49 protein-coding genes and 4 tRNA genes (2 of these 53 only partly in view) are annotated in these 56981 nt (G+C 57.7%); 36 read left to right on the forward strand and 17 right to left on the reverse strand.

Going from position 1 to position 56981, the window contains the following annotated elements; all coding sequences use genetic code 11:
• From G3M56_RS03775 to G3M56_RS03800, 6 genes are all read right to left on the reverse strand, one after another.
• On the reverse strand, window positions 1-1169 hold the 5' portion of the coding sequence (locus G3M56_RS03775) for an FAD-dependent oxidoreductase (protein ID WP_164365044.1). 61 nt of this gene lie to the left of the window's left edge; only the first 1169 of its 1230 coding nucleotides appear in the window; it begins with the start codon at window positions 1167-1169; its stop codon lies off the left edge, out of view.
• On the reverse strand, window positions 1166-2383 hold the full coding sequence (locus tag G3M56_RS03780) for a glycosyltransferase family 2 protein (protein ID WP_164365045.1): 1218 nt from the start codon (window positions 2381-2383) through the stop codon (window positions 1166-1168). Before G3M56_RS03780 ends, G3M56_RS03775 begins: the two co-directional genes overlap by 4 nt.
• Window positions 2384-2444: 61 nt before the next feature.
• A complete protein-coding gene (locus tag G3M56_RS03785; RefSeq protein ID WP_164365046.1) occupies window positions 2445-3212 on the reverse strand; it encodes a hypothetical protein in 768 nt (255 codons plus the stop codon).
• Window positions 3213-3425: 213 nt separating this feature from the next.
• Window positions 3426-3692, reverse strand: a complete 267-nt coding sequence (gene rpsT / locus G3M56_RS03790) for a 30S ribosomal protein S20 (RefSeq protein WP_164365047.1) — start codon at window positions 3690-3692, stop codon at window positions 3426-3428.
• Window positions 3693-3845: 153 nt separating this feature from the next.
• Window positions 3846-4553: a L,D-transpeptidase gene (locus tag G3M56_RS03795; protein WP_235203575.1), complete on the reverse strand. Its 708-nt coding sequence runs from the start codon at window positions 4551-4553 to the stop codon at window positions 3846-3848.
• A gap of 229 nt (window positions 4554-4782) precedes the next feature.
• Complete coding sequence (locus G3M56_RS03800; protein WP_235203576.1) at window positions 4783-6321, reverse strand: cellulose synthase family protein; 1539 nt, start codon at window positions 6319-6321, stop codon at window positions 4783-4785.
• 302 nt (window positions 6322-6623) lie between these two features.
• Between G3M56_RS03800 and G3M56_RS03805 the strand changes: the two genes are divergently transcribed.
• From G3M56_RS03805 to G3M56_RS03820, 5 genes are all read left to right on the forward strand, one after another.
• On the forward strand, window positions 6624-7478 hold the full coding sequence (locus G3M56_RS03805; RefSeq protein WP_164365048.1) for a hypothetical protein: 855 nt from the start codon (window positions 6624-6626) through the stop codon (window positions 7476-7478).
• 27 nt (window positions 7479-7505) lie between these two features.
• A complete protein-coding gene (locus G3M56_RS03810) occupies window positions 7506-8429 on the forward strand; it encodes a glycosyltransferase family 9 protein (protein ID WP_164365049.1) in 924 nt (307 codons plus the stop codon).
• A gap of 325 nt (window positions 8430-8754) precedes the next feature.
• Window positions 8755-9516, forward strand: a complete 762-nt coding sequence (locus G3M56_RS03815; protein ID WP_164365050.1) for a PEP-CTERM sorting domain-containing protein — start codon at window positions 8755-8757, stop codon at window positions 9514-9516.
• Window positions 9517-9610: 94 nt separating this feature from the next.
• Window positions 9611-9796 (forward strand): DUF2256 domain-containing protein, encoded by a 186-nt coding sequence (locus G3M56_RS14260; protein ID WP_164365051.1) that lies wholly within the window; start codon window positions 9611-9613, stop codon window positions 9794-9796.
• Between the two features lie 12 nt (window positions 9797-9808).
• On the forward strand, window positions 9809-10813 hold the full coding sequence (locus tag G3M56_RS03820; RefSeq protein ID WP_164365052.1) for an ADP-ribosylglycohydrolase family protein: 1005 nt from the start codon (window positions 9809-9811) through the stop codon (window positions 10811-10813).
• A 16-nt stretch (window positions 10814-10829) separates the two neighbouring features.
• On the opposite strand, the gene G3M56_RS03825 is transcribed toward G3M56_RS03820, so the two are convergent.
• On the reverse strand, window positions 10830-12086 hold the full coding sequence (locus tag G3M56_RS03825) for an NAD(P)/FAD-dependent oxidoreductase (RefSeq protein ID WP_164365053.1): 1257 nt from the start codon (window positions 12084-12086) through the stop codon (window positions 10830-10832).
• A 57-nt stretch (window positions 12087-12143) separates the two neighbouring features.
• Window positions 12144-13646, reverse strand: coding sequence for a cardiolipin synthase (gene cls / locus G3M56_RS03830; protein ID WP_164365054.1), 1503 nt, complete (start codon window positions 13644-13646; stop codon window positions 12144-12146).
• A gap of 234 nt (window positions 13647-13880) precedes the next feature.
• Between cls and G3M56_RS03835 the strand changes: the two genes are divergently transcribed.
• Window positions 13881-15410, forward strand: coding sequence for a pyridoxal-phosphate dependent enzyme (locus G3M56_RS03835; protein WP_164365055.1), 1530 nt, complete (start codon window positions 13881-13883; stop codon window positions 15408-15410).
• Window positions 15411-15560: 150 nt separating this feature from the next.
• Entirely contained in the window at window positions 15561-16532 is a 972-nt protein-coding gene (locus G3M56_RS03840; protein ID WP_164365056.1) for a UbiA family prenyltransferase, read from the forward strand.
• Window positions 16533-17690: 1158 nt separating this feature from the next.
• On the opposite strand, the gene G3M56_RS03845 is transcribed toward G3M56_RS03840, so the two are convergent.
• Complete coding sequence (locus G3M56_RS03845; protein ID WP_164365057.1) at window positions 17691-19493, reverse strand: hypothetical protein; 1803 nt, start codon at window positions 19491-19493, stop codon at window positions 17691-17693.
• A gap of 304 nt (window positions 19494-19797) precedes the next feature.
• On the opposite strand from G3M56_RS03845, the gene G3M56_RS03850 reads away from it, so the two are divergent.
• Together G3M56_RS03850 and def are read left to right on the forward strand one after the other, a co-directional pair.
• Window positions 19798-21006: an IS256 family transposase gene (locus tag G3M56_RS03850; protein WP_235203327.1), complete on the forward strand. Its 1209-nt coding sequence runs from the start codon at window positions 19798-19800 to the stop codon at window positions 21004-21006.
• Between the two features lie 365 nt (window positions 21007-21371).
• On the forward strand, window positions 21372-21950 hold the full coding sequence (gene def, locus G3M56_RS03855; protein ID WP_164365453.1) for a peptide deformylase: 579 nt from the start codon (window positions 21372-21374) through the stop codon (window positions 21948-21950).
• Window positions 21951-22061: 111 nt separating this feature from the next.
• On the opposite strand, the gene G3M56_RS03860 is transcribed toward def, so the two are convergent.
• The 5 genes from G3M56_RS03860 to G3M56_RS03880 form a co-directional block, all read right to left on the reverse strand.
• Window positions 22062-22742: a DUF1294 domain-containing protein gene (locus G3M56_RS03860; RefSeq protein WP_164365454.1), complete on the reverse strand. Its 681-nt coding sequence runs from the start codon at window positions 22740-22742 to the stop codon at window positions 22062-22064.
• Window positions 22743-22959: 217 nt separating this feature from the next.
• Entirely contained in the window at window positions 22960-23817 is an 858-nt protein-coding gene (locus G3M56_RS03865) for a nuclease-related domain-containing protein (RefSeq protein ID WP_164365455.1), read from the reverse strand.
• Between the two features lie 381 nt (window positions 23818-24198).
• Window positions 24199-24708 (reverse strand): PD-(D/E)XK nuclease family protein, encoded by a 510-nt coding sequence (locus G3M56_RS03870; RefSeq protein WP_164365456.1) that lies wholly within the window; start codon window positions 24706-24708, stop codon window positions 24199-24201.
• Between the two features lie 80 nt (window positions 24709-24788).
• The gene (locus tag G3M56_RS03875) at window positions 24789-25184 is read right to left on the reverse strand and encodes a hypothetical protein (RefSeq protein ID WP_164365457.1); all 396 of its coding nucleotides are present in this window, start codon (window positions 25182-25184) and stop codon (window positions 24789-24791) included.
• Window positions 25185-25427: 243 nt separating this feature from the next.
• Window positions 25428-26693 (reverse strand): integrase catalytic domain-containing protein, encoded by a 1266-nt coding sequence (locus G3M56_RS03880; protein WP_164365458.1) that lies wholly within the window; start codon window positions 26691-26693, stop codon window positions 25428-25430.
• A 139-nt stretch (window positions 26694-26832) separates the two neighbouring features.
• On the opposite strand from G3M56_RS03880, the gene G3M56_RS03885 reads away from it, so the two are divergent.
• The 6 genes from G3M56_RS03885 to G3M56_RS03910 all read left to right on the forward strand — a co-directional run bounded on the left by G3M56_RS03885 (window position 26833) and on the right by G3M56_RS03910 (window position 37243).
• Window positions 26833-27231, forward strand: coding sequence for a hypothetical protein (locus G3M56_RS03885; protein ID WP_164365459.1), 399 nt, complete (start codon window positions 26833-26835; stop codon window positions 27229-27231).
• A gap of 122 nt (window positions 27232-27353) precedes the next feature.
• Window positions 27354-27668 carry a hypothetical protein gene (locus G3M56_RS03890; RefSeq protein ID WP_164365460.1) on the forward strand — a complete coding sequence of 105 codons (315 nt, stop codon included), beginning with the start codon at window positions 27354-27356 and terminating at the stop codon, window positions 27666-27668.
• Between the two features lie 21 nt (window positions 27669-27689).
• Window positions 27690-29021, forward strand: a complete 1332-nt coding sequence (locus G3M56_RS03895; protein WP_164365461.1) for a TolC family protein — start codon at window positions 27690-27692, stop codon at window positions 29019-29021.
• A gap of 34 nt (window positions 29022-29055) precedes the next feature.
• Complete coding sequence (locus G3M56_RS03900) at window positions 29056-30966, forward strand: heavy metal-binding domain-containing protein (RefSeq protein ID WP_164365462.1); 1911 nt, start codon at window positions 29056-29058, stop codon at window positions 30964-30966.
• Between the two features lies 1 nt (window position 30967).
• On the forward strand, window positions 30968-34723 hold the full coding sequence (locus G3M56_RS03905; RefSeq protein WP_164365463.1) for an efflux RND transporter permease subunit: 3756 nt from the start codon (window positions 30968-30970) through the stop codon (window positions 34721-34723).
• Window positions 34724-34780: 57 nt separating this feature from the next.
• Window positions 34781-37243 carry a heavy metal translocating P-type ATPase gene (locus G3M56_RS03910; protein WP_164365464.1) on the forward strand — a complete coding sequence of 821 codons (2463 nt, stop codon included), beginning with the start codon at window positions 34781-34783 and terminating at the stop codon, window positions 37241-37243.
• Window positions 37244-37672: 429 nt separating this feature from the next.
• Here G3M56_RS03910 and G3M56_RS03915 read toward each other — a convergent pair.
• Window positions 37673-37747 (reverse strand) — tRNA-Arg (locus G3M56_RS03915).
• Between the two features lie 304 nt (window positions 37748-38051).
• On the opposite strand from G3M56_RS03915, the gene G3M56_RS03920 reads away from it, so the two are divergent.
• Window positions 38052-38879, forward strand: coding sequence for a CHAD domain-containing protein (locus tag G3M56_RS03920; protein ID WP_164365465.1), 828 nt, complete (start codon window positions 38052-38054; stop codon window positions 38877-38879).
• Between the two features lie 660 nt (window positions 38880-39539).
• Here G3M56_RS03920 and G3M56_RS03925 read toward each other — a convergent pair.
• On the reverse strand, window positions 39540-40787 hold the full coding sequence (locus tag G3M56_RS03925) for an MFS transporter (protein ID WP_164365466.1): 1248 nt from the start codon (window positions 40785-40787) through the stop codon (window positions 39540-39542).
• 128 nt (window positions 40788-40915) lie between these two features.
• Between G3M56_RS03925 and G3M56_RS03930 the strand changes: the two genes are divergently transcribed.
• Window positions 40916-40991, forward strand: a tRNA-Thr gene (locus G3M56_RS03930).
• A 291-nt stretch (window positions 40992-41282) separates the two neighbouring features.
• Here G3M56_RS03930 and G3M56_RS03935 read toward each other — a convergent pair.
• Window positions 41283-41660, reverse strand: a complete 378-nt coding sequence (locus tag G3M56_RS03935; protein WP_164365467.1) for a hypothetical protein — start codon at window positions 41658-41660, stop codon at window positions 41283-41285.
• 523 nt (window positions 41661-42183) lie between these two features.
• Between G3M56_RS03935 and G3M56_RS03940 the strand changes: the two genes are divergently transcribed.
• The 19 genes from G3M56_RS03940 to rplA all read left to right on the forward strand — a co-directional run.
• Complete coding sequence (locus G3M56_RS03940) at window positions 42184-43176, forward strand: CPBP family intramembrane glutamic endopeptidase (RefSeq protein WP_164365468.1); 993 nt, start codon at window positions 42184-42186, stop codon at window positions 43174-43176.
• Window positions 43177-43207: 31 nt separating this feature from the next.
• On the forward strand, window positions 43208-44521 hold the full coding sequence (gene bioA / locus G3M56_RS03945; protein WP_164365469.1) for an adenosylmethionine--8-amino-7-oxononanoate transaminase: 1314 nt from the start codon (window positions 43208-43210) through the stop codon (window positions 44519-44521).
• A gap of 143 nt (window positions 44522-44664) precedes the next feature.
• Entirely contained in the window at window positions 44665-44982 is a 318-nt protein-coding gene (locus tag G3M56_RS03950; protein ID WP_235203577.1) for a hypothetical protein, read from the forward strand.
• A gap of 3 nt (window positions 44983-44985) precedes the next feature.
• Window positions 44986-45765: a ComFC family protein gene (locus G3M56_RS03955; protein ID WP_164365470.1), complete on the forward strand. Its 780-nt coding sequence runs from the start codon at window positions 44986-44988 to the stop codon at window positions 45763-45765.
• A 142-nt stretch (window positions 45766-45907) separates the two neighbouring features.
• Complete coding sequence (gene accD, locus G3M56_RS03960; protein WP_164365471.1) at window positions 45908-46771, forward strand: acetyl-CoA carboxylase, carboxyltransferase subunit beta; 864 nt, start codon at window positions 45908-45910, stop codon at window positions 46769-46771.
• Window positions 46772-46790: 19 nt separating this feature from the next.
• Window positions 46791-48110: a bifunctional folylpolyglutamate synthase/dihydrofolate synthase gene (locus tag G3M56_RS03965; RefSeq protein WP_164365472.1), complete on the forward strand. Its 1320-nt coding sequence runs from the start codon at window positions 46791-46793 to the stop codon at window positions 48108-48110.
• A gap of 66 nt (window positions 48111-48176) precedes the next feature.
• The gene (locus tag G3M56_RS03970) at window positions 48177-48593 is read left to right on the forward strand and encodes a SufE family protein (protein ID WP_164365473.1); all 417 of its coding nucleotides are present in this window, start codon (window positions 48177-48179) and stop codon (window positions 48591-48593) included.
• A 198-nt stretch (window positions 48594-48791) separates the two neighbouring features.
• On the forward strand, window positions 48792-49367 hold the full coding sequence (locus G3M56_RS03975; RefSeq protein WP_164365474.1) for a hypothetical protein: 576 nt from the start codon (window positions 48792-48794) through the stop codon (window positions 49365-49367).
• Between the two features lie 143 nt (window positions 49368-49510).
• Window positions 49511-50410, forward strand: a complete 900-nt coding sequence (locus G3M56_RS03980) for an ABC transporter ATP-binding protein (RefSeq protein ID WP_164365475.1) — start codon at window positions 49511-49513, stop codon at window positions 50408-50410.
• A complete protein-coding gene (locus G3M56_RS03985; RefSeq protein ID WP_164365476.1) occupies window positions 50407-51336 on the forward strand; it encodes an ABC transporter permease in 930 nt (309 codons plus the stop codon). The genes G3M56_RS03980 and G3M56_RS03985 overlap by 4 nt, the downstream gene beginning before the upstream one ends.
• A gap of 20 nt (window positions 51337-51356) precedes the next feature.
• Window positions 51357-52280 (forward strand): hypothetical protein, encoded by a 924-nt coding sequence (locus G3M56_RS03990; protein ID WP_164365477.1) that lies wholly within the window; start codon window positions 51357-51359, stop codon window positions 52278-52280.
• Window positions 52281-52376: 96 nt separating this feature from the next.
• Window positions 52377-53105, forward strand: a complete 729-nt coding sequence (locus G3M56_RS03995; RefSeq protein WP_164365478.1) for a metallophosphoesterase family protein — start codon at window positions 52377-52379, stop codon at window positions 53103-53105.
• Between the two features lie 199 nt (window positions 53106-53304).
• Window positions 53305-53379 (forward strand) — tRNA-Thr (locus tag G3M56_RS04000).
• A gap of 126 nt (window positions 53380-53505) precedes the next feature.
• On the forward strand, window positions 53506-54690 hold the full coding sequence (tuf, locus tag G3M56_RS04005) for an elongation factor Tu (RefSeq protein WP_164365479.1): 1185 nt from the start codon (window positions 53506-53508) through the stop codon (window positions 54688-54690).
• 208 nt (window positions 54691-54898) lie between these two features.
• A tRNA-Trp gene (locus G3M56_RS04010) sits at window positions 54899-54974 on the forward strand.
• Window positions 54975-55054: 80 nt separating this feature from the next.
• A complete protein-coding gene (locus G3M56_RS04015; RefSeq protein ID WP_164365498.1) occupies window positions 55055-55288 on the forward strand; it encodes a preprotein translocase subunit SecE in 234 nt (77 codons plus the stop codon).
• Between the two features lie 133 nt (window positions 55289-55421).
• Window positions 55422-55994 (forward strand): transcription termination/antitermination protein NusG, encoded by a 573-nt coding sequence (gene nusG, locus G3M56_RS04020; protein ID WP_164365480.1) that lies wholly within the window; start codon window positions 55422-55424, stop codon window positions 55992-55994.
• A gap of 60 nt (window positions 55995-56054) precedes the next feature.
• On the forward strand, window positions 56055-56483 hold the full coding sequence (gene rplK, locus G3M56_RS04025) for a 50S ribosomal protein L11 (protein ID WP_164365481.1): 429 nt from the start codon (window positions 56055-56057) through the stop codon (window positions 56481-56483).
• A gap of 89 nt (window positions 56484-56572) precedes the next feature.
• On the forward strand, window positions 56573-56981 hold the 5' portion of the coding sequence (gene rplA, locus G3M56_RS04030; protein ID WP_164365482.1) for a 50S ribosomal protein L1. The gene runs 290 nt beyond the window's last position; 409 of the gene's 699 nt are visible here — the first part of the coding sequence; the start codon lies at window positions 56573-56575; its stop codon lies beyond the right edge, outside the window.

Here is a 56981-nt window from a genome sequence, read left to right on the forward strand (position 1 = left end):
GCGCTGCAGTATTTGCCGGTGTTGACGGTGTGGTAGGTGTCGAAGTGGGTGGTGACACCGGTGGACGCACGTTCGTGGAGCTGGGTGTTGTAGTGGTCTACGTCCTTGTCACCCCACGCGAAGATGTGGCCGCCGCGAACGATGGATTGGGCGTGGCGGAGGTCGAGCTGCGCCAGCGATGGGATGAGCTGGGTGAGCTCGTGGAGAAATTGGCTTTGCAGCGTGGCTTTGGCGGCTGGGGTGAGGGAGAGTTCTGCTTCCCGTGGCTTCAGGTCGGAGGACTCGTCGATTTTTCCATCCGGGTACCACGACAGGTAGTAGGACCCGTCGCCGAAGTTGACCAAATCGCCGAATGCGCCAAGCGCGATGGTGGCGGAAGGGGCGTCGATCACGTTGGCACCGCGGATTTGGCACGCCATTTTGTAGCGATGGAGCCAGCGGTAGGGCGGGGTCAGGCCGAGTTGGTGGTCTAGCGCCAGCCGGCTCTCCCAGCTTGCGTTCACTACCAGATCGTAGTGGCGGGCGGGAGTGTGTTCTTTTCCTTCTACTGTGAATGTGCCGCCGGGGGATCGGCTGATGGTCCGCACTTCGGTGTTGGTGGAAACGTGGATCAACGGGTGGCTGAGGGCGTAGGTGCGCACGAGTTCTGCCAGCCTGTGTGGGTTGATGGAGATTTCCGGGGTGCGGAATGCTGCGGCAACGAGCTCGGGGTTGTAGTGAGTCGCGTGGTCGATCGGCGTGATGCGCGGGCGCTTCGCCGCCGGCCAGTAATCCGCTGACGAGGCGTGGTTGATGAGCAAGGCTTCGCAGTGGCGCAGGTAGTCGAACATTTCTGCAGGCGGCACCAGGCTGTCGCGATGGACGACGTAGTCGAAGCTCGACGAGTGACCCACGCTGTGAATGGAGTCGCCGAGGAACTGATGGAAAAATGGGAAGAATGCGCAGGATCCTTCGACCATGGCCCTAGCGGTCGCCATTGATTCATCGCGGGCGTACACAAAACCGAGGTGGAGCTTGCCCTCATTCCAGCGGCTGGCACGATCCATCAAGGTCAGAGATTGCTCGAGGATCTCGGAGGCGATTCCATGGCGAGCGAGCTCCATGGCGATGGTGCAGCCTTGGATGCCGCCTCCGATGATGCCTATGCGGGGTGAGTCAGTGAGGGTCATGAGGACTGGGTGGGCGCTGGGATCTGGTGGTGGTGAAAGAGGTTGTTGCCCAGCCATTGGCTGACTTCGCGGTTCCTCCATGAATTTGGGAAACGTTGGGCGAGCCGTGTCATTTGATGGACGGCAGTGTGATGGTGGCCACAGCGTAGCAAGAGCTTCATGTAGAGCGTCTGGGCGTCGTGGTCGTTGGTTAAGCTGTCCGCCAGCAGTCTGGCGTGGTCAACCAAGGTCTCGGGCGGGGTGTCGTGGAGGCGGTTGCGCAGTTCGCAGAGGTCCAACCGGAGTTGAGCCGGGGAGTCTTGAGGTAGTTCGTTACGCAGGTGGGCGATGCGTTGGTGCTCGGCGTACGTGAAAGGCGTGCGCTCCTGAGTCATTTCCTGCACTCGCCAGAGGTGGGAGATTTCGAACGCGGCGAGAATAGCTTCGGCCTCGGTTGTGGTGGTGGCGGTTGTTTCCGGTAGTCGTTCGATCAGCGCGAGCATGCGTTCGCGGTGGGTGTCGAGCGACCTGCGTTGGGTCTCCAACGAGTCGCGGTGGATCCATCCGGTTGAGACGCTGTCGCCGTCGGCCGGGTGGATGCGTTTGTAATAGATTGCGCGAGGTTCTCTCACCGAGTGGCCGTGGCTGAGCAGGGAGGCGGCCCATTCGTACTCGGCGGCAAAGCTCTTTTTGCCATAGGCGGGGAAGAAAGTGTCAGGTGGTAGGCTTGAATTTCGGGTTAATCCCTTCCAAAACTCGGGGTTGCCGCCATCGGAAAAGTGGTCGAGCAAACGGCGGGCGGTGGTGGATTGGCGGGATGGGCAGGATTGAAGTCCGTCCGCTGCGCCAAAGAAATAGATGTCAGGGAAGGCGATGACCGCGTCTGGTTGGGTGATCAATGTGGCGTGAAGTGAGGCGAGGCAGTCCGGGTGCAACGCGTCGTCGTGGGGGAGTACCATGAAGAATGGTACTCCGCTTGATCTGGCGCACTTCATGGCATGTCGCACATTGCCCGCCCATCCGAGTACTTCGTCGTTCATGCTTACCTCAAACCTCGCATCCAGAGCGGCGAAGTGGTTGGCGATCTCCAGTGTGCGTGCGGAGTGGTCTGTGGGCTCCACGGTGATGAGCACCCGATAGGCTTGGAACGACTGGTCGAGCAGCGATTGTAGTGTTCGTAGTAACTTCTCGCCGGTATTGTAGGCAGGGACGCCAACGAAGATTTCAGTCGTCATGGAGTGCACAAAAAATCCGGCCTCGCCGTGGCGGGGCCGGAGTGAGCTTGAGAGGTTGTGGCTAGAACGAAACTTTCAGGTTCATCCCGCCGACCACGGTGTCGTCTTCCGTGGTGAGGTCGGATCCCGGGAGGACCGCGGTAACGAATGGTGAAAGTTCAACCGACTCGTTGAGGTCGATCGGGAATTCCAAGCTCGCCTGGAAATGGTTGAAGCCCGAGCCGTCAAACTGATAGTCGAATCCGTAAGAGGCCGCTGCCGATGCTTTGACGTGGACGTTCTGGCCCAGCGCCCAGGCTTTTGACCCACGCAGCTCGGTGTAGTGGCCTTCGTATCCGGTGTCGTAGAAATACGCGACGCTGAAGTCGACCGAGAAGAAGCGCGATCCCAACATGGTGCCGATTTCGTGGCGGCTGTCGGTGTCGAGCGGGAAGTCTTCCAGTCCGTCGTTACCGAAGTAGCGGTATCCGAGGAACGCGGCTGCCGGGCCGAGTGGCAATTGGAGCGACGTGAACGCTTGTCCCTCGTTGAACGATTCGTTGGTGCCGATATAGCGTCCACCGACGGTGAGTACACCAAAGTCGCTGACGGGCATCTTCATCTTGACGTCAAACTCGCCGGCGTGCTGGCCGTAGTCGACCCCTCGGTAGTTGTGGCTGGATGCGTATCCGGCTCCTGCGGAGAATTCGGCGCCCCCGAGTGCGCTGTTGCTGTCGTCGGTTTCCAGAGGAGCTACGGCGTAGGTGATTTCTTCTTCGCTGGACTCTTGTGCCATTGCAGGAACGAGTGCGGCTGCCGTCAGGGCAGCGAGAGTAGTGAGTGCTTTCATGCGGGGACGTCGGGGGTGCGTGATTTGGTCGCGTTAAAAATCAACGAGATAAAGATAAATCGGATTACAGCAGCGGCGCGACGAGGGCAAGAGTAAAAGCGAGAAGAAGCTAGAAGTTCGGTGGTGCGATGGCGAGGCGAAGGCACAAAAAAAGCCGACGGGAGGGAATCCCGTCGGCAACGAACACTCAGAGGTGTTGTCTAAAATTGAAACTTACCCTTGGGCAGCAGCAACCTTTGCAGCGAAGCGGCTCTTGATGCGGGCAACGGTGTTGCGGTGAAGGAGGCCGGACTTGCCAGCGCGGTCCACTGCGGAAACGTACTTGGCGGCTGCTTCCTTGATGGCAGCTTCGTCGCCGGACTCGATGGCTGCGACTGCGGCCTTGCGGAGCGAGCGGACGTTGAACTTGATCTTGCGGTTGCGAGCGGTGCGGGTTGCGGTCTGGCGGACGCGCTTGAGTGCGGATGCTGTGTTAGCCATGGTAAAAAAGAGAAATGGTTGAGTGTTCGTGGTTTTCTGAGTGCCGGGGCGCTCATTCCTGAATGCGGATTGCGGCCAGGGAGGGGGAATCTATCGGTGAATCCGTGCGAGTCAAGTGCTTGGGGGAACTTTTCTCGATGGGTGATGGTGGTTTCAGCTGTCTTGGCCGGTGGGCTTTTGGCCCCGGCTGGACGCCACGGTTTTGCCGTCTTCTTCGGTGGTTTTCTCATCGGAGTCCGAGCGGGCGATGGCGCTGCCGAGCGAGCGGGTCATCTTTTGGGTGCGGATACTCAGAGGCATGCCGCCTTCGACGACGTTGAGGGTGGCGCCGACGCCGACGCGGTTATAGAGGTCGATGACGTCCTTTGAGGTCATGCGGATGCAGCCGTAGCTGACGGGCTTGCCGATGTTGCGTTCCTCGGGGGTGCCGTGGATGTAGATGAAGCGTGAGAATGCGTTTTGGTTGTGGTCTTCCAGGCCTTTAACCCAGAGAATGCGCGATACGATCGGATCGCGGCCCGGTGCGTTGGGTTTGAGCACTTCGCCGGTGCGTTGGCGGGATTTGAAGACGGCTCCGGCAGGGGCGTTGGCTCCGATCTTTTTGGCGACCTTCATTTTTCCGGTCGGGGTGCGGTAGCTTCCCTTTTTGTCGCCGAGTCCGAACTTGGACGTCGAGACCGGATAATAGGCGACCAGTTTGCCGTCGCGGAGCACGGCCATTGATTGGTTGCGTACGCTGACGATCATTTCGTCGCCTTTTTTAGGTTGGGGCGATTGGCATGACGTAGTCATGAGGACCGCGGCCAGGGCGGCGAGGGTAGCGGAAATGCGGATGAGGTGGCGGATCGGGGATGTCGTCACAGGCTCAAGGGGATCGGGGTTGGTCGGCGGGATGTTGCCGGATTTGATCTCGGATTGCAACCGCGGATCGGCAGGCGTGCCGGAGCCAGAATCGCAATCGGAGGAATCGATACCCGCTCGCCTGACTTGCGGCGAGGGGGAGGCGTGTCCTGCCTGTGGCGGCGGCTGGTGAGCAGAGACAAAAAAAGCCGGAGAGCGGCGTGCGCTCTCCGGCTTGGTCGGGATGAAATTACTTCTCGGTCACTTGGACTGCGTCTTCGCTGCCGGTGTCGATGATGACGTCCTTGTTTTTGCCCCAGTTGAAGCGGTTGGCTGCGGAGCCGTAGGCCACGTAGAGGAAGCCGAAGGTAAAGATGCTGAGGAATGGAACGCTCATCCATGTGCCTTCGGAAATGGCGAACCATGTAGCGTAGGCAAACCATGCTGCAAACACGATCTCGAGCACGGTTGCTACCGACTTGAGTGCTTTGTAGCGGCTCTTGGTGATGTCCTTCTTCTCCTTCTTCTCGCCGATGCCGTACTTCGGCGTGCGGACGAATCCGGACTTGTGGTTGAAGATGGCTTCGAGCACTGCCTTTTGGTTGTTGATCGACATGCCAATGCCGAGTGCCAGCAGGAGTGGCAGGTTCAGCGCCTCGCGCCACCATGTGCGTGGGTGCAGCTGGTGCTGGGCCACGATGTAGAAGATGATGATCGACAGCGATGCGAAGAGGAAGATCGGCAGGCTGAGGTAACGGCCGAGCTCAGGGGTAATCCCTTCCGGCCATGCCGGGTACGAGTAAACGCACAGGAAGATCAACAGCAGGTACGCGAAGTTGGCGGTGAGGTGCGCGGTCGCCTCGAGCTTGATGTAAAGCGGGACCGGTGCTTTCCAAATGGTGCCGAGCATCTTCTTGCAGGTCTGGATCGAGCCTTTGGTCCAGCGGTGCTGCTGGCTCTTGAAGCCGTCCATGTCGACTGGCAGCTCAGCTGGGCAGACAACGTCTTTGAGGAAGATGAAGTTCCAGCCCTTGAGCTGTGCGCGGTAGCTGAGGTCCATGTCCTCGGTGAGGGTGTCGTATTCCCATCCGCCGGCGTCTTCGATGCACTGCTTGCGCCACATGCCGCCGGTACCGTTGAAGGTGAAGAAGCGGCCGGAGCGGTTGCGGGAGGTTTGCTCGAGGAGCAAGTGGCCGTCGAGGAACATCGCCTGAACGCGGGTGAGCAGTGAGTACTCGCGGTTGAGGTGGCCCCAGCGGGTCTGGACCATGCCGATCTTCTCGTCGGTGAAGAAATGGATCATGTCCATGATGATCTCAGGACCAGGGACGAAGTCGGCGTCGAGAATGAAGAGGAAGTCGCCTTTGGCGGACTTGGTGCCGGCTTCGAGAGCGCCAGCTTTGAAGCCGGTGCGGTCAGTGCGGTGGAGGTATTCCACGTCAAAGCCCTGGGCGCGCAGTTTAGCGGCCTCTTTTTGGCAGATCTCGACGGTTTCGTCGGTCGAGTCGTCGAGGATCTGGATCTGGAGTTTGTCCTGCGGGTAGTTGATTTTGCTCACCGCGCCGAGCAAACGCTCCATCACGTATTGCTCATTGAAGACAGGTAGTTGAACGGTGACGACCGGCAGCTCATCCCACTTCTTAGCTGGCTTGGGCTCTTGCTTGGAGTGCTTCCAGTAGAGGTAAATCAGGGTGTAGCGGTGGATTCCGTACGAGCAAAGTCCGACCAATACGATCGCGTATGAAATGATCCAAATGATCGTTTCCCAGTTCATGTTTTCCCAGTTCATAGTGGAGAAGTGTGTCAGGTCTGTGTTGGGGCGGGGCTGGAAAGCTGGCCTAGAGAGTGTGCCTGGGGTCCGTCGGGGGGAATGCAGTCATTTGGTGTGAGTTGCACGGGATCAGGGGGATGCACCCATCCGATATGTTGGTATGCTAGTCAAGCCAAATGCCCGTGACTGGATTGAGTTGGTAGTGGTGGATTTGACTCGCGGGCGTGAGGTTGATCGGTTACTTTGCCCATATTCGGTGGCTTGCCGATGGGGGGGCGTGGCGACAGGTCCGGACTCAGATGATTTCTATGATTTGCAAAATGATGCAGCTTTTTTCCTCCAGAGTGAGAGGCTTCCGCGCGTCGCGGGTGGTTTGTGCCGGGCTGTTGGCTGGTCTCATGACCGCTGGGGCACATGCTCAGGATGCGGAATACTCGACCGATGAAATGTTGGAGGACGACCACTTCCGCGAGGAGTTTGGGATCAACGATTTCACCACGCCTTCGATCAAACTGATTTTCGACGACCTCGGTAACCTTGGGCCGATCCCTTACGGTGATCTCAAGCGCGATGCCCGCGATAAGGTGAGCCGGGATCGCGTGGCGGTTGCGTTGAACCTGGGAACGTTGATTGCCGATGGCTTCCTGATCGTGCAGGCCGAACGCTTGAAAGACATTGAGCCGGTAGGGAAGGCGATTTTGAAACATGCCGAAGCCTTGGGCACTGGACGCCACATCAAACGCCACTCGCGCAGCCTGCTCGAGTACAGCGCTCTCGGCCAAACCGACAAGCTCCGCACTGAGTTGGAAAGCACCCAGCGCGACGTGGAAAAGGAAATGGTCGATCTGCGGGACGTGGATATTGCCCACCTGATTTCGCTCGGCGGTTGGGCGCGCGCTTTTGAGATTGGCTGCGCGGTGATTAACAAGGACTTCTCATCTGACAAAGTGCGGATGATCGCCCGGGCAGACATCACGTCGTACTTCCAGGCGCAGCTGGAGACATTGCACCCCAAGATTCAGGAGCGTGAGCTGGTCAAGCAGGTCAACGAGGCGCTGGTGCAACTTCATGCCATGATCGACATGCCGGAGGAGCGTGAGTTCACCAAGGCTGATCTGGCGGCGATGAGCGCGAAAGCGAAGGAAGTGAGTGACTTGATCACCAATGCTCGTTAGTGGGTTGGGGGAATCATAGAGATAGTAATGGGTAAGGCATTGGTTTTGCGCGGTGGCGCGCTGGGAGATTTTGTTCTGACATTGCCGACGATCCGGCTGATGGCAGAGGGCTTGCCGAAGGCGGAAGTCGAAGTGATGGGCTACGCGCCGATGATCCAGTTGGCGGAACTCGCTGGGTTGGCGGTGGCAACGAAGCGCATCGAGCACGTCGGGCTGGCGTCGTTTTTCGTTCCGGGCGCTGAGTTGGATCCCGAATGGTGCGCGTATTTCGAGTCGTTCGATGTCATTGTGAGTTATCTCAGCGATCCGCACGGGATTTTTAAGGGGAACCTGATTCGTGCCGGCGTGGGAGAGACTGACTACTTTCCTGCGATTGCCCAGGTTTCGGCGGATGCGACCCATGGTCATGCAGTTGAGCAACTGGCGAGACCTCTCGAATCGATCGGGCTTTTCCTGGACGATCCGGTGCCGAGCTTGAACCTGTCGGGCGGCGGAATGCGGTCCGGTGTGGCGATTCATCCGGGCAGCGGTTCGGCATCGAAAAACTGGTCACGCGCATCTTGGAAGGAGTTGGCGCTGGAGTTGGCTGGAAACTTGCCTGCCGGTGAGGAGGTCGCAGTGGTTTCCGGTGAGGCGGAGGAAGAGTGGATCGACGAATGGCTGGCGGACCTGCGTGGCGACGGAGTGAACGTCGCAAGCTGGCGCATGGAATCGTTAACCGATCTGGCAGCCAAGCTGGCCGGGGTGCGTGCTTTTGTTGGCCATGATACGGGAACGTCCCACCTTGCCGCAGCAGCGGGGGCGCCGACGGTTGCGCTGTTTGCGCCTACCGACCCTGCGGTGTGGCGCCCGATGGGGGATCACGTCACCGCGTTGCGGGCGGAGGATGGTGATTGGTCACGGCTCTCCGTGGCTGATGTGCTCGCCGCCGCGCGCGAGCGGATGGGGTAGTTGGTGGAGTGTGTTGGAGTTATACCATTTAACCGGTCACCTTGTCGGAATCGATGGGGATTCGACTGGTGGTAGATGGAGTGAAGAAAGTGATCTTGGCGGGATCTTTTTGAGTGATGCTGCGTTGCTCACAGCTCAGTTAGCCCGCTAGCATCGCGGTTCGCGCCTTGCCTCACTCGAAAAAGCTCTCCGCCATTCCGCCAATTCGACCGTTCAATTGGTATTAGGGTAGTTGTGTGCGTCCCTTGAGGTGGCGCATGACGTAGCCGGTTGTTGGGCGATCTCTTCTCCAGAGATCGTCTGCTAACACCAACAACCCCAACTCATGAAGAAGCGAACCAGCGTATTGGCAGGTGCCGTCTCGATTCTCCTCAGTGGAATGTGCAGCGCGGCAGTGATCACAATTAACTGGACCGATGGTGGTCCTGGAACGGGAAACGCCGTGGCTGATGAGGCGGCCGGAGTGGTTCCGAGCCCGTATGTGAATACCATCACGGGGAATGGGAACGCGCTGAACAATACCAATGCTTCGGATTTGTTTGATGACTCCGGAGCCGGATCCGGAGTGGCAGTCTCGGCTTCGTCGATCAATGCGGGTGGGTTTACGTCCACGGCGACATCGGGATACAACACAGAGTTCAGCAATGTGCTGATGAGGAACTATGGCGATACCGCGGGGGGAACGATCACTTTCACCGGGTTGTCCGCGTGGTTGTCTGCTACGGGGCAGACTGCGTATGAGGTTTATTACATGAGTGATCGCCAAGTGAATTTGTATTCGGGGTCGATCGCTATAGGTGCTGAAAAGTTCTTCCTCGCCAATGGTGGGGCGGGAAGTACCCAAACCGGCCCCTTTGTTCTAGGGACTTCCACGACGTTGGCCGATGCCCAGGCCAATGCCAACACAGCAAATTATGTGAAGTTCTCTGCCATTAGTGGTGACAGCTTTACCATCGACATCCAACGCGATGGCGGCGGGGGCTTCATCGATGTGAATGGCATCCAGATTGTCGGAGTGCCCGAGCCCTCATCCGCAGCTTTGATTGGGCTGGGCAGTCTGAGTTTGCTGTTGCGTCGCCGCAGGTAGCGAGTGCTCCGCTCATTTGGCACCGCTCGCTTGGGTTCGAGCGGTGCTTTCTTGACTGGGGACTTTGTATCGGCCGGAGCTCACATTCTCCAACATGCGCATTTCAGGAAAAGCGGTGGCGAAGGGCGATCTGCCGCAGAAGACCTGTCCCGTTTGTGGTCGGCCCTTCGTCTGGCGCAAAAAGTGGGAGGCTTGCTGGGATGACGTCGTTTATTGCTCCGAACGCTGTCGGAGAAAAGGGCGTGGCGCGAAAGGCGCGGCGGCGAGACCAACCACTTGATTAGGGTTTGCTATGAATGACCGGATGCAGAATGCCATGCTCGGTGCGCTGGTCGCCGACGCCGTCTCGCTCCCAGTGCATTGGTACTATGATACGGATGCGCTCGACCGCGATTATCCTGATCTCACAACCTATCAGGCGCCTCGCAACCCGCATCCCGACAGCATTCTTTGGCGCTCGCATTACACCCCGCTCAATGAGGCTGGCGATATTCTTCACGAGCAGGCGAAGTTTTGGGGGCAACGTGGGATCCACTACCATCAGTTTCTGCCGGCCGGAGACAGCACCTTGAACTTTCTGCTGGGCGCTCAGCTCTATCGATCCGTAGTTGCGACCGGTCAGTACGATCCTCGGCGGTGGTTGCAAATCTATATCGACAGCATGCGCAAGCCGGGCTGGCATAACGATACCTATGTGGAGGAGTATCATCGGGCGTTTTTCGAGAACTTGGCCCGAGGGGTGCCGCCCAAGCGCTGTGGCATAGAGGATATTCATATTGGTGGGCTTACCCCTGTGCCTTTTTTGTTGGCTGCGCTTGATGCATTGGGTGAGCTGCCGGTGGCAGAGGAGGTGTCCTTGGTGTTGGATCACTTGGCGCTAACCCATCGTGGTAGTGCGGTCGCTCAGGCTGGGCGGGTGTTCACCAAAATCCTGCACGCGGTTTGTGCGGGGATCGAATTGCGCGAAGCGGTGCTGCGCGAGGCGAATGACTATGTGGGTGGGCGTCAGCTCCGTGCGTGGGAGTCGCTGGAGGATCGGGAGGTTGTTGGGCAAAAACTGACACCTGCGTGCTATCTGCCGGACTCGTTCACCGCATCGTTGTTTCTCGTATGGAAGTACCACGACGATTTCTCTGCGGGGGTAATCGCCAACGCGCGGTGTGGTGGGGACAATGCGCATCGTGGGGCGGTCGTTGGTTCGTTGTTGGCGGCTCGAAACGGGGTGCCCGAACGGTGGCTGCGTGAGCTCAAGACAATGGAGCGCCTGCGCTGCGATACCTTGGATACAACGTTTTGAACGCAGGGGGGAAGGTTCAATGAGGTGTGTGCAGCGACGCCGTGATGCGGTCGGCGACTTGTTGTCCTGAGCGGACGGCGCCCTCAATGGATGCTGATTCGCAGTAGTCGCCGGCAAGCCACGGGCCGTTGCGGGCTTTGAGGTATCCGTGGCGTTCCGTCTTTGGGAGCTGTTCTGGCAGTGCTCGTGTGATGCGGTCGCGCGCGAGCAGTCGCCATTGACTGGCGTCGGTTTGCAGCCATTGGCTTAGTTCGTTGCGGACTTCGATCTCCAGGGCTGGAGCATCGGAGTCGGTCAGGGCTGTGGCGACAATCAGTGAATGTCCTGTAGGTGCGTAATGGGGGGACACGGCTGCCATATTGCACACGTTGTTCACCGCGCATTCACCCGTACCGTCCAATGCGATGATCGGCTCATTGAGCACCTGGCCGGGGACGCTGAAGGCAAAGCTCACCTCGGAGCGCCAATCGGGTAATTGCGGGCGCATTTCGGGGACGAGTTCGCCCGCACATCGGGCGTCGGTTGCTACCACGACGTGGCTGGCTGCGATGGATTCGCCGTTGGCCAGAGTAATGCCATCCTGCCGCACTTCGCTGACCTTGTGGTTCAAGTGGAGGCAGTTCTCGGGTAGGCGGTTTGCGAGCTGTTGTGGGATCTGCTGCATCCCGCGGGCTGGAACCGTAGCGCTACCAGCTCCGAACATTTTGAAAGTGAACTCAAACATGTGGCTCGACGTGCGCAGCTCTCGCTCGAGGAAAATGCCTCCGTAAAAGCCGCGGAAAAAGGTGTCGATCATCGATTGGCTGAATCCGAACTTCTCCAGATAGCGTTCGGTGGAAATGTCCTCGGTTTGGGCAATTTCTTCGATGGTTTTGGCTCGGAGTTTTGCCCGCAGCGCACCCACTCGCAGTTTGTCGCCAAGCGTGCCTATCGGTGCCGCGGCCGTGCCGATCAGTGATGCCGGGCGGCGGAAAACGTCCATCAACCGGTGGAATTTTTTGCCCGTCCAAATGAGCGCTCCCGGATCGAAGGACCGAAGCTCAAGCGATTGCAGATCCAATAACCGGCCGGCGGTGGGGTAGGCGTCGAGGTAGACTTGGAACCCACGGTCAATCAAATATCCGTCCACCTCATCGGTTCCCACGCGTCCGCCGACCCTATCTGATCCCTCATACACCACGACCTCGTGGCCTGACTCGATCAAGCGCAGCGCGCAACTAAGACCCGCCATGCCGGCCCCAACAATGACGACAGGTGGAAGCGTGGACGACATGATTTGATGCTTGCCCGAGCGGCGGAGAAACTCAAGGCCGAAACCCAGTTGGGGCGGCTACAGCACCGGCGACAAAAGCCGCGCGGTTTGCACAAGCAGGCGGCGGGAGAACGGCTGGGTGCGCATGTAGTGGGCGGAAATGCGTTCGCTGTTAGCGACGTCGTCTTCGAGCATTTTGCGTGTTCTCCAGCAGAACTCGTGGCTCTTGGCGCAGACCATGAGCTCGAAGTTGAGGCGGAACGAGCGGTTGTCAAAGTTAGCGGTGCCGATGGCGGCGATCGCGTCGTCTACCAGGATGACTTTTTGGTGAATGAACCCGGGGAGGTAGTGGTAGAGCTCGATCTGCGGCAGGTCGAAATGGTGGAGGAAGGCGTCGTTGCCGAGGCGGGTGAGTGGGCGGTCGCCGTGGCGTGGGGTGATGACGCGCACCCGCACGCCACGCATCGCTGCGAGTTGGATGGCTGCGATTTGTGATCGATCGGGCACAAAGTAAGGCGAGGCGATCCACAGCTCCTTGCGCGCGGCGTTGATCAGATGGGTGAAGAACAATCCACCGTTTTCGAGCCGGTCGGTCGGGCCGGTGGGGATCACGATGGCGTCGACGTTGCGGGAAAAGCGGGCGTCATGGGCGTCGATGGCGAAGGAGTCCGGATCGTCGGGTTGTTTCCAATTGAGCATCGGGATGTCACCGGTCGACCAGTGCCAGTCGTCGAGGAACGCGAGCTGGAGCTGGAGCACGGTGGGGCCCATCAGTTGGATCGATGTGTCGCGCCATTTACCAAACCGCTTCACTTTCCCCAGGTATTCGTCGCCCACGTTGTGGCCGCCGGTGAAGCCGTGGATGCCATCGATCACCACCATCTTGCGGTGGTTGCGGAAGTTGATCTGGAACTGATTGAGCACTCCGTCACCCATGCCGAAGCGCGCCACGTGGATGCCGTGGTGGAGCATCTCGTCGGTGAAGTCGTTGCCCAGTTTGTAAGAGCCGATCTCGTCGCACAGAAAATAAACACGGATGCCTTCGCGGGCCTTGGCGATCAACCGACGCTGAAGTTCGCGGCCGGTGGCGTCGTCGTTGACGATGTAAAACTGAACGAGGATGTAGCGCTCGGCCTGGTCGATCGCTGCAAACATGGCCGCGAATGCCTCGGTGCCGTCGGACAACAGCCGCAGCGCGTTGTCTTTGGAGAATGTGACGTCGGCCATGTCTTCAAGGATGCCAAAGCGGCGGCGGTCCTCTTCCGGAAGTTCTGCTTTGTAACTTGGAATCAGGCGGCGTAGATCGAGTTCGGTGGATTCGAAGAGTTGGTTCCCTTGGCGCCTCATCTCGACGTAGCCTTGGAACCGGTTGCGGCCGAGCATCATGTAGAGCGGCAGCGAGATTACCGGCATCAAGGTCAAGGACAGCACCCAGGCAATGGTTCCCTGCGACGTGCGGGTGGCAAACAACGCATGCACCGCCGCAATCCAGCCACCCACCGTCATCAATGCACCCAGCACCGTGACGGTGAAAACCCACTCGTCGGCGAAGGTAACAGCTAATGTAGAAGGCAGGGGCATCCGCATTGGTTATCCGTGATGGGGCGGGTGAATGCAAGTGCTCGCTACATTGGGCGGGGTGCTGTGGTTCTCCGGTGGTTCGTTTGGTTTTACCGCTTCGGCTGGTCCACTATCAAAACCGAGGCATCAGGTGGCCCGCACCATTGACGGATGGGGCTCGTGGCGACAAGGTGACTAGGCGTGAAGTTGCGATGTCAGTCCACTCGCGCATGAACCATTCAACTATTATTTCCCATGTCCGAACTCGGTGATCAATTGTTCCACGAAATCCTCATGGCCCGTCAGCGGGTTTATGCGGTTGGCCAGCCTACGCCACTTCAGGAGCTTGAGATTCCGGGCATTCCAGCGCGTGTGTTTTGCAAACGTGAGGACCTGGGGCCGATCAAGGCGTACAAGTGGCGCGGAGCCTATAACCGGATGGCGCTCTTGAGTAAAGACGAGCTCGAGCGAGGCGTGGTCGCGGCCTCTGCCGGCAACCATGCGCAAGGCGTCGCCATCGGTGCCAAGGTGCTGGGTACACGGGCCACTATCTTCATGCCCCGCTCGACGCCGGGGATGAAGCAGCAAGCCGTTGCTAACTATGGTGGCGATGCGGTGGACATTCGGTTGGTAGGCGATAGCTACGACGAAGCCGCCGCAGCCGCAAAAGACCTCGCAGCTCTTGAGGGGCAAACTTTCATCCATCCCTACGACGACGTGCAGGTCATGGGTGGGCAGGGAACGCTGGCCGACGAAATCGTGATGTCGGGTGACGGGCCATTCACTCACGTTTTCCTCCAGATCGGAGGCGGTGGAATGGCTGCGGCCACGGCTTGCTGGCTGAAGCGCCACTTCCCAGGCATCAAAACCATCGGCGTCGAAGGCGTGGACCAGGCGTCGATGAAGGCGGCGGTGGCAGCCGGTCAGCCGGTGGAGCTCGATTACGTCGATGTGTTCTGTGATGGCACCGCAGTGCGTAAAGCGGGTGATTTGACCTTCCAGATCTGCAATGAGTTCATCGATGAATTCGTGACGGTGACCAATGACGAGGTGTGCAATTCCACCCGTTTGTTGTGGGAAGCCAACCGCGCCATCCCCGAGCCGGCCGGCGCATTGGGCCTCGCCGCCGCATTGAACTACAGCGACCAACTGACCGAGAACGATCGCGTGTTGGTCATCCTTTGCGGAGCCAACATGGATTTCTCCCAGCTTGCGTTCATCGCCCGTCATGGCGGCAGCGGACCGAACTCCCGCCGCTATGTGCGGATCCCGCTCAGTGAAGAACGCGGGTCGCTCGTTCAGTTACTGCGCGGTTTGCCGAAGAACATGAACATCGTGGACGTGCAACACGGCAAGACCGGCAAGTCCAAGTCGTATCCAGTGATCGGCCTCACCGGCTCGGCGGAAGACTTCACTGAGATGGAGGCGTACTTCGCGCAGATGGGGATCAACCATCAGGACGTGACCCGCAGCGAAGATGTGGACTTCCGCATCATCAACTACTCGCCGGATCTGTTTACGCATCCGTTGTTTGTGCACATCGAATTTCCTGAGCGTCCGGGGGCGTTTCTCGCGTTCATGGAGCAAGTGCGTGACCGAGCGAACCTCTGTTATTTCAACTATGCCTACAGCGGGGAGCGCGTTGGTCGCGCCTTGGTCGGGATGGAGTTTGAGTCAGCGGAAGACCGCGCCAGCGTGCACGCCCAGCTGAAGAATTTCGTGAACGCCTCGATCCGTGCGTACCGCGAGGTTTCGCCATCCGCGCTCGAGCGCATTCTGGGGTAGTAGCGCCGACTTCTTCCGCGGGATTCGCTGCGGAAGAACGCTCCATGCGCCGGTTCATGGAGCGGAAACTGGGCCGCCTGAGAACCTAAATCCCCGGGGCAACGGGATTTTACGTTGCGCCAGCGGCCAATCCCCTCAATTCTTTCCGCCGTGAACGCCATCGTTGAACACATCAAGATCTGCCGCATCGAACACTGGTTGAAAAACATCTTCATCGTGTTCGGTCACGCGGTGGCGGTGGTCGTGTTCTTCAACTTGTCTCTCGAGACATCGATGGTGTGGAAGGCTGCGTTGTCGCTGATCCCAGCCTGCTTGATAGCTTCGGCCAACTACATTCTCAACGAGATCCTCGACGCCCCATTCGACGCGCTGCACCCGACCAAAAAGCTGCGCGGCATCCCTGCGGGTAAAGCGAAGGTGCCGATTCTGTGGGCGATGATGGGTGGACTGATTGTCGGCGGATTCGGGCTCGGCTGGCTTTGGTTTGAGAACATCGGCTACACCGTGGCTCTCGGCCTGCTCTTGTTCAGTGGCTTGGTGTACAACATCCCGCCAGTGCGCCTGAAGGATCGTGCGTTCCTCGACGTCATCGCCGAATCGTTCAACAACCCGATCCGTCTGTGGCTGGGGTGGTACGCGCTGCTTCCACCGAACGAACACGCGCTGCCACCGCTCTCGATCACCATGGCCTGGTGGTTCTTCGGGGCTTTGCTGATGACCGGTAAGCGCTACTCCGAGTTCCGCTTCATCGGTAATGCCGACCTTTCCGGCCGCTACCGCAAGTCGTTCAAGACTTACACCGAGCAGAAGTTGATCGTCGCGATGATCACTTACGCCAATTTGTTCTGCTTCTGCACCGGGATCGCCATGGCGACCTACCCGCAGCTGGAGAACCTCGTGCTGGTTTTCCCGATGATCGTGATCGCTGTGATCTGCTACTTCAACCACGCGATGAGCGAAGTGGGTGCCAAGCTCGAGCCAGAGAAGTTGCTCCAAAACAAGTGGATCATCGTCTCCACGCTCGCCACTGGAGTCGCTGCAGCGTGGCTACTCTACGCTCATCAGCAGGGTATCTTCAACGCGAAGGATGCTCTCCATCTGATGCAGCCTACCTGGAAGTAGGGCTCCAGGGCTCGCTGCGCTCGGGGGCGGGGAATGGTGTGCGGAGGTTCCTGTTTTTGGGATCCGCAGATTGCTCAGATTGATGTGATTTTGCGCGGGCGTGAGCGGAGGTGAAGGGCTAGCGATGCTAGGGTGTGGTGAATGGCGTGCGACGGGTATTTTTTTCACAGATCGGGAGGATGGGGAGGATTACCGCTCCTCGGGCATGGCGCATGGAGTGACGGTGTTCTGGACCGCCGGTCTCCTGTCCGGCCGCTGAAATGCATCGGGCGAAGCCGCACTCTTTTTTCGGGCGAGGAATGGTGTGCGGAGGTTCCTGTTTTTGGATCCGCAAATTTCGCAGATTGATGTGATCTTGTTTAGGCGTGTGCGGAGGTGGGGACTCGCGTTGCTCGGGGTGTGGTGGGTGGTTTGCGGAGAGGATGTTTTTTCCGCGGATGGGCGGGATGCGTGGGATGGTTCTCCTCGTGCGAGATCTCATGGAGTGACGGTGTCCCCACCGTCCGCGGGATGGTTCTTAGGACCGCCGGTCTCCTGTCCGGCCACTGAAATGCGTCCGGCGGAGCCGCACTCGTTTTTCTGGATGTGAATGGTGTGCGGAGGTTCCTGTTTTTGGGATCCGCAGATTTCGTCGATTGATGTGATTTTGTTTAGGCGTGGGCGGAGGTGAGGGGCTCGCGTTGCTCGGGGTGCGGTGGGTGGTTTGCGGAGAGGAGATCGTTTTCCGCAGATGGGCGGGATGCATGGGATGGTTGTCCTCGTGCGTGAGCTCATGGAGTGACGGTCTCCCCGCCGTCCGCGGGATGATTCTCGGACCGCCGGTCTCCTGTCAGGCCACCGAAATGCATCCGGCAAAGCCTCACTTGTTTTTGACTGGATGCACGCCACAACGCCAACCCTCTGAGCTCCTGTCATCTCGCCGAACACCTGCTCCACCTTCCCCGCAGGGGAAACGCAAACCAGCCCAAGGTGAACGGAGCCTCAAGCGACGTCACCTTGGGATACACGCCTCACAAACAACAGGCCGAGCCCTAGGCTCCGGCACACGGATCATCCAGCCCGATGGCCTCAGCTACCACCCCGTAGTTATATCCCAAAAGCGCCGACCCCACGCTCCAACGCCGAAAATCCCCGCCCCTCCCTACTTCCTACTCGGTGCTAGCTACTGGAAACTCCCAGCAACTTCCTCGCCGCCTCCAGCTTCGGGTCGTTGATTTCCACCTTCAGCTTCTCTTCACCGAAGCGTCTTCCGATTTCCGCACCAAGCGCTTTGCGGATCGCTTTGGTCGTGCGTCTCACCCTGCTCCCGCCACAGGCCGATGCCATTACCAGCATCGCCACCACCACCGTAGGTGCAAGGCTCAGCAACAAACTCGTCAGCCACAGCGATGCCGATGGGGTAGGGTAAGCTTTCCATGAGAAACTCCCCGCTTTCAGGTCGGCGAGCAGGTTCATCAAATAGTCCGAATACAAGCCGGCGATCGGCCCGGCCATCAAGGTCCAGAACCCGGCAGTGGCTACAATTCCGCCTAGCCACAGCACCACGCCGTTCACGCGGTGCCCGCGGATCTCGTCGTCGATGATGGTTCGCGATTTCATCTCCAAGCCGGCAAGCCCGCGCAGAGTGATCGAGTGGCGCTCAGGTGGCGTGGTGGTGCCGGTTTCGGCAACAGACTCCAAGCCGATAGCAAAGGCCCGCAATGTGTCGGCAAACCGATCCTGCAACGATTCCTGGACCTTTGAACGCAAGTCGTCACGCAGCGATGCATTCAGTGGTTTGCCGTCCTTGAATGATTTGGCGGCCTGCCACGCGCTCAGTACCAGCGACGGCACACTCCCCATCGTGGCGAAGATCACCCGGTCCCACGCCCCCAGCGTTAGCCCGAGAATGCCGAGCAGCGAGCGGTAGGGAAAGAGCAGGATCGGCGTGCGATCGAGGGCGTCGCCGCGGAACCGGGCCCGCACCGCACCGCGTAGCACGTCGTTGTTGCCGATCAGCTCGTCTTCGATGCTGGCTCCGGCCTCTGCTGTGAGTTGGTTAAGTTGTTCCACCGGGGCTCCGATGCGCTGCCGGAATGGTTCGAGTGTCTGGGCGATGTCCTGGCGGGCAATGGCGAGACGCTCGCGCAATTGAATGTCGATGCGGTCGTCGAGCGCGGCGCGGTCGGCGAGGATGGGCTGGAGCGTCTCCGTTAATTCCTTGCGGGCAATGGCCTCGGCCTCCTCCTGTCCCGCCACTCCAGCGTCAGGGACGAAAAGCGGGGCGGCAAAATGACAATGAGGCGCGGCTTCCGACCACTGGGCGATCTCTCTTCGACAGTCGGAGATGATGTCGTCGCTCGGGAGCTGGGCGCTGCCTCCCTCCGGACGGAATCGAACCACCGGCACAATCGTCGCGCCGTCCATCGAGCGCACAAAAGGAAGAAGCGATCCATCGCGGATCTGGCTCACTGATGTTGCCAAGATTTTCACCGACGCCGACGTGATCGCCACACTCGACAAGGCCTCGAGCGTCGGGTCGTGGTCCGAGTATCCCGGCGAATCCGCCAATGCATACGGCGTGCCCAGATCGAGCATTGAGGAGGTGGGTACGCGCACAAATAACTCATCATGGCTGCGGGCGGAAAATGGGGCCGATTCGCCCAACCAGATCAGTTGGTGCGTGCGGTCGCCCGCGTTCTGCCCGCTACGGACCATTTCTCGGACATGCGCCGATGCAGTGTCGCCATTCAAAAAGCATTGGGCCAGCCAGCTTTTGCCTTCTCCGACTTTCCCCACCAGCGCAATTGTGGGCACGTCGCCCATTCCTCGTTCTTTCAAGCGTGCGGAATCTTCCCGCAGCGACGTCGTATGCTGGCCGATGCGCATCGCAGTTGGCGAATCTGAGGGGAAGATCAAAGCCGCCGCGGCATCCACTTGATCCGCAAAGCCAAGAGGAACTGGAGAAGGAGAAGAAGTCATCGGTTCCTTAGTTGTAACTGGAATCGCCCACCGCTGGTAGTTCGTTTTTTTAGGCGGTAGCTCGATCTCACGCGATGCCGAGGTTGTTCGATCTGAGGTTGGGAGCCTTGGGTCGGGTTGTGTTACGTGTTAGGTTGTTAAGTTTTACGGGTTTCCCTTCGTCGCGCCTCCAGAGGAATCTGCTATCGCTGGGAAGGATGTGACACCGCCCCCCCATGAAAGGTAGTGTGCCAAAGCTTCTGCAAAAAGGGTCATGATGATTGATTAGGTTTTTAACAAAACAAGAACCCCTAATCGTCACACCATGACCCCACGACCAGATAAGACCACAACGCCGCAGTTGAAAAGTATTCTTGCCGAGCAGGAAGATTTTCTGAGGCCCTTGGTTCAGAAATTGATGCAGGAGATGCTCGAAGAAGAAATGAACGAGACACTCCAGGCGGTAAAATCAGAACGCAGCGACAGACGCCGAGGTTATCGCAGCGGCAGTTATCAACGCAGTCTCCTGACACGGGTAGGAAGGATCGAGCTGCGCGTCCCTCAAGATCGCGACGGACTCTTCAGCACCGAGATCTTCGATCGCTATCAACGCAGCGAGAAGGCTTTGGTAAGCACCCTGATCGAAATGTACGTGCAGGGCGTCTCGACACGTAAAGTCGCGCAGATCACCGAGGAGCTCTGCGGTCACCGGGTCAGCGCCAGTGTGGTAAGCAGGCTGAACAAAACGTTGGACGAAGAGCTTGAGAACTTTGCCCGACGCAAGCTCAACCACGCTTATCCTTACCTCATCCTGGATGCCCGCTACGAAAAGGTTCGAGAGAACGGCGTGGTGCGCAGCCAGGCTGTGTTGATCGCCATTGGCATCAGTTGGGATGGCCGACGGGAGGTCCTTGCTACCGAGCTCGATCAAAGGGAAAGCGGAAGCAGCTGGAAGAACTTCCTACTTCAACTCAAGCAACGCGGACTGACGGGTGTTGAGTTCTGCGTGACTGATAACCATGCCGGCCTGCGACGAGCTATCAGCGAAGTGCTTCCCGAGGCGCTGTGGCAACGCTGCTACGTCCACTTCCTTCGCAACGCTCTTGATCATCTACCTCGCAAGCATGACGACGACTGCTGCACCGAGCTGCGCTGGATCTATGACCGTCGAGACATCAATGAAGCGCGTCAGGATCTGCGGGCATGGTTGGCGAAGTGGGGAGGCAAATACCACAAGCTCTGTGACTGGGTCGAAAGTGAGATCGAAGAAACGCTCACCTTTTATCGACTTCCCAGAGAGCATCACAAGCATCTCAAAAGCACGAATATGCTCGAGCGACTCAATGAGGAGATTAAGCGTCGTACGCACATTATCCGAACCTTCCCCAACCAGGCTGCAGCCCAACGTTTAATCCGGGCTGTCACGCATCAAGTCCATGAGCAGTGGATCGATCAACACCGCTACCTGAACATGGATCACCTCAAAGAAGCCCAAAAGCTCAGCCTTACTTCAAATCAAACGTCCGCAGCCTGATCATCATCCATCAAACCCTTTTTGCAGAACTTGACGTACATAACCCCATGAAAGTTCTCCGCCCGAGCGCAGCGAGCCCACCGGTGCCGCATCCGCTTGCGAACCATGCCCATGCATGCTGCCCATCCGTGGAAAAAACCAAACCTACCTCGTAGCATAGCCTTCACCCGACCCGAGCAACGCGAGCCCATCATCTCCGCCTCCGCCTGCGTAAAATCCCATCAATCTGCGCCATCTGTGGATCCCCAAGCAGGAGCCGCCGCACACCCTTCACCCCGCCCGAGCGCAGCGAGCCCATCCGCCCCGCCGCATCTCCCGCTCGCCAAGGTTGCCATCCCATCTGCGGTGATGTACCTATTGCGCCTATGATTCGTGAGATTGTCTTTTTTGGTGACCCGGTGCTGCGCAAAAAGTGTGCTCCAGTCGTGTTGACGGATGAACACAAAGCTCTGGCCGACGACATGATCGAAACCATGCACGCCGCTCAAGGGATCGGTCTCGCCGCACCTCAGATCGGTCTTCCAATTCAAATGGCAGTCGTCGACGTCGCTCACGATCCAGAGTGCCTCACGTTCCTCAAAGTCGACGGTGAAGACACACCGCTGGCTGACATCATGCCGCTCATCTTCGTCAATCCGGAGCTCGAGTTTGGCGACGATAAGGACGTCATGAACGAAGGCTGTCTCAGCATTCCAGACCTCCGCGCCGACGTCACCCGTCCCGAGCAGGTCACCGCCAAGCTCACTTTGCTCGACGGCCGCCGCGTCACCATCGAGACCGATGGTCTCCTCGGTCGCGCCATCCAGCACGAGGTGGATCACCTCAACGGCGTTCTCTTCATCGACCGCCTCAAGCCGACCGCCAAGGCCCGCCTCCGCACGTCGCTCAAGCGCATGCAGCAAGAGTACAAAGAGCGCCAGCGCCGCAAACAGTGGAAGAAGTGAGGTAGGGGTTAGAGGCGCGCATCCCGCGCGCGCTGCCTGGCTTCCGTCCTGAGCTCAGTTGGCGTCGCCCGGAATCTTTGCCGTGGTGGCGGCAGAGGTTTTCGTCCGCTGCTATTGGGATCGCTCACTCCCCGGTGCTGCGAGTGGTTGCTCACGGATCGGTTGCTCCATCAGAGGTTTGATCAAGTCGACCGTTGTCCTTGTGATTTTCCAGTCCACAAGGAAATCCGTCGCCACATAGAGGTGGGTGGCCACAATGATTCCGAAAACGAGCTGGTAACCGGCTTTCGAGCATTTGTGGCGGAACTTGCGTTGGGCCAGGTAGGCTGCAGGCCAGCCGCCGCTCATTTCCAGCCAATGGAGCGTGGACTCCGACGTGCGCCAGGTTTTGTTCTTCGCCTTCTGCTTGTCTCCTTTGTAGGTCAGGTAGGTGATGATGTTGATCACGAATACCAACCCGCAGCCGTAGAGAGCTATGTTTTGGTATGTGTTGGAGAGTTTCCAGCCGGCGATCAAGGGAATTAACGTGAGTAAACCGAGTGTGCCGAGCGTCCTGGTGGTGACTTTTCCTCCGTCGTTGACGTGGATTGCATTCACTGCGCACGGGCGCCCTTTTTGATCGGTGCCGAGCTCATAGGTGATCTGGTCCCCAGGTTCCGGACGTTTGTGATGTTCCGAGAAATCCTTGATATGGAGGAAAAGCCGCCCTCCATCGTGGTCAAGATAGCCGAACCCTTTCTCGTCCTTCCACTGGGTTAATGTCGCGCCAAACCGCTCCGCTTTTTCGGGCACAGGTCTGGAGGCTACTGCTTTTGCGGGCATTGGTGCCGGCTGCGGTCGAGGGGGGCGACTCCTATCGGCCGGTTCTCTCTCTCGGCGCAAATGTTGCGCGGCGTTGGTGATGATGTAGCTCTCTGGTTTCACCGTGATTCTAAGTTGGCGGGTCCTCTTGCACTCCCGCTGTCATGGGGGCGTCGTCCCTGCGGAGGAGTATCCGCATCTGCGCCCCTCACTCAACCTCCAGTTGGCATCGTTCTTCGAGCCAGTTGCTGATGCGTTGTTGTTGCTCTTGGCTCAGCGATGCCGGTTGGCTTGTGATGTATCTCTCGATCTGCTTCGGGTGTAGCACTCGCACCGGCCCGAGCTTTCTCTCACTCACAAACCATCCTGGTAAGGTAAGCACTGCTTTGCACGCCACGGGTTCGGCGGTGAGTTTGGTCAATTGTTCCGATAGCCAATGTGCATTGCGCTCGGCTTGCTCAAGGCCATGACTGTCGGAAAATGACGTGGATTCCAACTTCGTTCTATCGAAAACGACTCGATGTCCTTCCTGCTCGCGTTTGCGTCGACGACACTTCGTTTCGATCACATACACGCCCGTTGGTCCTACCACCACGTGGTCGATGTTGCCGATTTTGGTGGTTTGCAGGTCGTGGAACACAGCGCAGCCATTTCCCCAAAGCCTGGCGAGGATGCCGCCCACGATTTCTTCGCCAAACAGCCCGAGGCGATGGTTGCGGATTTTGATCACCAGCGGAACCATCCGTAGGGTTGCGACCAAGCTCAGCAGGAAAATGAATGCCAAAGCTAGTATAAACGGAATCTGGTTATAGAGGTGCAGCATTCCGATAGTTACCGGGATCGCCACGATCAGCATGATCCAAAAGTCTAGCTTCTCGCGTAGTTCATCGACCCTTTCGCGCAGGCTCCATCCCGGTGGCTTGGCGATGCGCTCGTCCCTGCCTTTTGGAAACATCGTCCGCCGCGCCCGCCGATCCCGCATCGTCCTAAAAACGATGATCACCGCAGCGGTTGGAATCGCAATGAACAGAAGGATCGCAAAGTACTTGGCAAGAATCGGAAACATGATCTGCTAACTAACCGAATCTTCGCCTGCGGTCACTCGGTATTCTTAATCAAAATTGGAATGCCGAACCACAGATCAAACTGAAAAGACAGGACAGGGGGGGATTCAAGCAACAAAGGCTTGATGTGCTTGGCTTCGGCTTTGCGTGACACGATTGCCCTGCTCTTCCTAGTGTGAATGAGTCCGCATGTCGCGCAGCGTGCCAGTCCGCGAACCGGAACGAAGTGAATTGATCGGAGCCGACTCAATCGATCAGATTGTATCTCGGACATGTCCTTAGTTGGTCGGCAAACAAGCGGAGATGTAGTGTCACGTCGTAGAGCAGCGGGCTGAGAAGTATATCGCCGTGAAAGTACAGGTTTCTCATGTCTGGGATGACTTTTACGAGCCTCTCGGCATATCCCTCGGGCGAAACCTGTAAGTGAATTTTCGGGTTCCAATGATCGGCGGCAGGCCGTCGATCTCCGCTTCCAGGTGCACCTCGACTCCGGCGATCTGCTCGTCTTCATCAATGGGTGAGGCATCAAGATAGGCTTCAACCAATGACCACGCTTTATCGCGCAGTTCTGCTTCCTTGTCCTCGGACTCCCATTCAATGGGTTGGTCAAGCTGTTCGCTGATCCATGCGTCGAGAAACGCGGCGCGGAGTTGTTTCCGGGTGTAGCTTTGCTTGTCCCAGCGCCAGAGGTTCCAGCGTTGGAGCGTGCTGTGGACTACTTTACCCAGATGTAGTGCGGGGCTGGGTTGCGAGGGCAGCTTTGCAATGTAGCGGAAGTAATGCTTCCTGCGGCATTGCTGCCAACAACTCAAGCGGCTGGCGGAGATGTACTCCAGTGCCTCTTGTTGGATGTTGGGATCCTCGTTGGTCTTGGTAAGTGCCGTGGAGATCATCGCTGACCTCCCCGGTAAAAGACCTTGCGACGTGGTGCCGGTTTCGTTGCCTTCTGCTGTTCGAACAAATGGTCGATCAGTCAGGAGGCCTCCAGTTTGTTCAACTCGCGGACGCCCTTGTTGAAGCGCTGCTGGGCAACGGATTCAACGTCGTGCTTGTCGAGGTGTTGTTCCTCAATGACCTTGAGTATCAGCTTCTGCTGTTTGGGCGAGCAGTTCCACTGGCCGCCGTTGATGGGAACAATGTTACCGTTGTCTGCAGGTGGCGAACTTGCGTAGTGCCCGTCGGGAACGAACCCGGGTGACTGGATCTGTTGGTCTACGTTCTGCTGGAGCAGATGGTAGAGCCGCTCGATCTCAGCGGGGAGGGCATCGGTTGATGCGAGCTCGACCTCAATCGAAGCCGAAAACGCGTGGGACGAATAGCCCGGCAAGCCGAGTTTCTTCGAGTAGTTGGTGGATAAGGTAATAGCCATGGTATTAGTGGGTTTGGGTTCATTTGCTCCGGACACAAAAAATGCCGCGAATCAGTGAGATTCGCGGCGTGGTCCAAGATGCTGGACTGGCTACACATCGGGATGAAACCCGATAGGTAGTGATAGAGCATGTTCTTCTCTATCAGTTATTTATAACTCAAAATGGGAAAGAATTTCGCCGCTTTCCTGTTGCCTCATAAATCGAGCACACTCAAAGATCTCAAGCTGAAGGGTACCGTTGCCTCATAATTGGGACACCGAAGCGACCTTGTGTGTGGTTCGTTCTTTGGTTGTCGTTGAGGGGCGGTCGGAGCGTAGCGGAGTCCGCCCCTCAACGACAAGGGCTTCTTCGTCCCCGAGGTAGAGGTTGTTCCGAGTCTCCCAAAATTTGTCTTCGAGTTGGCGGATCCTTTCTCGCATCTCAAAAGGATTGTGAGCTTCTAGTAAATCACGCAGCCGCTCCTCTTCCCTTGGAGTGAGTGTTGATCCATCCAGTAGGCGCTGTGCCGGCGTGCGGCTCTGCTTGGCGTGTTTTCGGATCTGTTTGGAGCCTACTCTTTCTTTACTGACTTGTTGCATCGTTACGCAAAACAAGTTCTTCCAAAGGCTCCAATTGGTGAGTAGCTCGTTTAGACCTTCGATCAACTCTTGGTGCTCGAAACGTTCGTAGCCAAGCAACTCTCTGACATGGGTATAGTTCTTCTGCTCGACGTAGGCTTGATCGTTTTTGAAGTAGGGCCGTGAGCGGGTTTGTTTGATTCCATGGCCTTTTAGACGTTGGTGGAGGTGATGGTTTAAAAACTCGCCACCGTTATCGCTATCAACTCCAAGTAACTTGAATGGCTGCGAGCTCCAAATGCTTTCAAGGGCTTCACAACAAGCGTGTTGACCTCGATTCCACGTAGCTCTCAGCTCGGTCCAACCGCTAAATACATCCACGCTGGTGAGCGTCCAGATGAAGCTTCCGCTCATATCTCCGCCACAGTGGGCCACGGTATCAACCTCAGTCCACCCCGGCTCCGACACGTCCCAGCTTTCCGCTCGCACATCAATCAGCCTCTTTACCGCTGAGGCAGGCTTCGGTGGGCGGGCTTTCTTGCTGGCGGTCACTTTGAAAGACGCCAGATGCCGATCAATGCTCGCTGCACTCACTTGCTTGAGTTGTTCACGTACACCTGCCGAATACTCAATGTGCTCGATCCACAACGGCAGCATGTCCTTCATGCGCTTGCCACAGGGCTGATCCATCGCCAGCCAGCAACGCCTGAGTTCACTCACCAGTTCCTCTCCATATCGCCGCGGAGCCCCACGGCGCTTCTTTGTGCTAGGGTTTCTCTTATGCCCCAAAAGCACCTTGTTGGCGTGCTTTCTCTCACGGCCGGTTACCGCGACATATTCATCCAATAGCCTGGATCGAGCCTGTTTCGATCGCCTGCGAGCGTACCTCGCCTGCATCTTCAGCGTGTATTCTTCTATGCTTGATTCACTCATTTCCATGGCTGGTGCCATGGTGTCCCTAATTGTGAGGCAACGGGAGGTTTAGGCCTTCTTGCTCCAAACTGCTTCAGTGTCCTCTTTTATGAGGCAACACGCTTTAGGTCTTAAATAGAGCTTGACCTATGATTAGGTGCGTGCTTCTTCATGGTTGATGAGTCGTATCAAAATGACCAACAAACTGACCGCGATCGCGATGATCGTTTGGTTGGTGTTGCCATTTTGTTGTTGTTCCGTTCAGTCCGTGTTTGGGGGTGTCGACGCGCCGGTGAGTTCTTGTTGCACAAGTCAGCCGGTGGATGAGCCAGCGCCTTGTGGCGATGATAGTGATTGTCCGTGCGGTAAGCGCCAGCTCGCCGAGTCCAGTGGAGGAGCCATCCCGGATACGATGCATCTTGCTCCCGACCATCAGTTGGTGGTCGCATCGATCGAGGACGGGAAGGGTGAGCTGCCGGTGGCGGTTCCTCGTGTCATCAGCGGAGCCGCAGAAGTGGATGGTGGCCCGCCACCTCCGACCGGACTCTACCGGTTGTTTGATAGTTGGTTGTTGTAAGAGCCGGGAACGCTCCGGGCCTCGTTAGAGATCGAGCGCCTGAGTGATACTCCCGTTACGTACCGTTTCCCGAAGAGCGGGAGGTACATCTGTTCATGCTCAATACAACAACAACTATCTATATGAAGTTTTCTATTCCTACTCTTGCTGTCGCAGCGATTGCTGCATTTTCGTCGTGTTCTGATCAACCAGCAGCATCCCCTGTCGCGGATGCTGAAGCACCTGCGGTTAAACCTTACCCGATCGACTTCTGTGTGGTGTCCGGGGAAAAACTCGGATCCATGGGGGAGCCTCATGTGATTACCCACAAAGGTGTGGAAGTTCGGTTCTGCTGTGACCACTGCGTGCCGACCTTTGAGAAGGATCCGTCCAAGTACATTGCCAAGATCAAGGCAGGTGCTACGGCCGAGTCATCGGACGCCGTCGAGATGCCGTAACCACACACACCATTTAATGCCATGAACCGTGTTATTCACGTGGCGCTCTGCATCCTGCCGCTGATCGCGGCAGGATGTCGGAGCGGTGGTGGTTCCGACGATGGCTCTCAGACTGGAGCTTCAGCTGTCGATATCGCAGCAACCGCTTCACCTGCGTCCGCTTATTCGGTGCCGTCGTCGGCATCGGTCGATGATCTCGTCGCGCTTGCGATTGCCCGCCATCCGTCAGTCGCTGCAGCCCGTCACAAGGTCGAGCGCCTCGAATCAATGGTCGATCAAGTTTCGGCTTTGCCCGATCCGTCGGCAAAGGTCACCGCCGGTCAGTTGGCGGAAACGGCTGCCGGTCGAGTTGACGGTGTGATCGGGGTCGAACAACGCATTCCGTTCCCAGGGAAGCGTCGGGCGCGTGCCGAGAGAGCACATCGTCAGGCGGATGTTGCGCGCGCCGAGTTGGATGCACTGCGCCTCTCCCATGCGGCACGTGTTCGCGATGCTTACTGGCGCTATTATCAGGCGGCCCGTACGGTGGGGGTATTGGGTGAATCGCGTGCCGCCCTTGTTCAGATGCAGGAATCGGTTGATGTTCGAGTCAGGGCAGACAAGGCAGCGCAACAAGATCTGCTGAAAGTCGGGAACGAGTTGGGGCTGGTTGACCAGAAGATCATCACGGCAACTGCTCAGGTTACGGCGATGCGTGCACGCCTCAATTCGCTGCTTCACCGCCCGGTGAATGCGCCGTTACCATCGCCACGTAAGCCTGTACCCTCGAGAGTTTCGACTGCTCTGGATGCGATGATTGCTGAGGCTCAGTCGCGCCATCCAGACGTTGCTGCGGCGAAGTCACGGGTTGCGATGTTCAATGCTCAGCAGAAAATGGCTGATCTAGAACGGTGGCCGGATTTTGCTATCGGGATGCAATATGGAGCGGTGTCCAATCGCGGCCTTGCTCCATCGGCAAATGGTCGAGACCAGTTCGGGGCGACGGTTGGAGTAACCATTCCTTTGTGGCGCAAGAAACTCGACGCGATTGACCGTGAAGCACGTGAAGGATTGGCCGAGGCTGGCGATGCACTGGCCGCCGTGCGCAGCGAGGTCGGGTACAACGTGGCTGCTGCTGTCGCCCGCGTTGATTCCGCTCGGCGTGTGGTCACGTTGTTCGAGTCGTCCATCCTGCCCGATGCTAATCAAGCGTTGGAGTTGGCATTGGTCGGGTACAGTGCGGACACCGAGGGGTTCATCGATGTGATCGATGCGTGGCGTCAGTCATTGGCATACCAATTACAACAAGTGGATAACCAGGCGGCCCTTGGAGCCGCCGCTGCGGCACTCAAACTTGCCGCTGGGATCGAGTAGAGGTTCCTGAGTAACCCAACCTATAGATGATGTTATGAATTTTGATATACTGAGTGGCAGTTCGTTGGCAGGGCTGCGGACGATATTGGCGGCAGCGCTGTGCGCGCTGATGGTGGTGGCATTGCCATCGTGTGGAGGTGATGATCAAGTGGCCGACGGCGAGGGAGCGGTTGCCGAGGTCTGGACGTGTTCGATGCACCCATCGGTGCGCAGCGACAAGTTCGGTGCCTGTCCGATCTGTGGAATGGATTTGATCAAACTCGATCCCAATGCGGAGGATCTCGGGCCAAGACGCGTGTCGTTCAGCGACGAGGCTGTCGCCCTCGGGCAGTTTGTTACGGCTCCGGTAGTACGCAAGCTCGCGGAGGTCGAAGTGCGTTTGGCCGGGCGTGTCGAGCTTGATGAAACCCAGGTGCGCACGATGACTGCACGCTTTCCCGCGCGTCTCGACCGCTTGTTTCTCGATTACACCGGGATTCGCGTAAACAGCGGTGATCACCTTGCCAAGGTCTACAGTCCTGAATTACTGGTCGCTCAGCAGGAGCTGATCACTGCGGCGCGGACGAACCCCAAAGGGGCATCGGCGAATGCAGCCCGGGAAAAACTGCGATTGTGGGGTTTTTCTGCTGAACAGATCGCTGCTGTGGTGGCATCAGGGAAGGCAAGTGATCGGACCGATATCGAGGCGCCTGTCGGAGGTGTGGTGACTGAGCGGTTTGTTAGTGAGGGTGATTATGTGAAAACTGGTGATCAGCTGTTCGAGCTTGCCGCTTTTGACAAAGTTTGGGTGGTATTCGACGCCTACGAGTCCGACTTGCCGTGGCTGAGGTTCGGTCAGCGATTGGAGTTTACATTGGACGCGGTTCCCGGGCAGTCATTCACCGCACGTGTCGCATACATTGATCCGATTTTGAATCCTAGAACCAGAACTGCGAAAGTTCGGATCAATCTCGACAATCCTGATGAGCTCGTGAAGCCCGGTATGCTCGCGACGGGGAAGGTGATTGCTCAAGTGGCAGTCGGAGGGAAAGTCGCAACGAGCGACCTGGCTGGTAAGTGGATCAGCCCGATGCACCCTGAGATTGTGAAAGACGAACCCGGGCCATGTGATGTCTGTGGAATGCCGCTGGTCAAGGCGGAGGAGCTCGGGTACGTGATGGTGGACTCTGCCGCCGTAGCAATGCCGATGGTGGTGCCTACTTCCGCAGTGTTGCGGACGGGGGAGCGAGCGATCGTCTATGTTGAAGTGCCGGATCGGGACAAGCCGACTTATGAGGTGCGCGAAGTGCTGCTCGGCGCTAAGGCTGGTGACGAATTCATTATCGAAGACGGAGTGAGGGAAGGTGAGCGGGTCGTGACAAACGGAGCGTTCAAGATTGATTCGGAACTCCAGATTGGCGGCAAGGTTAGCATGATGCAACCGGGTGAGCCCGCCGACCTTGTGGCCCGAAGGGCCGGCGAGGCATTGGTCAATGATCAGATGAAGGCCTTGCTGAACGGTTACTTCATTGTGCAGCAGGCCCTTGCTAATGACCAACCTGACGCTGCAGCAGCAGGAGTTCTTAAGTTGGCTGATATCGCATCCGCTCATATGAAAGTGGAAGGCCTCAGTGCAGATGATCAGCAGGCATGGCATGACGCCGTGATGGCGATCCGTGAGGGTGCGTTCGCTGTGGGCGCTGATGGACTGACGGTGAAACAACGACGCGTCGCGTTCGAGCCCCTGACCCACGCGCTGATTGCTTTGTCACGCGAGTTTGGCACGGGAGGCACATCGGCCTACGTCGTGCATTGTCCGATGGCATTCGGTAATCGCGGAGCGGATTGGTTGTCGGCAACCGATGAAGTGCTGAACCCATATTTTGGTGACATGATGTTGCGCTGCGGTGTGGTGAAATCACCACTCGCCACATTCATCCCGGAACCTAAGGAGGAATCCAATTAGTATGTCAGCGATTCTTAGATTCTGTTTGGAGAACAAACTGGTCGTCGGCATTGTTGCCGCGTTGTTTGTTTTCGTTGGTGTGTTGTTTGCTCCCTTTGCGTGGGACGAAATGAAGATCGCCCGTGACCCGGTGCCGGTCGATGCGATTCCCGACTATGGAGCGAACCAACAAATTGTGTTCACTCAATGGGAGGGGCGGTCGCCGAAGGATGTTGACGACCAGATCACCTACCCTCTGACGGTTGCGCTGATGGGGTTGCCGCATGTCGAGACGGTTCGCAGTTACAGCTACTTCGGGTATTCGACCATCTTTGTGATCTTCAAAGATGACGCGGACTTCTACTGGTCGCGGAGCCGATTGCTTGAGAAACTGTCGAGTCTTCCGTCGGGGACGTTGCCACAGGCGGTTTCGCCAATGCTCGGCCCCGACGCCACAGGGCTTGGTCAGGTGTTTTGGTACACGTTGGAAGGCCGTACACCGGATGGAAAACCGGCGCCGGGATGGGACCCTCAGGAGCTTCGCTCGATCCAGGATTGGACGGTGCGCTATGCACTGCAAGGCGCAGACGACGTGGCCGAAGTGGCGTCGGTGGGAGGGTTTGTAAAAGAGTATCAAATCGATGTCGACCCGGATGCGTTGCGTCATTTCGATGTGTCGATCGAGCAGGTGTTCTCTGCAGTGCGCAGTTCTAACATCGATGTTGGTGCGCGTACAATCGAGCTCAACCGCGTCGAGTATATCGTGCGCGGAATCGGGCGCATCGATAACCTTGACGATGTGCGCAGTATTGTCGTGGCCGAACGCGACAATATTCCGGTGACCGTCGAACAACTCGCCAGCGTGGAACTGGGGCCCGCAATGCGCCGTGGTGCGCTGGACAAAGACGGGAGCCCCACCGTCGGCGGTGTCGTAGTGTCGCGCTTCGGTGCCAACCCGATGCAGGTGATCGATAATGTGAAGGATAAGATTGCCGAAATCGCACCAAGCTTGCCCAAGAAGGTGCTCGAGGACGGGACTGTTAGTCAGGTGACGATTGTTCCGTTCTACGATCGGTCGTCGTTGATCAAGCAGACTCTGGGGACACTTGAGGATGCTTTGATACATGAGGTGCTGATAACGATCATTGTGGTCGTTGTCATGGTGATGCACATTCGAAGTAGTTTGCTCATCAGCTCTGTTCTGCCATTGGCGGTTCTCGGAACGTTCATCGCTATGAAGTTTGCCGGAGTCGATGCCAACGTGGTGGCGTTGTCCGGGATTGCGATCGCAATTGGCACGGTTGTCGATGTCGGAATCGTTCTGTGCGAGAACATACTGTCGCATGTTAAAACTGCTCCCGACGACGAGCGGAGGATCGACACGGTCTTCCGCGCTACCAAGGAAGTGAGCGGCGCGGTCGCCACTGCGGTTGCCACCACGGTGGTTTCATTCCTGCCAGTGTTTAGTCTTGCGGGGGCTGAGGGGAAGTTGTTCAAGCCCTTGGCTTATACTAAGACCTTCGCGTTGGTGGCTTCGATTGTCGTGTCGCTGGCGTTGATCCCTCCGTTGTTTCACCTGTTGCTGGGTAAGAGGCGTAGCTCCGGATCGAGTCGCTGGCGTCGGCGTAGTGGATTGGCCCTACTCGGATTAGCTCTGCTGATGAGTCCGTTGATCTTTGAGGCTATGGCTTGGTGGATGGCCGCATTGCTCGCGGTGCTGTGTTGGTTCAATGCTGTGCGCGATTTGTTGCCTGAACGTATCTCTCGCCACGGCTTACTGGTGACCAATCTGATGCTCGCAGCAGGAGTCGCTGTTTACTTGGCGGGCGCATGGCACCCCCTGGGGGTTGATCATGGTTTCGGCAATGTGGTGTTCACTTTGCTGGTTGTCGGAGGAACGCTCGCCTTGATGATCGGTTTTACTAAGATCTATCCAACGTTGTTGGCCTTCGTGCTGCGTTGGAGGGTTGTTTTCTGGGTGTTATGCCTCGTCGTATTGTCGATGTCGTTGCTCGTTCCACTGGGAGCGCGTGCGACGTTAGGGTTCTTGCCTGACCGTGTGCTTGAGGGCAGAATTGTCAGCAAGGTGGACGAATGGTTTCCCGGGCTGTCTTCTGAGTTTATGCCTAAGCTGGACGAAGGGTCGTTCCTCCTCATGCCCACCACCAGCGCTCATGCGTCGATAGGTGAAGCGATTGAAATTATCAGCCTCCAGGATGCTGCGATCAGTGCGATTCCAGAAGTGGAGACAGTTGTAGGTAAAATCGGGCGCGTCGAAAGCGCGCTTGATCCTGCTCCCGTGTCGATGGTGGAAACGGTGATTAACTATAAGCCGGAATTTAAAGAAGATGCCGATGGGCGGGTGATGCGCTTTGCGTGGGATAAGTCTACTAGTGAGTTCGTACGTGATGCCTCTGGTGAATTGGTTGCCGACCCGAAAGGTCGGCCGTTCCGCAACTGGCGCGATGAGATCAAATCCCCTGACGATATATGGGAGGAAATTGTCCACGCTGCGAAGGTGCCGGGGGTGACCGATGCACCGAAACTCCAGCCAATCGAAACCCGCATCGTGATGCTCCAGTCGGGTATGCGCGCGCCGATCGGGATGAAGGTTTTCGGACCGGATCTCGAATCGATCGAGAAAGCGGCACTTCAGATCGAGCAGATTCTTCGCAGTGGTGAGGCTGCCGCTATCAACACTGCAGCTGTTTCGGCGGACCGGGTGGTAGGAAAGCCTTATATCGAAATAGATATTAAGGCCGAGGCAATCCAACGGTATGGGCTGCAGAAAGAGGCGGTGCAACGCACGATCGAAGTGGCTGTTGGTGGGCGTTCGGTGACCACGACCATCGAGGGTCGCGAGCGCTACCCGGTTCGCGTGCGTTATCCACGCGAACGTCGCGGCGATTTCGGTGCGCTCGATAAAGTGCTAGTCGCCACCCCTAGCGGCGCTCAGATCCCGCTGGGCCAATTGGCAACTATCTCGTATCGGCGCGGTCCGCAGATGATCAAAAGCGAAGATACGTTTTTGGTTGGCTATGTGATCCTCGATACGAATCCGGGCTTCTCGGAGATCGACGCGGTCAATCAGGCACAGGCGCTGCTCGACGAAAAAGAGGAGAGTGGTGAGTTCGTTCGTCCCCCTGGTGTGACGTATGTCTTCACTGGAAACTATGAAAACCAAGTGAGGTTCAAAGAGAACCTTGTCCGTATCCTGCCGGTGACACTCGCGTTGATCTTTCTCCTGATCTTCATTCAGTTCAGAAAAGTTTGGTTGACGGCGGTGGTGTTCACCGGAGTCGCATTCGCATTGTCTGGTGGGTTTGTTATGATTTGGCTCTATGGGCAAGAGTGGTTCTTGGCCGGGAGCTGGTTCGGGGTGGACTTGCGGTCGTTGTTCCAGATGCAGACGATCAATTTGAGTGTTGCGATCTGGGTCGGATTCCTTGCGTTGTTTGGCATCGCCACCGATGACGGCGTGTTGATGAGCGCCTATCTTGAGCAACGTTTCAATAGTGATCCTCCGCGTGACAAGGATTCGGTGCGGCGTGCGACAATCGAGGCGGCCACCAGGCGGATTAGACCTGCTATGATGACCAGTGCCACCACGGTTCTTGCGTTGTTGCCAGTTCTCAGTAGTACGGGGAAGGGCGCTGATATCATGGTGCCAATGGCGATCCCGACATTCGGCGGGATGGTCTTCGCGCTGATCACCGTGTTCGTTGTGCCGACGATCTATTGCACGGTGAAGGAGAAGGGAGTGAGGGAGATTGAATAGTTTCTAGGCTGATGAATTTCCTGAGTTCGAAACGAGCCAAAACCTAACTGAGAAGCCATGAAGGATTTGTCCAAATCAGTTTCGTTGCCAATCGAAGGGATGACATGTGCGTCATGTGTCGGTCGAGTCGAGCGCGCCTTGAGTGCCGTTCCTGGGGTTACTCGTGCCAACGTCAATCTGGCGACTGAACGGGCCAATGTTCATTTCGAAGGTACGGTAGAGCGCGATTCTCTCGTGCAAGCGGTTGTAGAAGCCGGTTACGAAGTGCCCTCCGAATCTGTGAAACTTGCCATCGACGGCATGACTTGCGCTTCGTGCGTGGGGAGGGTTGAGCTGGCGCTGATGAACGTGCCGGGAGTATCCGAGGCGAACGTCAATCTCGCGACAGGGCGGGCAAGTGTGAGGGGGAGCGCTGAAGTAGCTGGGCTGATTGCGGCTATCAAGCATGCGGGCTACGATGCGCGAGAAATAGTGGACAGCGACAAGACTGTAGGCTCCACCACGGAAAAGCTAGACCAAGAAGATCTCGCTCTCCGTCGAGACCTGGTGATAGCGAGTACCCTTACGTTTCCAGTGTTTTTGTTGGAGATGGGAAGTCACCTAATCCCCGCGTTCAGCCATTGGGTCATGTCGACCATCGGGACGCAGGTGAGTTGGTATATTCAGTTCGTCCTTACCTCGCTGGTCTTGCTGGGGCCTGGTCGTCGGTTTTACACCAAAGGGTTTCCTGCACTCGTTCGAGGCGCGCCTGATATGAATAGCTTGGTGGCAGTCGGTACCACGGCAGCGTACCTTTACTCTATCGTTGCGACCTTCGCTCCGAGTATACTGCCAGCCGGGACGATCAGTGTGTATTTCGAGGCCGCTGCAGTCATTACCACACTCATCCTTTTAGGGCGATGGATGGAGACTCGGGCCAAGGGCCGTACGTCGGAAGCGATAAAACGGCTAGTCGGCCTCCAAGCAAAAACCGCGAGAGTGCGCCGGAACGGAAAGATAGAAGAAGTCCCTGTTGCCGACGTCGTTGTCGGTGATGTCGTTGAAGTCCGGCCGGGCGAACGGGTGCCGGTTGACGGGGAGGTCGTTGAAGGGGCTAGCTACATCGATGAAAGTATGGTCACCGGTGAGCCGCTACCCGTCGCCAAAGAGAATGGAGCTGCGGTTGTTGGTGGCACTGTCAACCAAACGGGTGCTCTTACGTTGCGAGCGACCGCTGTAGGAGGCGACACAATGCTCGCGCAGATCATTAGGATGGTTGAGGAAGCTCAGGGATCGAAGCTCCCCATTCAGGCTCTGGTGGATAAGGTGACAATGTACTTTGTTCCCGTGGTCATGGTGTTGGCGCTTTTGACATTCGGGTTATGGTTCTTCTTGGGTCCGGAGCCTTCACTTACCTATGCGCTTGTCAACGCTGTCGCTGTTCTGATCATCGCGTGCCCGTGTGCCATGGGGTTGGCTACACCCACCTCGATCATGGTGGGTACCGGGCGTGGCGCTGAGATGGGGGTGCTCTACCGGAAGGGGGAGGCGTTGCAGTTGTTGAAGGATGCTCGGGTCGTGGCTCTCGACAAGACCGGTACGCTTACTGAAGGCCACCCCCGCATGACCGACTTCGAGGTGTTGGAGGGGAGCGATCGTAGTGACGTACTGGCAAAAATCGCGGCTGTTGAGTCCAAGTCTGAGCATCCGATTGCTCGTGCGATTGTTGCAGCGGCAGAGCAGGAGGATCTACTGTTACCGGATGTTACAAATTTAGAGAGCGTAACGGGGATGGGGGTCGTCGCCACCGTGGGGAGCGATCGCGTTGAGATCGGCGCGGATCGCTACATGGCTTCGGTCGGGTATGACGTGGCTGAGTTTGCCGAGGTTGCGAATCGTCTCGCTGACGTCGGTAAGTCGCCAATTTATGCTGCGATTGGTGGGAAGCTTGCCGCCATTATCGCGGTGGCAGATCCGGTCAAGAAAAGCACACCGGGTGCGATCGATGCCTTTCATCAGTTGGGATTCAAGGTTGCGATGATTACCGGGGATAACCGTCGCACGGCGGAAGCGGTTGCCAGACAATTAGGTATCGACCAGGTTATTGCCGAGGTTCTTCCGCGTGGCAAAGTAGATGCGGTTCGGGCACTCAAAAAAGAGCACGGTAGCGTCGCGTTTGTCGGAGACGGAATTAATGACGCACCGGCGTTGGCGGAGGCCGATGTCGGGCTTGCGATAGGTACTGGCACCGATGTGGCAATCGAGGCCGCAGATGTGGTTCTGATGTCGGGATCGCTAAAAGGGGGACTGAACGCCATTGCTCTGTCCGTGGCTACCCTTCGAAACATCAAACAAAATTTGTTTTGGGCGTTCGCCTACAACACTATTTTACTCCCCGTAGCAGCTGGCGCTCTTTGGCCACATTTCGGCATATTGCTATCACCTGTGTTTGCGGCCGGCGCTATGGCCTTTTCGTCTATCTTCGTTCTCGGCAACGCTCTTCGGCTGCGTCGTTGGGTTGCTCCTATGGCTGATAGCTAGTTGTCGAGTTTATGGGGAAAGAGCATTCAGCCCAGTGCGAGAAGGCGGAGGCTGTGGTTGAGATTCCGAGTTATGTGAGTCGAGGTTGGGCACACCTGACATAGCTTTGCGCAATGTCTCGTCACCTAGACGGGTACACAGACTATAAACGTCTTCCGATTGGTAGTCGACAATTGCAATCCGGACCTCAGAAGCCATGTTTGAGTTCTCCAGTCAACAAGTCAGGCTATGGCGTTAACTTTGGAGGCTGTGCTTTGGTCGTCTAGCTAGAGTTCGTAAAACTCTAGCTGTCGAGCGATGGAGAGGTGACGCATATGAACCGCCTTGAACGCCGATGACTAATATGAAAACAACTTACGTATGACTTACAGTTGCTGTCTCGACGGGCGCCTGCTTTTGTAAGTTTCTTGTTTTGAGGCTGTTGTGAAGTGGCGTCCCCGAGAGGAATCGAACCTCTATCTAAAGTTTAGGAAACTCTTGTTCTATCCGTTGAACTACGGGGACCCAGTGGTCGCATGGACGGCGCGAAGGTATCCTGCAGTTGCTGCGAGATCAAGGGGCGAGAGAGAATTTGAACTTGAAAGCTGGAATGAGGGGGGGCGGAAGTAGGGCGAAGGTTAGCAGGTCGTTGTGGTTGCTATGTTTTGGAGGGAGGCGCTGCGGGTATTTAGGAGGGGGGCTGGGTCTAAGCTGGCGGGCTGAGAGGCGGGTCGCGTGCAGGTGGAGTGCTGTGTCGTGCTGCTTCATGCGTGCTTGCTGCTGCTCTGGTGTTGATGAGCGTTGACTGAGGGTACGGGTTCTTTGCATCATGGCCGGTATGAAACGCGACAAGATGCGGGTGTGCCATGTGGCTCAATGGTGTCGGAAGGCTCTGGAACCATGGGCTGAGAAGGCGGCGCACGGTGGGCCGCTGAGTGATGAGGATGTGCATCAGTTGCGGGTTGCGACCAAGCGGGTGCGCGCGGCATGGCGAGTGATGGAGTCGGATAAAAGGGTGGCGCGTGAGCACAGTGCGAACTTGGCGGCGGCGGCGCGTATGGTTTCTGGCGAGCGGGATGCAGCGGTTTTGCGGGCGTTGATCACGGAGATGGAAAAGACGTCGGAGCAGTCTGCTGGTGATGGATTCTACGAATGGTTGGCGGATGCGGTGACGTCGGATTGTCTGGATCGCAGTGTGCCGGTGGAGCGTGGGGATGGGGTGTCGATCCGGGCGCGGTTGGCCAAGGCTTTGGATGATCTGGCCCCTTATCTTCAGGATGAGTTCAGTGGTCACCGCAAGGTGCTGTATGGGATGCGGCGGACGGCGAAGAAGTGTCGCAAGTCATTGCGCAAGGCGGCGCGGAATGACACGCCGGAGGAGTGGCACAAGGCGCGTCGGCGGGTGAAGTTTGTGGTGCACCAGAACCAGATTGTGTGCGAGTTGGCGGGACAGGATTTGCCGGATGAGGTGACCGCGATGCGCGGGTTGGCGCGTCAGCTGGGGGAGTGGAATGACTTGGACAACTTACGGGCTGCGATGAGTCGGATTGCGGTGCCGGCGTGTCACACGGACGACGCGCGCTCGGTGATGGAATGGATTGAGGCGCGTGACCGCGAGATGAGAGATGCGGTGAAGAAAGTGGTGCGTGGCGGGTGAAGGATGGGCGGTTTTGGACAGGATTTACATGATGGTCATGATTTTACGCAGGGGGGAGTTGAGGTTGTAGACTCGCTGGGCTCGGGGGGCGGGGAATGGTGGGCGGAGGTTCCTGTTTTAGGATCCGCAGATGGCGCAGATTGATGGGATTTTGCGCAGGCATGGGCGGTGGGGATTGGCTCGCGGTGCTCGGGTGGGGCGAATGCTATGTTACGGGGAAGGATTGGTTTTCCACAGATGGGCAGGATTGGAGGGATGGCTCGCAGGCGAGAGCTGAGGTTGTAGGGCTCGCTGCGCTCGGGGGCGGGGAATGGTGGGCGTAGGTTCCTGTTTTAGGATCCGCAGATGGCGCAGATTGGGGTGATTTCGCGCAGGCATGGGCGATGGGGATTGGCTCGCGGTGCTCGGGTGGGGCGAATGCTATGTTACGGGGCGGATTGGTTTTCCACAGATGGGCAGGATTGGATGGATGGCTCGCGGGCGGGAGCTGAGGTTGTAGGGCTCGCTGCGCTCGGGGGCGGGGAATGGGTTTGCGGAGGTTCCTGCTTTGGGATCCGCAGATGGCGCAGATTAGGGTGATTTTGAGTCGGCTTGGGCGGAGATGGGCGTTCGTTTGTGCTCTGGTTAGGGGCGTGGTGTGCGGAACAGATGTGGGGGCGATTAGGAGGCGTTTTTGCCGCGGTAGTAGATGAGGAAGAAGATGAGGGTGGCGGCGATCATGGCGGATTGGACGCCCCAGAAGAGTGACCAGCCGCTGGAGGTGGAGTGGATGGCAGATTGTTTGAAGAGCTCGCCGCCGACGAGCATGCCGATGAGGGTGCCGACACCTCCGTTGAGCATGACGAGCAGCGATTGGGCCTGGCTGCGCATTGAGGGGGCGATGCGGTCGGCCAGGTACATTTGGGCGGTGATGAAGACACCGGTGTAGCAGATGCCGTGAAGGAAGATGCCGACCCAGAGCCAGGTGGTGGCTGACGATGCCGAGCCGACGGTAAAGAGGATGTAGCGGATGAGGGCGGCGCTGAGCGAGGTGAGGAAAATCCAGCGCATGCGGACGCGGGCCACGAGCATTGGGAGTGAGATCATGGCGACAATTTCACTGACCTGGCCGAGGGTCATGGTGGAGGCAGGATGGGAGTCGCCGAGCTCGCGCAGGAGGATGGGGGTGTAGGGGTAGAAGGCTGCAAATGGGATGGAGACGAGTGTGGTGGTGAGGAAAACGGCCCGGTGGTCGCGGTTGCGGAGGAGGGAAAAGGCATCGAGCCCGAAGAGTGCGGTCAGTCCTTTTTTGGCGCTGACCATTGCCTGGGGCGGGACGGCGGGGAGGAACCAGCAGGCGATGGCGAGGGCGGCGAGGACGACGGCTCCGGCGTAGCCACCGGCGACTGAGGTTTCTCCGTGGAGAAGGTGGCTAACGGTCCAGCCGGCAGCGATCCAGCCGAACGTGCCCCACAGCCGGACGCGGGGGAATCGGGTGTCGCCTTTGCCGAGGAGGGCGAAGGCAAGCGAGGCGATCAGCCCGAAGGTTGGCGTGAAGAAGAGCGCACGGATAAAGAAGACAAAGATGAATACCCACGGAGGGGCTCCGCGGTCGAGCAGGTAGAAGGACCAGGCAAGAGTGATGGACGAGGCGGCGAAAAGAACCGCCAGAACTTTGCCGAGGTCGAAGCGTTTGTCGGCCAGGGCACCGGACATCAACGGGGCGAGCATGGCGGCGACCGGGCCGGCGGACATGGCCAGGTGGATGAACTCACCGAGCCCACGGGAGGACATGACATTGCCCAAGGTTACGGTGAATAGCCCGGGGACTCCGAGGTGAAAGAAGAACAGGATGCATAGCAGGATCTCGACCCGTGCCGCCGACCATTTGGGGCTGGTATATTCGGGTGGGGAGGGGTGAGATTTCATAGCAAGGGACTCATACACGTGCGGGGTGGGAGGTGCGCGTGGAAAAATTCTGCTAAAGATACGATTCACGCACTTGCATCCGGTGAATCCGTGGCTAATATGGCTGCTCGCTCGCAGATAGCAGAGCGGCCGACTTAGCTCAGTTGGTAGAGCAACTCACTTGTAATGAGTAGGTCGTCGGTTCGAATCCGACAGTCGGCTCCAGTTTTCATGAAAAAGGACTCACCAGATGGTGGGTTCTTTTTTTGTTTCGGGGGAGGGGCTCGCGGCGCTCGTGGGAGGGGAATGGTCTGAGGAGGTTCCTGTTTTTTGGGATCCGCAGATTTCGCCGATTGATGTGATTTTGTATGGGGGGAGGTGAAGGGCTCGCGATGCTCGGGCGGGATGGAGGATTCTTCGGAGACTGGGGCGGGGGCGAAAGAAAAAGGGACGCCTCTGGTGAGGTGTCCCTTTGTTTGAGTGTCTGTGATTTGCGATGCCTATGGGTGCCGCTGGCTATTCTTCTTCGTCGGACGAGGTCTGGGCGTCGCGTTCTTTGGCGGCGGTGATGAGAGCGTCGACTTCTTCGACGTGTTCCCATGGGAGGCGGCGGCGTTGGTATTTGCCGAAGATCTTTTCGCGCAGGACTTCGAGTTGGGTGACCGAGAGGTCTGCTGGATCGTGGTCGGTCCAGACGCGAGGGAACCCTTCATTGGCTGCGCGGCCTTTTGGGATTTCGCAGGTGCGGTAGAACCAGCGTCCGGTTTCGCGCCATGCTTGGATGAGGCGGTAGGTGTGGTTGTCTACCTTTTCACGCCAGTCGTGCATGTTTTTGGTGCTCCGTCCGTAGGAACGGCGTGGGTCGCGGTCTTTGGCTGGGCGGCGTCTTGGCATGAAGAATAGATAGTCGCGGATGGCGCGTAGGGCAAAGTTGAAATCGGGGCGCGGGGAGGGAGAGAAGTGCGCGCGGTGCGCGGATGGGGAGCTGGCCAAGCTGGAGCTTGGCGTTCCAGCTTGGTGTTGGGAGATTGGGAGGTGCGACGGAGGTTGGATCGCCCTTGCAGGGCTTGGGTGTGGGGTGGGGCGATTCCCATGCCGTTGGCATGGGCTACGTTGGGACGCACCTCCGGTGCTGGGGCGGGAAGGTTGGAAGGTTGGAAGGTTGGAAGGTTGGAAGGTTGGAAGGTTGGAAGGTTGGAAGGTTGGAAGGTTGGAAGGTTGGAAGGTTGGAAGGTTGGAAGGTTGGAAGGTCGGAAGGTCGGAAGGTCGGAAGGTCGGAAGGTCGGAAGGTCGGAAGGTCGGAAGGTCGGAAGGTCGGAAGGTCGGAAGGTCGGAAGGTCGGGATCTTGGATCTTGGTGCGGCTTTCGGATTCCTTGCTTGGCAAGTGGGGTGATCAGGGGTTTGTTGTCGGCGATTATGACTGGCTCATCTTTATTTCGTCAGGACTGGCTGAAGGTCACGCTGTGGCTTGTGGGAACGATGGTGCTTGGGGCGTTATTGGCGCCTTGGGTGTTTGTTGGAGGCAAGGCTTTTGCGGAGTGGGTTGTGGCTGGAGGTGAGGCGAGGCAGGGGCTGCCACTGGTTGGCTGGGTGGGCGAGGAGGCGCTGAAGGCGGACTTCAAGCGCTACTTCAACCGTGCGATGCTGGTGGCTGCGTTGGTGTTGTTGTGGCCGTTGGTGAAGTCATTGCGTGGTGGTGATGCGGCGCCTCACGGGTTGCGTTTGGAGAAGACTCCGCACCGGTTTGGCTATCTAGCAGTGGGCTGGGTGATGGCGTCGGCGATCTTGCTGGCGATGGGGTTCTCGTTTGTGGGCGTGGGCTTTTTCCGGATGCGGGGTGAGCCTGAGTGGGGCGAGTGGTTGACGACGGCTTTGATTGCCGGGTTCGGGGCGGCGGTGATGGAAGAGATCTTCTTCCGCGGTTTGTTGACCGGGGCGCTGTTGCGTCGCGGGCGTCCGCTGGCGGTGATGCTCTTTGTGACGACGTTTTTCGCGGTGGTGCATTTCCTCAAACCACCGGAGGCGTTGTACATTCCGGACGAGACGGTGGATTGGCGGTCGGGCTTCTTCCTGACCGGGATCATCTTGCGTCATATGCTCGAGCCTGAGTTTTTGCTGGCTGAGTTTGCGACTTTGTTTGCGGTGGGCTGGGTGTTGATGGTGGCACGGATGAAGACGCGATCGCTGTGGTTGTCGATCGGGCTGCATGGCGGCTGGGTGTTCGGGCTGAAGTTGTTCAGTGCCTGCACGCGTCGTGACGCGCCATTGGAAGAGACGCTGCCGTGGATTGGCAATGATTTGAAGACGGGGCTCGTGCCGTTGGTGCTGGTGAGTGTGACCGGGATCCTGGTGATGTCGATGACGCGCAAGTGGCGGACGCCGCCAGCATTGCAGGGCGAGAAGCATTAAGCCGAGAGAACCTTAGAATTCAGAGCGGATCATGAGTTCCAACCTACTTGAGCGCGACCGCAAGGCGGTGTGGCATCCATTTACCCAGCACGGAATCCCGAGCGAATTGCTGCGGGCGGCGAGGGCGCAGGGGGCGCATGTCTTTGACGACACTGGCAAGCAGTACCTCGATCTGATGAGCTCGTGGTGGGTGAGCATCCACGGGCATTGTCATCCGCGGGTGGTGGAGGCGATCAGCCAACAGGCGGCGACGCTGGACCACGTGTTGTTTGCCGGGGCAACGCACGAGCCTGCGGTGAAGTTGGCCGAGGAGTTGCTCGATCTTGCAGGGATCAAGGCGGGCAAGGTGTTCTACACGGACGATGGATCGACCGCGGTGGAAACGGCGGTGAAGATGGCACTGCAGTATTTTGGTAACCGTGGCGAAAAGCGCACCAAGATTGTCGCGTTCGAGAACGCCTACCACGGCGATACTTTCGGCGCGATGACGCTGGGGCAAAGTACGCACTTTTTCACGGCATTCCCGGCGACCGCGCTAGAGGTGGAGTTTTTGCCGGTTCCCCAGGTGTGGGAAGGGCACACGGACGATGCAGCGGAGGATGCCGTGGTGGCGCAGTTTGAGGAGATCGCTGCGCGTGGTGATTGTGCGGCGGTGATTTTCGAGCCTCTGGTGCAAGGGGCCGGTGGGATGTTGTTCCACTCCAAGCGTTTTTTGTCGGCGATTGTTCGCACGGCGAAGAAGCATGGGGTGCTGGTGATTGCCGACGAGATCATGACCGGGCTCGGGCGGACGGGGGAAGTGTTTGCCACCGACCATCTCGACGCGGACGCGCGGCCGGATATTTTGTGTGCGGCCAAGGGGTTGTCGGGCGGGATGTTGCCGTTGGCGGTGACAATCACCCACGATTTCATCTACGATGCGTTTATTGGCGAGACGTTCAGCAAGGCGCTGGCTCATGGGCACAGCTACACGGCGAACCCAATCGCCTGTGCCGGCGGGGTGGTGAGCATGGAGTTGCTGCGCGATGGGGCGACTATTCAGGCGCGTGATGCGTTGAGTGATGCGATGCGGAAGCACTTCCTCGGGCTGGTCGATCGGTATCCGGATTTGTTGGAGAAGCCGCGTATCCTAGGCGGAGTGGCGGCGGTGAACCTGGCACCGGAGTCGGTGGAATATGGATCGACGGTGAGTCGGAGGTTGCAGCAGTTCTACCACGAGCGTGGGCTGATTTTGCGTCCGGTGGGGCCGGTGATTTATTTGATGCCGCCGTACAAGGTGGATGAACAGGAACTGGCGGATGCGTGTGAGGTGGTGGCGGAGTCGCTTGAGCGGTTTGTGCGGTGATCCGAGGGGGGGTAAACCGTCCCTTCGGGACGAGGTGTCTGTGGGGCGGGAGCCCGGAGGTTGAAACCTCCGGCTAGCCGGTAAGTCGTCGCTTCGCGACGGGGATGTGGGTGTCGGATGTGGGTGTTGGATGTGGGTGTTGGATGTGGGTGTTGGATGTGGGTGTTGGATGTGGGCGTCGGATGTGGGCGTCGGATGTGGGCGTCGGATGTGGGCGTCGGATGTGGGCGTCGGATGTGGGCGTCGGATGTGGGCGTCGGATGTGGGCGTCGGATGTGGGCGTCGGATGTGGGCGTCGGATGTGGGCGTCGGATGTGGGCATCGGATGTGCGGGCGTCGGATGTGCGGGCGTCGGATGTGCGGGCATGGATCGAGGTGGTTTGTTGGGCGGAGCGAAGAGAAGGGGGCGGGTGCTGGAGATTTTGGGTTGGAGTTGGGAGTTGTTGTTGTGTAGGTGTTAGTTTGTGATTTCTCGAGTCAACTGGTGGGCGGGCAAGGTATTGGATTTGGTGGCTCCCCGGGTGTGTGAGGTTTGTGAGGGGCTGGTGGAGCGGCCGGAGCCGGCGTGGCGCCGTGGGCCGCGGCGGGATGTGTGTGTGGCGTGTGAGGAACGGCTGGAGTTGCAGAGTGATCGGTACTGCCAGCGTTGTGGGGAATCGTTTGATGGGGATGTGGACGGGCGGCTGCGGTGCATGAACTGTGAGGATCTGACCTTGCCGTTTGCGTTCGCTGTGGCGCGGTATCGGGCGTCGGGTGCGGTGAGGGAAATGGTGCACCGCTTCAAGTTCGGGCGTCAGTTGCGGTTGCGGCAGACCTTGGCGTCGATGGTGGTGGATGTGTTTTCTTTTGATCCCCGGCTTGAGGAAATGTGGCAAGCGGGGGGCTTGGTAATGGTGCCGGTTCCGTTGTCGCCGCGCCGATTGCGTGAACGTGGGTTCAACCAGGCATTGCAGGTTTCCTTGTTGGCGGGGCGGGAGCTGAGGGTGCCGGTGGTGGATTGTCTGGTGCGGACACGGAACACGTCGCCACAGAGTCAGCTGTCGCGGAAGAAGCGGCTGGAGAATATGAAAGGGGCGATTGGTGTGAAGCCCCGAAAGCGTGGTGGCTGGGAGCTTGAGGGGATGCGTGTGGTCTTGGTGGATGATGTTTTGACCACGGGATCCACGGCGTCGGCGTGTGCGCGGGTGCTGATTGATGAGCTTGGCGTGACGCAGGTGGTGGTGGCGACGGCCGCGAGGGGGTAGGGGGAAGTCTGGCGAGATCGGGGAGAAAATTCGGTATTAGGAAAAGGTAAATGCCTATTGGCATCCTGCGATTGGTGGGGCTAAGATGCGCGGAATGCACGCTGCGGCGTCGAACTACGCAAACTGATAGCCACAACAGATCATGGGAATTTTCAAACGTCCTCGCCTGAAGTCGAAGAACCGTAAATCCTCGCAGCCTGAGATGCCCGAGGGCTTGTGGCAGAAGTGCCCGGCTTGTAACGAGGTGATCCACGAGATGGACTTGAAGCAGGCGCTGCGCGTGTGCCCGAAGTGTGATCATCACTTCATGTTGGGATCGCGTGAGCGGATCGAGTCGATCGCCGACGAGGGGTCTTTTGAGGAGTTTGACGCGAATTTGGTGTCGGTGAACCCATTGGGCTTCGCCAACTATGAGAGCAAGATTGAGAAACAGCGCGAGGTTTCCGGCTTGAACGACGCAGTGGTGACCGGACGCATCAAGGTGCGCGGCAACACAGCGATCATCGCGGTGATGGACTTCAAGTTCTTCGCGGGCTCGATGGGCTCGGTGGTGGGTGAGAAGATTACCCGTGCGGTGGAAGCCGCGACCAAGGAGAAAGTGCCGGTAATCGTGGTCTGTGCCTCGTCTGGTGCTCGTATGCAGGAGGGGATGTTGTCCCTGATGCAGATGGCGAAGACATCGGGTGCGCTGGCTCGTCATCACGATGCGGGTCAGGGGTACATCGCGGTGCTGACACATCCGACGACCGGTGGTGTGACGGCTTCTTTCGCGACCCTGGGCGATGTGATTTTGGCCGAGCCAAAGTGCATGATCGGCTTCGCTGGTCCGCGAGTGGTGAAGGAAACGACCCACCAGAACCTGCCGGATGGATTCCAGACCGCCGAGTTCATGCTTGAGCATGGATTGGTCGACCGGATTGTCGAGCGTTCGGCGATGCGTCCGACATTGGCGCGTTTGATTGCGTTCTTCAGCGGCAAGGGGAACCCACTTTCAGCTGACGCATAACTTGTCCGAAAGATGAATTTTGATTCACGCCGTCGAGCCGGAAGGCCGGCGGCGTGATTTGTTTCTGGCTATCAGCAAAGCGACGATGAACTACGGCGAAGCGATTGATTGGTTGTACCGCACCCAGTTGATAGGGATCAAACTCGGGCTGGAGAATGTGAAGCGCTTGTTGGCGGTGCGGCTGGCGAACCCAGCGCCCGGTGTGAAGGTGGTGCACGTGGCCGGAACGAATGGCAAAGGCTCGACGTGTGCGATGATTGACGCGATTGCGCGGGCGAGTGGAATGCGCTGCGGGCTCTTTACGTCGCCGCATTTGGTGGATTTCTGCGAGCGGATGCGGGTCGGAGGAGAGATGCCGACACGTGAGTTTGTGGCGGACGAGCTCACGACGATCCGTGAGGCGGTGAAGGATTGGGAGAACCATCCGACGTTTTTTGAGATTACGCTGGTTTTGGCGATGCGTTATTTCCGTGAGCGATCAGTCGAAATGATCGTGCTGGAAACCGGGATGGGCGGACGCCTGGATGCGACCAATGCGATTCCGAAGGATGTTGCGGTAATTATGCCTGTGGCGATGGACCATGCGGAATGGCTTGGTGACACGCTGACCAAGGTAGCCGGTGAGAAGGCTGGGATTATTCAGGACGGTGTGCCGGTGGTTAGTGCGCCACAGGAGCCGGAGGCGCTGACGGTGATCGAGCAGGAGGCGAATGCGAAGCGATCGGTTTTGACTGTGATCGACGAGCCGTTGGAGGGATACGGAATTGGCTTGGCTGGCGCGCATCAGCGCTGGAATGCGGCGGCGGCTGTGCAGGCATTGCATGCGATGGGCTTGCGGCTGCGGGTGGATGTGATCCGGTTTGGCTTGGAGAATGTGGTGTGGCCGGGACGCTTTGAGCGGCGTCAGGTGCGTGTTGCCGACCGGATGGTCGAATTGGTGATGGATGCGACGCACAACCCGCACGCGGCCGAATCATTGGCGGCGACCTGGGATTCGGTGTTTGGCTCCGAGCGTAAAGCGGTGGTGGTGATGGGGGCGGCGGACAAAAAGGATGTCGATGGGGTGTTGGACCACATTGAGCGGATTGGTGCGGAATGGATCTTGGTGCCGATCAATTCTCCGAGGTCCATGGCTCCCGAGGCGCTCGCAGAGAAGTTGCGCGGCCGTGGTGCGGGCGATGCTGATGCGGTGGAGGATGTTGAGGGCGGGCTTCAGGCCGCTTTGCAACGTGGGGCGGACAATGGGATGCCGGTTTTGGTGACGGGCTCGCTTTTCCTTTTGGGGGAAGTTACCGGGTTGCTCGATGGCGGTGAGGGGCCTCGGAAATCGAGCCAGTAAGGTCGATGGATACGGGAGGCTTTCCTCCGTTGACATTGAGGATCTGGGCCGCATCTTGGCGTCGCCATGAGTATCCAAGACAAGCAGCAACAACTTCTCGACGAGCTTTCTTTGTTCCAAGACTGGACCGAGCGCTACGAGTACGTGATCGGATTGGGAAAGCAGCTCGAGCCGATGGCTGATGATTCCAAGCGTGATGATCTGTTGATCCGTGGATGTCAGTCGATGGTGTGGCTTGACGCAAGCTGCAAAGATGGAGTGATGCACTACCAGGCGGACTCGGACTCCTTGATCACCAAGGGGATGATCGCGCTTTTTGTGCGTGTGCTGGACGGGGAAAGCCCTGAGGAAGTGCTTAAGGCGGACATGAGCTTTGTCGAACAGACCGGGTTGAAGGAGCATTTGGCGCCAACCCGCGCCAATGCCTTGAACTTGATGGCGACGCAGATGAAGCAGCGCGCACTCGAGTTTGCCGGCAAGTAGCCGAGAGCTGGGGGGGATATATCCGGGCGCATTTGACCGGATCTTGACGTGGAAGCACGAGGTGTCGTTGTGCCCGTGAGGAGGCTTTTTTCTAACAATTGAGAATCAACTGCTCTCATCTAACTTAATTCGTTTCCTGCGTGTTCTTAAAGTGCGTGGTGGTTGTTAGCCGCGTGTAAAAGAGAACAACAGAATATCATGAAACGAATGAATCAGTGGATGATGGGCGCGGCGACGGCATGCGCGATTGCTGTGACTGCGGATGCAGCGGTGGTTTTTAGTGGTACCGATGGAACGCTCGATTTTGACGCGGTATCGGGGAGTTATTCCCTTGGGGGCGTGGAGGTTACAGTCTCGGCGAATATTGGGTCGGTGAATGCCACAAGTTCGGGATTGGGGATCAATCATCCGTCGGCGGGAGATCCGACGGCGCAGCTCGACACGGTAAACGCGGTGGAGATCCTGACCTTCATCTTCAACAAGGATGTGCTTTTTGAATCGGTGACGATTGCGGGTGTCGGGGCAAGTGATGCCTTGGGTGTGCAGTTTGATGGCGGTGCGACGACTTTGTTGGATTCGTCTGGTGAGCACGTGTTCGGCACCTTTGTGGCGGCGGGGCAGACGGTAACGTTGGCAGCGGCCGCTCCCGATGATCCGACGCCGAACAACGGGGTGGGAATTACGGCCTTCACGGTGACTGCGGTGCCCGAGCCATCGGCAGCCGGGCTGGCTCTTTGTGGCGGGCTTGGGTTGATGCTCCGCCGCCGCCGTTAATGGGGAGTTCTTGTAGTGGAGAATAAGCCGGGCGGGGAGTTGGCGGGTGATTGTAGAATTCGCGGTCTTCCCGTCCGGTGAATTGGTGGGATTGTGTGATATTTGGGTTTCCAATCAGGTGTGTCCTGCGTTAGATGCGGGGCATGGATTTGACCGAGGCAGAGAGCGCTTCCGATGGATCCGCGGTGAGGATCCGCGGGTTGGCGAAGGATTTTAAGATTCCGTTGCGGCGGAAATTGTTCCGCGCTGTGGATGATGTGTCGTTGGATGTCGAGGAAGGTGAGGTCTATGGATTGATCGGTCCGAACGGCTCCGGCAAGTCGACGACGATGAAGGTGATGCTTGGTATCATGAGCCCGACCGAGGGGGAGTGTCGCATTTTCGGGCGGCCTGCGGGACGTGCGGACAGTCGGCGTGAGGTTGGCTACTTGCCGGAGAATCCATACTTTTACAAGCATCTGACCGGCGCTGAGACGATGCGCTTTTACGGCGGTCTTTGCGGGCTGAAGGGGAAAGCGCTGCGCCAGCGTGCGGACGAGTTGCTCGACATGGTGGGGCTGAGTGATGCGGCGGATCGTCGCATTGGTGGCTATTCGAAGGGGATGCTGCAGCGGATTGGGCTCGCGCAGGCGGTGATTCATAACCCGCGCCTGGTGGTGCTGGATGAACCGACTGCCGGTGTGGATCCAATGGGCTCACGCCAGATCCGTGATTTGATTTTGGATCTGAAGAAGCGTGGGATTACCGTGTTTTTGACATCGCACCTGCTCGAACAAGTGCAGGAGGTGTGTGATCGGGTGGGGATTATTTTCCGCGGGAGGATGCTGAGACAGGGGCGGCTTGACGAGATGGTCGCGGTTGAGGATCAGACCGAGGTGGTGTTGAGCCATCCGTCACCGGCCCTGTTGGATCGGATTCAGGCATTGGTGGCCGATGACGAGGCTGCTTCGGTGGTGCGTATGGGGCATCCGCGGACGTCATTGGAGCGGCTTTTTATCGAGGCGACGAGCGAGCAAGCAGCATTGGAGGACGAGACGAAATGAGCGACGATGTGAATTTGATTGGGGGCGCTCCTATCGGGGGATCGCGTGGGTTGTTTTCGATTCGGCGGGTGGGGGTGCTGGGATATCACACCTTTCAGCAGTTGGTTCGGATGCGGGTTTTCTATTTCCTGGCGATCTTTGCGGTGATTTTGATCGCGAGTTCGCTTTTCGTGCTGCGGTATAACAGTCCGGAGCAGGAGTTGAAGATACTGAAGGACTTCGGGCTGGGGGCGATGACCTTGTTTGTCAGTGTGTTTGCCGTGGTTGCAACCTCGATGCTGATTCCCAAGGATATAGAGGACAGGACTTTGTACACGGTGCTCTCAAAGCCGGTTTTGAGGATTGAGTATCTGCTCGGCAAGCTGGTGGGTGTGGTGGCGTTGCTGGGCGTCAGCCTTGTCGTGATGGATGCGCTTTTCACCGGTGTACTTTACTTGCGGGAGGTTGCGGTGATGGACGAGCAAGTGCGGCAGCTTGAGGCTGCGGGCTATTCTGACGACGCGATTGAAGCGGTGCGTCAGTTGGTTTCGAAGGCAGGTGTGACGTGGTCGTTGCAGGTTGGGGTGTTTGCGGTGTTGTGCAAGGGCGTGGTGTTGGCGGCGTTGACGTTGTTGGTGAGCACGGTGGCGAGCAGTTCGCTTTTCACGATGGTGGTGGCGATCACTGCGTTTTTCGTCGGCCATGTGCAGGCGGATGTGCGGGCGTTTTACGAAGCGAGCGGGCTTGGCGGTGGGGTGATGTCGGTGATTTCCGCAGTGATGGTGTTGATGTTCCCCGATTTTCAGATGTTCAACGTGGTGGATGCCGCGGTGGGTGGGGAAGTGTTGGGCTGGGATGTCGCGGGGACTTTGGGTGGATTGGCTGGCGGCTATGTGCTGGTCTACGTGTTGCTGGCGTGGGTCGCGTTTTTTGACAAGGAGCTGTAGGGTTTCAGGAAGTCGATGTGATGATGCGTGGAAAGAAAGTTTTGGTGATGCTCGGGATCCTGCTCGTCTTCGGGCTGGTTCGCTGGCCTGTCGAGTCGGCGCTGACGCGCGACCTGCGGGCAGGTGGTGTATTGCCGGAGCCTCTTGATGTTACCATGCGGGAGCAGCTGAGTCAGAACAGCTACGTGGCGGCTTTCGGTGGGTTTCGCTCGGTCATTGCGAGTATCCGCGACCTGCAAGCCTACGTTGCGTGGGAGGATCGCGACTGGGGGAAGGTGGAGCGCGATTACGAAGTGATCACCGCGTTGCAGCCGCGCGTGGGGTCGTACTGGGAAACGGCATCGTGGCACATGGCGTACAATGCGGCGGGCTATTATCGGGAGGACTGGGACGAGGAAGGTGTGACCGATGAGTTGCGGCGTGAGCGCTGGCAGCGCTACATCGACCGAGGCTATGAGTTTTTGAAGGATGGAATGCGTTACAATCCCGAGCGTTGGCGGCTACCGATGCTTGCTGGGATGTTGTTTTCCGATCGGTTTAAGAAAATCGATCACGAAAAGGCGGCTCATTACTTCGAGATGGCTGCCGCGAGGGAAGGGTGCCCCGAGTACATCCGGAGGCGGGTGGCGTACGAGTTGAGCTATGTGAAGTCCCGCCGGGATGATGCGTATCAGCTGCTGCAGGCGTTGTACGACGAGTCGCCGCAGCATCACTTGCCCATGTTGTTAGGGAGCTTGCTCGACCTTCAGTTGGAGTTGGGTGTGGACCCTGATCGGATGGTGCGGTTGACTGAATTTGGCACCACCGACGAAGAGATTGCCCAGCAGTTGAGTGACTACCGGTTGTACCGAAAGTCCATGGGCGGTGGGGTCGGGCACCGCATGGGCCAACTGATAGACGCACTGACCGCATCCGAAGCGCAGACCGAGAATCGGGCTGAGTGAGGATTCTAAGTTAAAATCGCTAGCAATGAGCGCGAAAGTCGTTATTGATTTGTTCTCGCTTTCGCAAATTACCGCATCATCCCCGCTTTTCCTGTAATGAAATACGCCATCTTCGGTGACATCCACGCCAACCTGGAAGCACTTGAAACTGTGCTCGCTGACGCCAAGGAACAGGGATGTGACAAGTATGTCTGTCTTGGTGATATCGTTGGCTACAATGCCAATCCTCGTGAATGCCTGGAAATTGTCCGCAGTTTGGATTGTCCGGTGATCAAGGGGAACCACGATGAAGAGTGCTCGCGGGATACACCTCTGGAGGGGCTCAATCCATTGGCTTTTGCTGCTCTGACGTGGGCGCGTGAGCAGATGGTGCCTTCGGAGAAGGAGTATTTGCGCAACCTGCGCTTCGTGCGCCAGGTGTCTGATTTCACGGTCGTTCACGCGACATTGGATTCGCCGTCGAGTTGGGCATACGTGACCAACAAGTTCGACGCCATGGCGAGCTTCAACTACCAGTTCACTTCCGTGTGTTTCTACGGCCACACCCACGTTCCGATGGCATTCGTGCAGAACGACGGTGGGCGTCCGGATCAGCGGATGGAAGAGGTTGTGGAGATCAAGCCGGGTGAGAAGTATTTCATCAATGTGGGGAGTGTCGGTCAGCCGCGTGACGGGGACTGGCGTGCGTCCTACGCGATCTACGACAAGGCGGCGAAAACTGTGACCACGCGTCGCTTGGAGTACGATATTCGCAAGACCCAGGAGAAAATTCTCGCTGCAGGGCTGCCAGAAGGTTTGGCGGATCGTCTTGCGGAAGGTCATTGAGGATCAATGAGTGGCGCGGGGTGTTTGCTTCAATGTGCGTGAAAAATTCGCTGATTCGTTGCAAAACCTTTTTGACACTGGCTCCATCGTTGCTAGTTTCCAGTCCGCTTCCGCAAGACCGGCAAGCCTGAAGAGCTCGAAAGGGTTTGGATGGTGGATGGTAAGAAAGGGGCGGTACGCGTCACATCGTCAGAAAGATGCTCTTGTAGCTCAGTGGTAGAGCGCATCCTTGGTAAGGATGAGGTCGGCGGTTCAAATCCGCTCAAGAGCTCCATTTCTCTGAAGGTGGGGCGTTGACTTGGTCAGGCGTTAAGCCTGGTCGGGCACCACACCAAGAAACAACTGCCTGCCTGGATTTGCGATTCGCTCCCGGGCAATCAATATCCAACCTATATCTACCATGGCCAAAGAATCCTTTGAAAGGTCCAAGCCTCACGTGAACGTGGGCACCATCGGTCACGTTGACCACGGCAAAACCACACTTACCGCAGCTATCACCACCATCCTTGCTGAAGCAGGTGGTGCAGAAGCTAAGGCGTACGACGAGATCGACGCCGCTCCAGAAGAGAAGGCTCGCGGAATTACTATTTCGACCGCTCACGTTGAGTACGAGACCGAGAATCGTCACTACGCTCACGTTGACTGCCCAGGTCACGCTGACTACGTGAAGAACATGATCACCGGTGCTGCCCAGATGGACGGTGCTATCCTCGTGGTCTCCGCTGCTGATGGCCCAATGCCTCAGACCCGTGAGCACATCCTTCTTGCTCGTCAGGTGGGTGTCCCGGCGATCTGCGTTTTCCTCAACAAGTGCGACATGGTCGACGACGAAGAGCTTCTTGAGCTCGTTGAGATGGAAGTTCGCGAACTTCTTTCGGCTTACGACTTCCCAGGTGACGACCTTCCAATCACCAAGGGTTCGGCTCTCAAGGCCCTCGAGGGTGACGAGAAGTACAAGCAGGCGATCCTCGACCTCATGGCTTCGGTTGATGCTTACATCCCAGAGCCAGAGCGTCCAATGGACCAGCCATTCCTGATGCCAATCGAAGACGTGTTCTCGATTGAAGGTCGTGGTACCGTTGCTACCGGTCGTATCGAGCGTGGTATCATCAAGAAGATGGAAGAAGTTGAGATCGTGGGTATCCGCGAAACTCAGAAGACCACCATCACCGACATCGAGATGTTCCGTAAGCTTCTCGACGAAGGTCGTGCAGGTGACAACGTGGGTCTCCTCGTTCGTGGCCTCAAGAAGAACGACCTCGAGCGTGGTCAGGTGATCGCCAAGCCAGGTACCACCACACCACACAAGAAGTTCAAGGCAGAGATCTACGTTCTGTCGAAGGACGAGGGTGGCCGTCACACGCCATTCTTCTCGAACTACCGTCCACAGTTCTACTTCCGCACCACCGACGTGACCGGTTCCATCGAGCTCCCAGAGGGCACCGAGATGGTCATGCCTGGTGACAACACCGAGCTCACCGTTGAGCTCATCACCCCGATCGCGATGGAGAAGACAATGCGCTTCGCTATCCGTGAAGGTGGCCGCACCGTGGGTGCAGGTCGTGTTGGCGACATCATCGAGTAATCTCGATTGAGTTGCTGACCAACTCGCGAAACTTAAGATCCCGGGCCGTGTGGCTCAATTAGGGCGCGCGGTCCGGGATTGTTTCGAGAGCTTTTCGTTGGCTTTGGTTCTTAGTGATCCATTGCTGACAACCAAGTCAGGCAGTCTTCTTGGTTTACATTAGCGCATTTGAGGAGCATCGACTCCTCGGATGCCTGATTATCTAGGGAGGGCAGTAGTTCAATTGGTAGAGCGTCGGTCTCCAAAACCGAATGTTGTGGGTTCGAGTCCCGCCTGCCCTGCCACTGCATGACTCAAAACAATCTATATGAGCGCGCCGGTGATCGGTGCGCATCCCCTGAAATCAAGCTGTCACTCAAGAGCGATGCCAAGCCCTGGAAAATATCTGACTGAAGTCAAAGGTGAGCTTCACAAGGCCAGCTGGCCATGGGAGCCGAAAGGGCGTGGACTCAAGGGTCTTAAGCGCTTCAAAAAACTGACGGATTCTACCGTTGTGATTTTGATCGCATCCGCATTGCTGGGTGGTTTTGTTGCGTTGTTCGACTTGCTGATGAAGGGCGGGATTTTCTTCCTGATTCAAAAGACCAGTGGATTTTGAGTAAAAGCTCATTATATTCCCGCTGACCTGGCTGATCCGGCCGCGGACATCACTGACCACCGGACCAAGCCGACCGAATTTCTAAAAACCGTCGTAAGGCAAACCGCCGCGACGGATTCTTCGTCTAAATCTCATGCCTTCCATTCCTCAGCCTAAAGACCAATGGTATGTCGTGCACGTTCTCTCCGGTCAGGAGAAGCGCGTGTACAATAACTTGCTTCGTCGCGTGAAGAGCGAAGAGATGGGCGATTACGTCTACAATGTCCTGATGCCGACCGAGCTCGTGTCGGAAGTGAAGGGCGGGCGCAAGACCGAAAGCAAGCGCAAGTTCTTCCCAGGGTATCTCATTCTCAATATGAACTTGCTGACCGAGGACAATCGCCTCGTCGACAAGACATGGTACTTCATTCAAGAGACCGACGGAGTCATCGGGTTCGCGGGAACCAAGGACAAGCCGTTGCCTATGCGTCCGCGCGAAGTGGATGCATTGTTGTCACAGATTCAAGAGCGCGAAGAAGGCGCTCGCCCGAAAGTCGCCTTTGAGGTTGGCGATTCGGTGAAAGTTGTTGATGGGCCCTTCGAAAGCCAGGATGGCATTGTCGAAGAGGTCGATCCAGAGCGAGGCAAGCTTCTCGTGTCGGTCACCATCTTTGGTCGGTCGACTCCGGTCGAGCTCGAGTATTGGCAGGTCCAAAAAGAGGGCTAAGCCGCACCCCAATCAGCCCGGTTGTTACGTCGGGCGCACAAATTCCAACGAATACTTATTATGGCCAAGGAAGTCGTCAAGCAAATCAAACTCCAGATCCCAGCTGGTCAGGCAAACCCATCGCCTCCAGTCGGTCCAGCACTCGGTCAGGCCGGTGTGAACATCATGGGCTTCTGTAAGGAGTTCAACGCAGCCACCCAGAAGCTGGCTGGTGAAGTTCTCCCAGTGGTGATCTCGGTGTACAAGGACAAGTCCTTCACCTTCATCTGCAAGCAGCCACCAGCATCGTCGCTGATCAAGAAAGCTGCAGGCATTACTTCGGGATCCGGCGAGCCGCACAAAACCAAAGTGGCTAAGTTGACCCGCGCACAACTCGATGAGATCGTGAAGCGCAAGCTTCCTGACCTCAACACGGACGATCCAGAAATGGCCGCCCGTATCCTTGCTGGCACCGCACGCCAGATGGGGATTGAAGTCGAGGGTATGTAATCTCGGTTGCGTCTGCAATCGGGGTGATTACCCCGCAGGAGGGATGCGGCAAGTTCGCATCCCCTTTGAACTGCAAACTATAAAATACAATGGCTAACAAGCGATCCAAGCGATACCAGAAGGCAGCCGCGCTCGTTGAAGAAGGGAAGTCCTACTCCCTTGTTGACGCAGCAGCGCTGATCAAGCAATTCCCGGCACCCAAGTTTGACCAGACCGTAACTCTGTCGTTCAAGCTCGGCGTGGACCCACGTAAGTCCGACCAGATGGTGCGTGGTACCTGCCCACTTCCAAATGGCAGCGGTAAGAACGTTGTGGTGGCAGTCTTTGCGACCGGTGAAGCTGCAGAAGCCGCCAAGGCAGCTGGTGCTGAGCACGTCGGATTCGAAGACCTCATCGAGAAGGTCAAAGGTGGATTCACCGACTTCGATGTGGCAATTGCTACCACCGACGCGATGGCAGAAGTGCGTAAGATCGCACGTGTTCTCGGACCTCGTGGTC

This window comes from Sulfuriroseicoccus oceanibius, assembly GCF_010681825.2.
Lineage (GTDB): Bacteria > Verrucomicrobiota > Verrucomicrobiia > Verrucomicrobiales > SLCJ01 > Sulfuriroseicoccus > Sulfuriroseicoccus oceanibius.

Bases quoted from the DNA above. Each gene is read 5' to 3' on its own strand.
- G3M56_RS03820 (WP_164365052.1), top strand. From the start codon at position 9,809: ATGAATGACCGGATGCAGAATGCCATGCTCGGTGCGCTGGTCGCCGAC.
- nusG (WP_164365480.1), top strand. From the start codon at position 55,422: ATGCCTTCCATTCCTCAGCCTAAAGACCAATGGTATGTCGTGCACGTT.
- G3M56_RS03910 (WP_164365464.1), top strand. From the start codon at position 34,781: ATGAAGGATTTGTCCAAATCAGTTTCGTTGCCAATCGAAGGGATGACA.
- G3M56_RS03900 (WP_164365462.1), top strand. From the start codon at position 29,056: ATGAATTTTGATATACTGAGTGGCAGTTCGTTGGCAGGGCTGCGGACG.
- G3M56_RS03890 (WP_164365460.1), top strand. From the start codon at position 27,354: ATGAAGTTTTCTATTCCTACTCTTGCTGTCGCAGCGATTGCTGCATTT.
- G3M56_RS03850 (WP_235203327.1), top strand. From the start codon at position 19,798: ATGACCCCACGACCAGATAAGACCACAACGCCGCAGTTGAAAAGTATT.
- G3M56_RS03880 (WP_164365458.1), bottom strand. From the start codon at position 26,693: ATGGCACCAGCCATGGAAATGAGTGAATCAAGCATAGAAGAATACACG.
- G3M56_RS03995 (WP_164365478.1), top strand. From the start codon at position 52,377: ATGAAATACGCCATCTTCGGTGACATCCACGCCAACCTGGAAGCACTT.
- G3M56_RS03990 (WP_164365477.1), top strand. From the start codon at position 51,357: ATGATGCGTGGAAAGAAAGTTTTGGTGATGCTCGGGATCCTGCTCGTC.
- G3M56_RS03925 (WP_164365466.1), bottom strand. From the start codon at position 40,787: ATGAAATCTCACCCCTCCCCACCCGAATATACCAGCCCCAAATGGTCG.
- tuf (WP_164365479.1), top strand. From the start codon at position 53,506: ATGGCCAAAGAATCCTTTGAAAGGTCCAAGCCTCACGTGAACGTGGGC.
- G3M56_RS03885 (WP_164365459.1), top strand. From the start codon at position 26,833: ATGAGTCGTATCAAAATGACCAACAAACTGACCGCGATCGCGATGATC.
- rplK (WP_164365481.1), top strand. From the start codon at position 56,055: ATGGCCAAGGAAGTCGTCAAGCAAATCAAACTCCAGATCCCAGCTGGT.
- G3M56_RS03815 (WP_164365050.1), top strand. From the start codon at position 8,755: ATGAAGAAGCGAACCAGCGTATTGGCAGGTGCCGTCTCGATTCTCCTC.
- G3M56_RS03800 (WP_235203576.1), bottom strand. From the start codon at position 6,321: ATGAACTGGGAAAACATGAACTGGGAAACGATCATTTGGATCATTTCA.
- rpsT (WP_164365047.1), bottom strand. From the start codon at position 3,692: ATGGCTAACACAGCATCCGCACTCAAGCGCGTCCGCCAGACCGCAACC.
- G3M56_RS03940 (WP_164365468.1), top strand. From the start codon at position 42,184: ATGACTGGCTCATCTTTATTTCGTCAGGACTGGCTGAAGGTCACGCTG.
- cls (WP_164365054.1), bottom strand. From the start codon at position 13,646: ATGCCCCTGCCTTCTACATTAGCTGTTACCTTCGCCGACGAGTGGGTT.
- G3M56_RS03875 (WP_164365457.1), bottom strand. From the start codon at position 25,184: ATGGCTATTACCTTATCCACCAACTACTCGAAGAAACTCGGCTTGCCG.
- accD (WP_164365471.1), top strand. From the start codon at position 45,908: ATGGGAATTTTCAAACGTCCTCGCCTGAAGTCGAAGAACCGTAAATCC.
- G3M56_RS03970 (WP_164365473.1), top strand. From the start codon at position 48,177: ATGAGTATCCAAGACAAGCAGCAACAACTTCTCGACGAGCTTTCTTTG.
- G3M56_RS03895 (WP_164365461.1), top strand. From the start codon at position 27,690: ATGAACCGTGTTATTCACGTGGCGCTCTGCATCCTGCCGCTGATCGCG.
- G3M56_RS03785 (WP_164365046.1), bottom strand. From the start codon at position 3,212: ATGAAAGCACTCACTACTCTCGCTGCCCTGACGGCAGCCGCACTCGTT.
- def (WP_164365453.1), top strand. From the start codon at position 21,372: ATGATTCGTGAGATTGTCTTTTTTGGTGACCCGGTGCTGCGCAAAAAG.
- G3M56_RS03905 (WP_164365463.1), top strand. From the start codon at position 30,968: ATGTCAGCGATTCTTAGATTCTGTTTGGAGAACAAACTGGTCGTCGGC.
- G3M56_RS03935 (WP_164365467.1), bottom strand. From the start codon at position 41,660: ATGCCAAGACGCCGCCCAGCCAAAGACCGCGACCCACGCCGTTCCTAC.
- G3M56_RS03920 (WP_164365465.1), top strand. From the start codon at position 38,052: ATGGCCGGTATGAAACGCGACAAGATGCGGGTGTGCCATGTGGCTCAA.
- G3M56_RS04015 (WP_164365498.1), top strand. From the start codon at position 55,055: ATGCCAAGCCCTGGAAAATATCTGACTGAAGTCAAAGGTGAGCTTCAC.
- G3M56_RS03805 (WP_164365048.1), top strand. From the start codon at position 6,624: ATGATGCAGCTTTTTTCCTCCAGAGTGAGAGGCTTCCGCGCGTCGCGG.
- G3M56_RS03950 (WP_235203577.1), top strand. From the start codon at position 44,665: ATGTGGGTGTTGGATGTGGGTGTTGGATGTGGGCGTCGGATGTGGGCG.
- G3M56_RS03780 (WP_164365045.1), bottom strand. From the start codon at position 2,383: ATGACGACTGAAATCTTCGTTGGCGTCCCTGCCTACAATACCGGCGAG.
- G3M56_RS03810 (WP_164365049.1), top strand. From the start codon at position 7,506: ATGGGTAAGGCATTGGTTTTGCGCGGTGGCGCGCTGGGAGATTTTGTT.
- G3M56_RS03845 (WP_164365057.1), bottom strand. From the start codon at position 19,493: ATGACTTCTTCTCCTTCTCCAGTTCCTCTTGGCTTTGCGGATCAAGTG.
- G3M56_RS03835 (WP_164365055.1), top strand. From the start codon at position 13,881: ATGTCCGAACTCGGTGATCAATTGTTCCACGAAATCCTCATGGCCCGT.
- G3M56_RS03980 (WP_164365475.1), top strand. From the start codon at position 49,511: ATGGATTTGACCGAGGCAGAGAGCGCTTCCGATGGATCCGCGGTGAGG.
- G3M56_RS03975 (WP_164365474.1), top strand. From the start codon at position 48,792: ATGAAACGAATGAATCAGTGGATGATGGGCGCGGCGACGGCATGCGCG.
- G3M56_RS03865 (WP_164365455.1), bottom strand. From the start codon at position 23,817: ATGTTTCCGATTCTTGCCAAGTACTTTGCGATCCTTCTGTTCATTGCG.
- G3M56_RS03870 (WP_164365456.1), bottom strand. From the start codon at position 24,708: ATGATCTCCACGGCACTTACCAAGACCAACGAGGATCCCAACATCCAA.
- G3M56_RS03985 (WP_164365476.1), top strand. From the start codon at position 50,407: ATGAGCGACGATGTGAATTTGATTGGGGGCGCTCCTATCGGGGGATCG.
- G3M56_RS03825 (WP_164365053.1), bottom strand. From the start codon at position 12,086: ATGTCGTCCACGCTTCCACCTGTCGTCATTGTTGGGGCCGGCATGGCG.
- bioA (WP_164365469.1), top strand. From the start codon at position 43,208: ATGAGTTCCAACCTACTTGAGCGCGACCGCAAGGCGGTGTGGCATCCA.
- G3M56_RS14260 (WP_164365051.1), top strand. From the start codon at position 9,611: ATGCGCATTTCAGGAAAAGCGGTGGCGAAGGGCGATCTGCCGCAGAAG.